Annotated in this window: 47 protein-coding genes and 2 pseudogenes (1 of these 49 running past the window's edge); 32 read left to right on the forward strand and 17 right to left on the reverse strand. The window is 67.1% G+C overall.

The genetic code is table 11. The features are described 5' to 3' along the window. Positions 1-155, forward strand: a pseudogene (locus tag E3C22_RS20020) (ISAs1 family transposase); the annotation flags it as partial. Positions 156-363: 208 nt separating this feature from the next. Here E3C22_RS20020 and rsmD read toward each other — a convergent pair. Then, entirely contained in the window at positions 364-927 is a 564-nt protein-coding gene (gene rsmD, locus E3C22_RS20025) for a 16S rRNA (guanine(966)-N(2))-methyltransferase RsmD (RefSeq protein ID WP_134763666.1), read from the reverse strand. A gap of 3 nt (positions 928-930) precedes the next feature. After that, a complete protein-coding gene (locus E3C22_RS20030; protein ID WP_245515103.1) occupies positions 931-2976 on the reverse strand; it encodes a pseudouridine synthase in 2046 nt (681 codons plus the stop codon). Positions 2977-3217: 241 nt separating this feature from the next. Here E3C22_RS20030 and E3C22_RS20035 point away from each other — a divergent pair, with 241 nt between their 5' ends. Then, on the forward strand, positions 3218-3664 hold the full coding sequence (locus E3C22_RS20035) for a nucleoside deaminase (RefSeq protein ID WP_206026996.1): 447 nt from the start codon (positions 3218-3220) through the stop codon (positions 3662-3664). A gap of 9 nt (positions 3665-3673) precedes the next feature. On the opposite strand, the gene E3C22_RS20040 is transcribed toward E3C22_RS20035, so the two are convergent. The 4 genes from E3C22_RS20040 to E3C22_RS20060 all read right to left on the reverse strand — a co-directional run bounded on the left by E3C22_RS20040 (position 3674) and on the right by E3C22_RS20060 (position 10296). Continuing rightward, positions 3674-4360, reverse strand: coding sequence for a hypothetical protein (locus E3C22_RS20040; RefSeq protein ID WP_134763667.1), 687 nt, complete (start codon positions 4358-4360; stop codon positions 3674-3676). A 351-nt stretch (positions 4361-4711) separates the two neighbouring features. Further along, on the reverse strand, positions 4712-8221 hold the full coding sequence (locus tag E3C22_RS24835; RefSeq protein WP_245515104.1) for an isoleucine--tRNA ligase: 3510 nt from the start codon (positions 8219-8221) through the stop codon (positions 4712-4714). 234 nt (positions 8222-8455) lie between these two features. Next, positions 8456-9442 (reverse strand): bifunctional riboflavin kinase/FAD synthetase, encoded by a 987-nt coding sequence (locus E3C22_RS20055; RefSeq protein ID WP_134763668.1) that lies wholly within the window; start codon positions 9440-9442, stop codon positions 8456-8458. Next, positions 9439-10296 (reverse strand): TIGR01459 family HAD-type hydrolase, encoded by an 858-nt coding sequence (locus E3C22_RS20060; RefSeq protein WP_134763669.1) that lies wholly within the window; start codon positions 10294-10296, stop codon positions 9439-9441. The genes E3C22_RS20055 and E3C22_RS20060 overlap by 4 nt, the downstream gene beginning before the upstream one ends. Before the next feature lie 370 nt (positions 10297-10666). Between E3C22_RS20060 and groES the strand changes: the two genes are divergently transcribed. The 6 genes from groES to E3C22_RS20090 all read left to right on the forward strand — a co-directional run bounded on the left by groES (position 10667) and on the right by E3C22_RS20090 (position 17168). Further along, entirely contained in the window at positions 10667-10963 is a 297-nt protein-coding gene (groES, locus tag E3C22_RS20065) for a co-chaperone GroES (protein WP_134763670.1), read from the forward strand. An 85-nt stretch (positions 10964-11048) separates the two neighbouring features. Next, a complete protein-coding gene (gene groL / locus E3C22_RS20070; RefSeq protein WP_134763671.1) occupies positions 11049-12701 on the forward strand; it encodes a chaperonin GroEL in 1653 nt (550 codons plus the stop codon). A 434-nt stretch (positions 12702-13135) separates the two neighbouring features. Further along, on the forward strand, positions 13136-13324 hold the full coding sequence (locus E3C22_RS20075; RefSeq protein ID WP_134763672.1) for a CsbD family protein: 189 nt from the start codon (positions 13136-13138) through the stop codon (positions 13322-13324). Positions 13325-13743: 419 nt separating this feature from the next. After that, positions 13744-14202 (forward strand): (2Fe-2S)-binding protein, encoded by a 459-nt coding sequence (locus E3C22_RS20080; RefSeq protein ID WP_134763673.1) that lies wholly within the window; start codon positions 13744-13746, stop codon positions 14200-14202. Between the two features lie 3 nt (positions 14203-14205). Beyond that, positions 14206-16362, forward strand: coding sequence for a xanthine dehydrogenase family protein molybdopterin-binding subunit (locus E3C22_RS20085; protein WP_134763674.1), 2157 nt, complete (start codon positions 14206-14208; stop codon positions 16360-16362). A 113-nt stretch (positions 16363-16475) separates the two neighbouring features. After that, entirely contained in the window at positions 16476-17168 is a 693-nt protein-coding gene (locus E3C22_RS20090) for an Isoquinoline 1-oxidoreductase subunit (RefSeq protein WP_134763675.1), read from the forward strand. A 2312-nt stretch (positions 17169-19480) separates the two neighbouring features. Here the strand turns inward: E3C22_RS20090 and E3C22_RS20095 are convergent. After that, positions 19481-20533, reverse strand: coding sequence for a hypothetical protein (locus E3C22_RS20095; protein ID WP_134763676.1), 1053 nt, complete (start codon positions 20531-20533; stop codon positions 19481-19483). A gap of 446 nt (positions 20534-20979) precedes the next feature. Next, positions 20980-21882 (reverse strand): histone deacetylase family protein, encoded by a 903-nt coding sequence (locus E3C22_RS20100; RefSeq protein WP_134763677.1) that lies wholly within the window; start codon positions 21880-21882, stop codon positions 20980-20982. Between the two features lie 238 nt (positions 21883-22120). On the opposite strand from E3C22_RS20100, the gene E3C22_RS20105 reads away from it, so the two are divergent. The 7 genes from E3C22_RS20105 (at position 22121) to E3C22_RS20135 (ending at position 30247) form a co-directional block, all read left to right on the forward strand. Beyond that, positions 22121-23485 (forward strand): MATE family efflux transporter, encoded by a 1365-nt coding sequence (locus tag E3C22_RS20105; protein WP_245515105.1) that lies wholly within the window; start codon positions 22121-22123, stop codon positions 23483-23485. A gap of 359 nt (positions 23486-23844) precedes the next feature. Further along, entirely contained in the window at positions 23845-24648 is an 804-nt protein-coding gene (locus tag E3C22_RS20110; RefSeq protein WP_134763679.1) for a DeoR/GlpR family DNA-binding transcription regulator, read from the forward strand. 104 nt (positions 24649-24752) lie between these two features. Then, the gene (gene glpD, locus E3C22_RS20115; protein WP_134763680.1) at positions 24753-26252 is read left to right on the forward strand and encodes a glycerol-3-phosphate dehydrogenase; all 1500 of its coding nucleotides are present in this window, start codon (positions 24753-24755) and stop codon (positions 26250-26252) included. Positions 26253-26293: 41 nt separating this feature from the next. Continuing rightward, positions 26294-27370, forward strand: a complete 1077-nt coding sequence (locus E3C22_RS20120; protein ID WP_134763681.1) for an ABC transporter ATP-binding protein — start codon at positions 26294-26296, stop codon at positions 27368-27370. 12 nt (positions 27371-27382) lie between these two features. Continuing rightward, the gene (locus E3C22_RS20125) at positions 27383-28459 is read left to right on the forward strand and encodes an ABC transporter ATP-binding protein (protein ID WP_134763682.1); all 1077 of its coding nucleotides are present in this window, start codon (positions 27383-27385) and stop codon (positions 28457-28459) included. A gap of 10 nt (positions 28460-28469) precedes the next feature. Further along, a complete protein-coding gene (locus E3C22_RS20130; protein WP_134763683.1) occupies positions 28470-29357 on the forward strand; it encodes a carbohydrate ABC transporter permease in 888 nt (295 codons plus the stop codon). Between the two features lie 77 nt (positions 29358-29434). After that, positions 29435-30247, forward strand: coding sequence for a carbohydrate ABC transporter permease (locus E3C22_RS20135; RefSeq protein ID WP_134763794.1), 813 nt, complete (start codon positions 29435-29437; stop codon positions 30245-30247). Positions 30248-30573: 326 nt separating this feature from the next. Here the strand turns inward: E3C22_RS20135 and E3C22_RS20140 are convergent, their stop codons facing one another. Both E3C22_RS20140 and E3C22_RS20145 read right to left on the reverse strand, forming a co-directional pair. Then, entirely contained in the window at positions 30574-30930 is a 357-nt protein-coding gene (locus tag E3C22_RS20140; RefSeq protein WP_134763684.1) for a helix-turn-helix transcriptional regulator, read from the reverse strand. A 9-nt stretch (positions 30931-30939) separates the two neighbouring features. Further along, positions 30940-31176, reverse strand: coding sequence for a type II toxin-antitoxin system RelE family toxin (locus E3C22_RS20145; protein WP_134763685.1), 237 nt, complete (start codon positions 31174-31176; stop codon positions 30940-30942). Positions 31177-31259: 83 nt separating this feature from the next. On the opposite strand from E3C22_RS20145, the gene E3C22_RS20150 reads away from it, so the two are divergent. The 9 genes from E3C22_RS20150 to E3C22_RS20195 all read left to right on the forward strand — a co-directional run bounded on the left by E3C22_RS20150 (position 31260) and on the right by E3C22_RS20195 (position 42362). Beyond that, the gene (locus tag E3C22_RS20150) at positions 31260-31544 is read left to right on the forward strand and encodes a DUF2160 domain-containing protein (protein WP_134763686.1); all 285 of its coding nucleotides are present in this window, start codon (positions 31260-31262) and stop codon (positions 31542-31544) included. 87 nt (positions 31545-31631) lie between these two features. Continuing rightward, entirely contained in the window at positions 31632-33425 is a 1794-nt protein-coding gene (locus E3C22_RS20155; protein ID WP_134763687.1) for an ABC transporter substrate-binding protein, read from the forward strand. Positions 33426-33514: 89 nt separating this feature from the next. Then, positions 33515-35002 (forward strand): glycerol kinase GlpK, encoded by a 1488-nt coding sequence (gene glpK, locus E3C22_RS20160; RefSeq protein ID WP_134763688.1) that lies wholly within the window; start codon positions 33515-33517, stop codon positions 35000-35002. A 489-nt stretch (positions 35003-35491) separates the two neighbouring features. After that, positions 35492-36535, forward strand: a complete 1044-nt coding sequence (locus tag E3C22_RS20165) for a cysteine synthase A (protein ID WP_134763689.1) — start codon at positions 35492-35494, stop codon at positions 36533-36535. Continuing rightward, positions 36532-37263, forward strand: coding sequence for an alanyl-tRNA editing protein (locus E3C22_RS20170; RefSeq protein WP_134763690.1), 732 nt, complete (start codon positions 36532-36534; stop codon positions 37261-37263). The genes E3C22_RS20165 and E3C22_RS20170 overlap by 4 nt, the downstream gene beginning before the upstream one ends. A gap of 561 nt (positions 37264-37824) precedes the next feature. Next, the gene (gene sseA, locus E3C22_RS20180) at positions 37825-38682 is read left to right on the forward strand and encodes a 3-mercaptopyruvate sulfurtransferase (protein WP_134763691.1); all 858 of its coding nucleotides are present in this window, start codon (positions 37825-37827) and stop codon (positions 38680-38682) included. Between the two features lie 4 nt (positions 38683-38686). Next, positions 38687-39235 carry a GNAT family N-acetyltransferase gene (locus E3C22_RS20185; protein WP_134763692.1) on the forward strand — a complete coding sequence of 183 codons (549 nt, stop codon included), beginning with the start codon at positions 38687-38689 and terminating at the stop codon, positions 39233-39235. Further along, entirely contained in the window at positions 39232-40182 is a 951-nt protein-coding gene (locus E3C22_RS20190) for an ornithine cyclodeaminase family protein (protein WP_206026997.1), read from the forward strand. Before E3C22_RS20185 ends, E3C22_RS20190 begins: the two co-directional genes overlap by 4 nt. 194 nt (positions 40183-40376) lie before the next feature. Further along, the gene (locus E3C22_RS20195; RefSeq protein ID WP_134763693.1) at positions 40377-42362 is read left to right on the forward strand and encodes a bifunctional 2',3'-cyclic-nucleotide 2'-phosphodiesterase/3'-nucleotidase; all 1986 of its coding nucleotides are present in this window, start codon (positions 40377-40379) and stop codon (positions 42360-42362) included. Between the two features lie 68 nt (positions 42363-42430). Here E3C22_RS20195 and E3C22_RS20200 read toward each other — a convergent pair whose 3' ends face one another. Next, positions 42431-43333, reverse strand: coding sequence for a LysR family transcriptional regulator (locus tag E3C22_RS20200; RefSeq protein WP_134763694.1), 903 nt, complete (start codon positions 43331-43333; stop codon positions 42431-42433). Positions 43334-43443: 110 nt separating this feature from the next. Here E3C22_RS20200 and E3C22_RS25000 point away from each other — a divergent pair. The 3 genes and pseudogenes from E3C22_RS25000 to E3C22_RS20210 form a co-directional block, all read left to right on the forward strand. After that, positions 43444-43629: pseudogene (locus E3C22_RS25000) on the forward strand (pyridoxamine 5'-phosphate oxidase family protein); the annotation flags it as partial. 48 nt (positions 43630-43677) lie between these two features. Beyond that, positions 43678-44289, forward strand: coding sequence for a pyridoxamine 5'-phosphate oxidase family protein (locus E3C22_RS20205; protein ID WP_483466318.1), 612 nt, complete (start codon positions 43678-43680; stop codon positions 44287-44289). Between the two features lie 190 nt (positions 44290-44479). Beyond that, positions 44480-45475: an alpha/beta hydrolase gene (locus tag E3C22_RS20210; protein WP_134763696.1), complete on the forward strand. Its 996-nt coding sequence runs from the start codon at positions 44480-44482 to the stop codon at positions 45473-45475. Between the two features lie 47 nt (positions 45476-45522). Here E3C22_RS20210 and E3C22_RS20215 read toward each other — a convergent pair whose 3' ends face one another. The 4 genes from E3C22_RS20215 to E3C22_RS20230 all read right to left on the reverse strand — a co-directional run bounded on the left by E3C22_RS20215 (position 45523) and on the right by E3C22_RS20230 (position 49607). Next, positions 45523-46185, reverse strand: a complete 663-nt coding sequence (locus tag E3C22_RS20215; protein WP_134763697.1) for a hypothetical protein — start codon at positions 46183-46185, stop codon at positions 45523-45525. Further along, positions 46182-47168 (reverse strand): SEL1-like repeat protein, encoded by a 987-nt coding sequence (locus tag E3C22_RS20220; protein WP_167591844.1) that lies wholly within the window; start codon positions 47166-47168, stop codon positions 46182-46184. The genes E3C22_RS20215 and E3C22_RS20220 overlap by 4 nt, the downstream gene beginning before the upstream one ends. Positions 47169-47598: 430 nt before the next feature. Beyond that, positions 47599-48477, reverse strand: coding sequence for an MBL fold metallo-hydrolase (locus E3C22_RS20225; RefSeq protein WP_245515106.1), 879 nt, complete (start codon positions 48475-48477; stop codon positions 47599-47601). A 218-nt stretch (positions 48478-48695) separates the two neighbouring features. Then, on the reverse strand, positions 48696-49607 hold the full coding sequence (locus tag E3C22_RS20230) for a LysR family transcriptional regulator (protein ID WP_134763700.1): 912 nt from the start codon (positions 49605-49607) through the stop codon (positions 48696-48698). A 178-nt stretch (positions 49608-49785) separates the two neighbouring features. Between E3C22_RS20230 and E3C22_RS20235 the strand changes: the two genes are divergently transcribed. Both E3C22_RS20235 and E3C22_RS20240 read left to right on the forward strand, forming a co-directional pair. Beyond that, positions 49786-50064 (forward strand): hypothetical protein, encoded by a 279-nt coding sequence (locus E3C22_RS20235; RefSeq protein ID WP_134763701.1) that lies wholly within the window; start codon positions 49786-49788, stop codon positions 50062-50064. A 417-nt stretch (positions 50065-50481) separates the two neighbouring features. Beyond that, the gene (locus tag E3C22_RS20240) at positions 50482-51870 is read left to right on the forward strand and encodes an MFS transporter (protein WP_134763702.1); all 1389 of its coding nucleotides are present in this window, start codon (positions 50482-50484) and stop codon (positions 51868-51870) included. A 30-nt stretch (positions 51871-51900) separates the two neighbouring features. Here the strand turns inward: E3C22_RS20240 and E3C22_RS20245 are convergent, their stop codons facing one another. Beyond that, positions 51901-52653, reverse strand: coding sequence for an RlmE family RNA methyltransferase (locus E3C22_RS20245; RefSeq protein WP_134763703.1), 753 nt, complete (start codon positions 52651-52653; stop codon positions 51901-51903). Then, complete coding sequence (locus E3C22_RS20250) at positions 52650-53960, reverse strand: Ppx/GppA phosphatase family protein (protein ID WP_483466317.1); 1311 nt, start codon at positions 53958-53960, stop codon at positions 52650-52652. The genes E3C22_RS20245 and E3C22_RS20250 overlap by 4 nt, the downstream gene beginning before the upstream one ends. A gap of 599 nt (positions 53961-54559) precedes the next feature. Between E3C22_RS20250 and E3C22_RS20255 the strand changes: the two genes are divergently transcribed. The 3 genes from E3C22_RS20255 to addB form a co-directional block, all read left to right on the forward strand. Beyond that, positions 54560-55132, forward strand: a complete 573-nt coding sequence (locus E3C22_RS20255; protein WP_134763704.1) for a hypothetical protein — start codon at positions 54560-54562, stop codon at positions 55130-55132. Positions 55133-55154: 22 nt separating this feature from the next. Next, entirely contained in the window at positions 55155-57323 is a 2169-nt protein-coding gene (locus tag E3C22_RS20260) for a M10 family metallopeptidase C-terminal domain-containing protein (RefSeq protein WP_134763705.1), read from the forward strand. A gap of 76 nt (positions 57324-57399) precedes the next feature. Beyond that, on the forward strand, positions 57400-57671 hold the 5' portion of the coding sequence (gene addB, locus E3C22_RS20265; RefSeq protein WP_134763706.1) for a double-strand break repair protein AddB. The gene runs 2878 nt beyond the window's last position; 272 of the gene's 3150 nt are visible here — the first part of the coding sequence; its start codon is at positions 57400-57402; the stop codon falls past the right edge of the window.

Raw genomic sequence — 57671 nt, forward strand, 5'->3', positions numbered from 1 at the left:
GCAAGGACAACGCGCCGCAGAACCTCGCCGTCTTGCGGCGCCTCGCCCTCAACGTCGCCAGACTGCATCCCGACAAGACCCCCATGCGACGAAAACTCCTCAAGGCCGGATGGGACGAAAGCTTCTTCTTCGATCTCATTCGCCATATGCGATAGACCTGCCCTCAAGGGGGGAGATCGACGCGTCGCCGGCGCTGCGGGAGTTCGAGCGATTGCGCTGGGCCGGTTTCGGCCCATTCGGCTGAAGATCGCTTCCAGGATGGTGCGAGTGGACTTCGCGAACCGGGAAGGCTCGAGTGACGGCGCCTTCATACCGTCTTCGCCCCCCTCGTTCCCGCCTTCTTGAAATACGGAGGACGCTCTTCTATCGGGCAACGGCCATGCGCAAGAAACGCAGGATCGAGACGCCCATGGCCCGTTCGCCGGTGAGCGCGTAGCTCGCCGGCAGGTCGAAGGGCGCGTCGGCAGCCTCTTCGAGGACAACCAGCGCGCCAGGCTTCAGCCAGCCGCCGTCGAGGGCCGAGACCAGCGCCTGCTCGCCGAGCCGTTTGCCATAGGGCGGATCGGCGAAGACCAGGTCGAACGGCTCCATCGTCCCCGGCTGGCCGAGCCTCGTCGCATCACGGCGAAAGATCTTCGCCCGGCCGTTGAGACCGAGGGTCTCCATGTTCGAGCGGATCAGGCCGCGCGCCTCGGCGTCCTCCTCGACGAAGAGGCAGAAGCGCGCGCCTCTGGACAGCGCCTCGATGCCGAGCGCCCCGGTGCCGGAAAAGAGATCGAGGACGCGGGCGCCATCGATCTCGGATTCCCGGCCATGGGCGAGGATGTTGAACAGGGTCTCGCGGTTGCGGTCGGTGGTGGGGCGAATGCTTTCGCTCTTCGGCTCGGCGAGCTTGCGGCCGCGGAACTCGCCGGCGACGATGCGCACCGGTCAGCCCTTCTTCGGCCGCTTCGGGCCGCCGGCGCCGGCCGCGCCGCTCGTCGGCTTCGGCCCCGTCCGCTTCTTGCCGAGGCGCTGGGTCGCATCGAGGGCCCGCGACTTGTCGGACCGCCCCGCCTTGGCCTCGTCATTGGCCGCCTTGACCGGGCCCTTCGGCCGGCCGCCGGGGGCGATCCAGACATTCGACAGGCGACGTGCGCCGAGCGGCGGGCGCGCGGGACGCTCCTCGCCACCGCGATTGTCACCGAACGGCTTCTTGTCGCCGAATTTCTTGCCGCCGGAGGGCTTTTCTCCCGAGCTGCCACGGGTCGGCCGGTCGCCGGCAAAGCGCTTCGCGCCGCGCCCGTCCGAGGAACCGCCCGCATCGCCGCGCGGCCCGGCCTGATCGTCACGGGCATTGCCGCGGGACCGCTGCGGCTTGTCGCCGAAGTCCCGGCCCGGCCTGCCGGCCTTGTCGGACCGGGCGCGACGTTCGCCGCCTTCCGTCCGGGGCGCGCGATCGTCACCGCGCCGCGGCCGGTCGGCACGGGTGCCCAGACGGCCGAGCGCATCCTCGCGCTTTTCCTCGCGCTGGCGCTTTTTGTTCGGTGCGGTCTCGGCGCGGCTCTTCTTCGGCTCGCCGGCCTTCGCGCGCGGCGCGCGCTCGGCCTCGACCGCCTTGTTGGAGAAGGGATTGACGATCGGCGCGTCGAAGTCGGCGCCGGCTTCCTCGATCAGCCGGGGCCCGAGCTGGTCGCGCAGCGTCTTGCCGTGAATCTCGCGCACCGCGCCCTCGGCGAGATCGGCGAGCTGGAACGGCCCGTAGGACAGGCGGATCAGCCGGTTGACGTCGAGGCCGAGCTCGCCGAGCACGCGCTTGACCTCGCGGTTCTTGCCTTCCCGAAGGCCGAGGGTCAGCCAGACATTGGCGCCCTGCACCCGGTCGAGCGTCGCCTCGATGGCGCCGTAGAAGACGCCGTCGATGGCAATGCCCTCGCGCAGTTCGTCGAGCTTCGCCTGGTCGACCGAACCATGGGCGCGCACCCGGTAGCGGCGCAGCCAGCCGGTCGCCGGCAGCTCCAGCACCCGGGCGAGGCCGCCGTCATTGGTGAGGAGCAGCAGACCCTCGGTGTTGATGTCGAGACGGCCGATCGAAAGGACGCGCGGCATCTCCGCCGGCAGCTTCTCGAATACCGTCGGGCGGCCTTCCGGATCCTTGTTGGTGGTGACGAGGCCGGCCGGCTTGTGGAACAGCCACAGCCGCGTGCGCTCGATCGCCGCGAGCGCCTCGCCGTCGACGCTGATCCTGTCCTTCGGCCCGACGTCGAGGGCGGGAGATTCGATGACCTTGCCGTTCACCGAGACGCGGCCCTCGGCGATCATCGCCTCGGCATCGCGGCGCGAGGCGACACCGGCACGGGCGAGCCGGCGGGCAATGCGCATGGTGAGTTGGGCCTCGCCGGCGGTCTCCGATCCGGCAACCGCTTCGCTACCGGCGCGGCGCGACCCGCCGGCGCTGCGCGGCGACCGCTCGGTGCCGTCGGCCCGCGGCGCCCTCGCCGGGCGTTCCCTGCGGAAGCCGCCCTTTTCGCCGTCCTTGCCGCGGGGGGCAGATGCCCGCCCCTCGCGGCGCTCGCCATTCATCGGCCGGGGCTTGCGCTCGCCGCCCTCGCCGGCACCGCTCTCGGCAGCGTCGTGACTGCGGCTGCCGTAGCTCTTCGGCCTGCCGGGCCGGCCGCCATCCGACTTCGCCCCGCCATGGGAGAGCATGCCGCGGCTCTTCGGCGTGAAGGGTTTCTTTCCTTCGCCGCGCGCCGGCCGCCCCTCGCCGCCGTCCCTCGCGGCATCGTCGCGTTTGCCGGCAAAGGACTTTCGCGGCTTGCCGGCAAAGCTCCGCTTGTCGTCCGAAGCCTCGGCGCGCGGGGACCGGGGCTTGTCTCCCCTGCCCGGCTTCGTCGTGCCGTCGGGCGCCTTGCCGCTGCTGCCGGGGCCGCCGGGTTTCCTCGGGCCGCCCTTGCCCGGCTTGCGGCGATCGCCGGTCTTGTCGTCTTCGCTCATGGCCATGCTTTCAAAGTCCTGCGCCGTCGACGGAGCGTTGCCCGGACGTGCGCGAATGTTCCGATCCGATTTGCCGGTTGGTCTTCCGCCGGCGAAAACCCGTCGAAAAGGCCGGGGCCCGTCCGCCCCGACGCTTCGACATCGCGGCCTCGCCATCGCGGCTTTGCCGCCCAGGCGGCTTCCGTCATCGATTGCGAGTGCTATAGCAAGGCTTCGACCCTGGAGTAAGACCGGTCCGCCGATGAACCGCCCGAATTTCATGGAACGCGCCCTCGAGGAGGCGACACGTGCCGCAGCGCGCGGCGAGGTGCCAGTCGGCGCGGTGGTCTCGCGGGACGGCGAAGTGATCGCTGCCGCCGGCAACGAGACGCTCGCCCGCTTCGACCCGACCGCCCACGCCGAGATCGTGGCGATCCGGCTCGCCTGCGAGGCGCTCGGCTCCCAGCGGCTGACCGGCTGCGACCTTCACGTGACGCTGGAGCCCTGCGCCATGTGCGCGGCGGCGATCTCCTTCGCGCGGATCCGCCGGCTCTATTTCGGGGCCGGAGACGAAAAAGGCGGCGCCGTGGAACACGGGCCGCGCTTTTATTCGCAACCGACCTGCCATCACGCGCCGGAGGTCTATTCCGGCCTGTCGGAGACGGCGAGCGCGGAGATGCTCAGGCGGTTCTTCGACGAAAGACGGTGAATTCGGCGATCAGAAGGGCAGGAGATCGCCGAGCTTGTCGAGGAGGCCGGGACCCGTGCCCCGCAGCCGCCGCTCCTTGACCTCCTCGTCCTCGCCGGGATCGCCCACCGGGGCGCTGTCGGCGGGCTTGCGATAGGTCAGCGGCGGTTCGGAGAGATAGCGCCGCTGGTCCGGGCTGCCCTGGTTGCGCTCCTTCAGCCGGGCCTGCAGCATCTCGGAGCGGCTCTTCATCTCGGAGGGCGAGAGCACGCCGGCCTCGTCGCTGTTCTTGCCGAAACTGTAGCTGCCGCCGCCGCTGGTCCGGTCGAGATAATCCTGAGTGACGCCTTCCTTGCGCTTGGTGGCGAACTCCGCCGGCAGCGGGCCGTCGCCCTGATAGGCCGCCGCCTGGATGCGCTTGGAGCGCTCTTCCGGCGATTCCGGCCAGTCGGGATCGCCGGTCGTGTTGCGCGCCACCTGAGGCTGCGGCAAAACGGCGGTGTTTTCCGGCTTCACCAGCTCGGGCCGCGGCGTATAGGCGATCTTCGCCTTGCCGTCGCTGTCGCCCAGGGAGACGAAATTGTTCATGTCGTCGAAGAGCGTCTCGCCCTGCGACTTTCCGGTTCCGTAGGTCGGGCCGAGGCAGCCGCCGAGCGACAGGCACCCGATCACCAGACCAGCGGCGACAACCCCCTTGCGGGCGGTGTTCGGCATCATGACGATACGTCCCCCTCATGCAGGCGGCGGGGCCGAAACCGACCATACCGCTTGGAGCCCCTCGAAATTCACGCTCCGGAAATGGCCGTCGCGGCCGGCTTCCGGGCACTCTGGCGCGGCGACGGGCCTCGTCGCCTGCAGCCTCAGGATCGGTGCATTCCCCCTTCGAACGCCCCGCCCATCGCATAGGCGCAACTTGGCCCAAGGCCAAGCCCGATTCTGCAACACCGGCTGCACTGGCATGGGAATCCGGCAAATTCCGGGCATGCCGCTGGGGAACCGGGCAAAAAAGCCAGGCTGCAGCCAGTTTCCGGCCGCAGCCCGCTCGTAAGAGACCCCGAACCCGCCGCGTCAGGCTGCCGCGAGACGCCCGGCCGCCTGCAACTCGCGCAGCGCCTCGGCGTCCCGCGCCGAGACGTCCGGAAACGCGGGATCGGCACCGACATCGCCGGTGATCTTCCAGGAACGGGCACATTTCCGCCCCTCGGCCCTGGCGAAGACGACCGCGACGCCCGGCGTGTCGGCGAGCACGAAGGCACCCTCGGGCGCCGGGTCGGAAGCAATCTCGATGCCGGAGGTGATGCAGATCTCGGCAAAGTCGGAGGCGGCGACGAGAGCCCGGGTCTCGGCGTCGGCGACATGCACCGTCGGCCAGGCTTCCAGCGACGAGCCGATCACCTTGTCGCGGCGTTTCTCCTCCAGCGCCCCCATGACGACGCGGCGCACCTTGCGGATCGTCTGCCAGCGCGTCGCCAAGGCATCGTCCTTCCAGGCCGGATCGACGCTGCGGAACTGTTCCAGATGCACCGATACCGCATCCGGATAGCGCGAGAGCCAGGCCTCCTCCATGGTGAAAGGCAGCATCGGCGCCAGCCAGGTGACGAGATGGTCGAACAGGGTGCGCACCACCTGCAGCGCCGCCTTGCGCTTCACCGAGGAAAGCGGGTCGCAATAGAGCGCGTCCTTGCGCACGTCGAAATAGAAGGCCGACAGCTCGACCACGACGAAGTCGGTGAGCGCCCTTGCGATGCGCTTGAAGTCGAAGGCGTCGTAGCCCTTGCGCACGACCTCGTCCAATTCGGCGATGCGATGCAGCATCAGCCGCTCGAGCTCCGGCATCTGGTCGAGCGGCACCGTATCGCCCTCATCATGGGCCAGCGTGCCGAGCATCCAGCGGATGGTGTTTCTCAGCTTGCGATAGGAGTCGACATTGGTCTGCAGGATCGTCTTGCCGAGCCGCAGATCCTCCGAATAGTCCGACGAGACCACCCAGAGCCGCAGAATGTCGGCGCCGGACTGCTTGATCACTTCCTGCGGGGTAACGACGTTGCCGAGGGACTTCGACATCTTGCGCCCCTCCTCGTCCATGACGAAGCCATGGGTGAGGACGGCGTCGTAGGGCGCTCGGCCTCTGGTGCCGCAGCTTTCGAGCAGCGAGGAGTGGAACCAGCCGCGATGCTGGTCGGAGCCTTCCAGATAGAGATCGGCCGGCCATTTCAGATCGGGGCGCTTCTCGAGGCAGAAGGCGTGGGTCGAGCCGGAATCGAACCAGACGTCGAGGATGTCGCGGACCATGGTCCATTTCGAGGCGTCATGCTCGTTGCCGAGGAAGCGCTCCTTGGCGCCCTCGGCGAACCAGGCGTCGGCGCCCTCCTTGGCAAAGGCCTCGAGGATGCGGGCGTTCACCGCCTCGTCCTTCAGCACCTCGCCGTCCTCGTCGACGAAGACGCAGATCGGTACGCCCCAGGCGCGCTGGCGGGACAGAACCCAGTCCGGCCGCTCGGCGATCATGCCGCGCAGCCGGTTCTGGCCCGAGGCGGGGACAAAGCGTGTGGCGTCGATGGCGGCAAGGGCGCGGGCGCGCAGGGTGTCCGAGTTGTTTTCGCTCACGCTGTCGCCGCTGACGCGGCTGCGCTCCGCGGGGGCGGCCTGACCGGCCGACGCCCATTCGGGCTGGCGGCCTTCGGCCGGGGGCTGCTGCGAACCGCCCTCGCCCTTCGAGGCCGCCTGCGGCGGCACCTCAGGATGAGGGCTACTGTCTGTGCTCGTCACGAGACCATTCGCGGAGGCCGCACCCTCATCCTGAGGTGCGGAGCGAAGCGGAGCCTCGAAGGGCGAGGGTGCGGCCTCCAGCGAGCCGCCCTCCAGCCCGTAACCGCCCAGACCCTTGTCCATATGGACGAACCACTGGGGCGTGTTGCGGAAGATCACCGGCTTCTTGGAGCGCCAGGAATGCGGATAGGAGTGTTTCAGCCGGCCACGGGCGAGGAGATTGCCGGCGGCGATCAGCGCGGCGATGACGCGGGTGTTGGCGTCGCCCTTCTTGCCCTTGTCGTCGATGACCCGGGCCGGCCCCTCGGGCGAGTCCGGACCGAAGCCCGGCGCGTCTTTTGTGTAGAAGCCGTCGTCGTCGACGGTGAAGGGGATCACCGTATCGATGCCGCGGGCTTCGAGGGCCCGGCGATTGTCCATCCAGGCGTCGAAGTCCTCGCGGCCGTGGGACGGGGCGGTGTGGACGAAACCGGTGCCGGCATCGTCGGTGACGTGATCGCCGGCGATGAGCGGGACGGCGAAGGAATAGGACGCCGAGGATGACGCGCCGATCTCCCCCCTTGCGGGGGAGATGCCCGGCAGGGCAGAGGGGGGCGCGCCGGGTGCCGACCCGTCAGATGCTTGCAGACCTGACGCCGACCCGTCGGATGATTGCGCCAAGGCACCCCCCTCTGTCGGCTGCGCCGACATCTCCCCCTCAAGGGGGGAGATCGGGCGCCACGCCTTGAGAGGGTGGTCGACTGTCAGATACTCGAGCTCCTCGGATGGCACATCAGACAGACGCTGATATCCGCCATCTGAAACTCGAGCTTTCGAAAAGACGTCAGCCGCAAGTGCATCAGCAAGGATTAAAATATCACCCTGCTTAGCCCAACGCGGATTGTCGGTGCTCTCCGGCTCAGTGACTTCATAGATCCCGTACGAGATGTCGAAGCGCGGCGAGAAGGCGATAGCTCGATTGCCAGGGATGGTCCAAGGCGTGGTCGTCCAAATAACCACGGAAGCTGAATTCAGCAGCGCATATCGCTTGTTTAGCGCGGCAGCTTCAGCATCCGTTAGCGTGTCTCCGTGCTTTACGGTCATTGCCGACCGAACCGGAAACTTCACCCAAACCGTATCCGACTCATGGTCGTGATATTCGACCTCGGCCTCGGCGAGCGCGGTCTTTTCGACCACCGACCACATCACCGGCTTGGAACCGCGATAGAGCTGGCCGGACATGGCGAACTTCAAGAGCTCGCCGGCGATCACCGACTCCGCCCCATAGGCCATGGTGAGATAGGGATCCTTGAAGTCGCCCTCGACGCCGAGCCGGCGGAATTCCTCGGTCTGGACGCCGACCCAGTGGGTCGCATAGGCCCGGCATTCCTTGCGGAACTCGATCATCGCCGAAGCGTCGCGAAGGTCCGGCTTCTGCCGGCCCTTGGAGCGGTAGTTCTCCTCCTCGATCTTCCATTCGATCGGCAGGCCGTGGCAGTCCCAGCCAGGGACGTAGTTGGCGTCGTAGCCGCGCATCTGGAAGGAGCGGGTGATGACGTCCTTGAGGATCTTGTTCAGCGCGTGGCCGATATGGAGGTTGCCGTTGGCATAGGGCGGGCCGTCATGGAGGACGTATTTCGGCCGGCCTTTTGAGGCCTGCCGCAGCTTGCCGTAAAGGTCCATGCCGTCCCATTTCGCCAGCCATTCCGGCTCGGCCTTGGGCAGGCCGGCACGCATCGGGAACTGGGTCTCGGGCAGGAACAGCGTCCTGGCATAGTCGATCGCCCCTGCGGTCGCGGCGCTGTCGGCGGTCTTCGTCTCGTCGGTCATGATGCAGTCCTAAGGCGGCCGCGAAGAACTCGAGCGGCGGCGGGAGAGAAATGAGCGTTGAAAAGCGGTCCGGCCCGGTCCCTCCGCATGCCGTCAGGCGCGCCGGAAGGCCGGGCGACTAATTCGCCGATCGATCGGAAACGCGCGCCGTGCCAACATGAGGGCCGGCTTTAGCAACTTCGCGCCGGGATGGAAAGAACGAGGCGCAGGAGGCCGAAAATCGCCGGTGATCAATCAGAACGCCATCCGCCGGTCGAGATCGCCGAGCGGCGCGGCGGCGGTGAGAGCCGATCGGGCGGCCTCTGAATCCCGGTCCATCTGGGCGATCAGCGCTTCGACGCTGTCGAACTTTTCCTCACCGCGCAGGAAATCGAAGATCGAGACCTCGATCGCCTCGCCATAGAGGTCGCCGGAAAAGTCGAAGAGGAAGGTCTCGAACAGAGCTTCGCCGTCGTCGAAGGTCGGCCGGCGGCCGAAGCTCGCGACACCGTCACGCAGCGTCCCGTCGGCGCGGCGAACACGCACGGCGTAGATGCCGAATTTCAAAAGGGTGGCCGGGACGAGCGGGATGTTCGCCGTCGGATAGCCGAGGGTGCGGCCGAGCTTCTGGCCGGCCTGCACGCTGCCGCCGATCGTCCAGCGATAACCGAGCAGGTGGGCGGCCTCAGACACGTCGCCCTTTTCCAGAAGCGCGCGGATGCGGCTGGACGAGATCGTCTCGCCGCCGGCGTCCTTCAACGCCGGAACGAGGGTCGCGCCGAAGCCGTGGCGCTCGCCGGCGGCCACCAGCGTCGTCGGCGTGCCGCCGCGCTTGCGGCCATAATGGAAATCGAAGCCGGCGACGACATGGGCGGCGCCCAGCCAGTCGACCAGCACCGTCGCGACGAAGGCCTCCGGCTCGATGCCGGCGAAGGTCCTGTCGAAGGCCTGCTCGACCACCGCGTCGAAACCGAGGGCGTCGATGAGCCTTGCCCGGATCGGCGCCGGCGTCAGCCGCGGGACCGGGTGGTCGGGATCGAAGACGGTGCGCGGATGCGGCTCGAAGGTCAGGCAGATCAGCGGCCGTCCCTCTGCCCGGGCGATCTCGCGGGCCGTGCCCAGCACCGCCTGATGGCCGCGATGGACACCATCGAAATTGCCGATGGCGACGACGCCGCCGCGAAGGCGCGGCGGCAGCGCCTCGCCGCCGACGAGGCGGGCAAAGGCAGCCGGCTGGCTCATCCGAGCGCCGCCATGAAATAGTTCGCCGCAAGGCCTTTTTCGGCAAGCACCCCGCCGACGGCCGCAGGATCCTCCGGCCGGTTGCCGAAATCCTTGCCATGGATGCCGCCGGTGATCAGCAGAACGTCGACTCCGGCGTCGTTGGCGCCCTTGATGTCGGTTGCGAGCCCGTCGCCGATGGCGAGAATCCGCGTCGTCTCGCCCGCGCCGACCAGTCGCCTCGCCTCGGCGTAGATCGGCGGATAGGGCTTGCCGGCCATCAGGACGCGGCCACCAGCCTCCTCATAGGCCCGGGCGACGGCGCCGGCGCAATAGACCAGCTTCTCGCCGCGATGGACGACGATGTCGGGATTGGCGCAGACCATCGGCAGGTCGTTGCGGCGGAAGGCGGCAATGAGGTCGCGATAGTCCTCGGGCGTCTCGATCTCGTCGTCGAAGAGCCCGGTGGCGATGACCGCCCTCGCCTTCTCGGGATCCTGCGTCCGGGTGACCGGCAGGCCATCGAAGAGGTCGACGTCGCGCGCCGGGCCGATGTGGAACACCGGCGCTTCCGCCTGGCCGATCAGCGCCCGCGTCACGTCGCCGGAGGTGACGATCGCGTCATAGGCCTCGCGCGAGAAGCCGAAGGAGTCGAGCTGCGCGGTCACCCCCGCCGCCTGGCGCGGGGCGTTGGTGATCAGCGCCACCCTGGTGCCGCCGGTGCGCGCGGCGCTGAGCGCCCGCTCGGCCGCCGGATGCTTGGCGAGACCGTCATGCACCACTCCCCAGATGTCGCAGAGGATCGCGTCGTAGCCGCCTGCCACCTCGGCGAGCTCATCGATCCGACGAGGGAAGGCGTGCGCTGTGTCCAGCATTAACTGTTCCCGGCAAATTGGCGTTTCGGGGTTGAAACTCGTCTGGAGGCGATAGAGATGAGGGGCGGGACGGTCAAGCCGGCCACCGCCGGCCACCGCCGGCAACCGCCGGCACCGGTCGGCGTCGGCCGTAGAGGCCAGGGCGCCGGCACCTTCGGCCGGAGCTTTCGCGCCGACTTCCGCGGCCGGCTGCGGACATGGCGAAGACGGCCCGTTGCGCGACGAAAATTCCGCGTCCGCCCCTTGACACTCGGCCACCGCAATCGCTAGTTAGCCGCCGTTAGCACTCCCCTCGAGTGAGTGCTAACACCAGATTGGCCGGGCACTCGCGAAGGCCCGGCGTTTCGTCCAACGAAGGGTTCAAACGAACATGGCAGCTGTGAACTTCCGTCCCCTGCACGACCGCGTCGTGGTTCGCCGGGTGGAGTCCGAAGCCAAGACCGCCGGCGGCATCATCATTCCGGACACCGCGAAGGAAAAGCCGCAGGAAGGCGAGATCGTCGCCGTCGGCTCCGGCGCGCGCGACGATTCCGGCAAGGTCGTTCCGCTCGACGTCAAGGAAGGCGACCGCGTCCTCTTCGGCAAGTGGTCCGGCACCGAGGTCAAGCTGAACGGCGAAGACCTCCTGATCATGAAAGAGTCCGACATCATGGGCGTCGTCGCCTGAGGCGGCGCGACCAACGGACCGATCCACGAAACGATGAAACTTCAAACGGCGCCGGCCGAAATGGCGCGCCCGGGAGAATATCAACATGGCAGCTAAAGACGTAAAGTTCGGCCGCGACGCGCGTGAGCGCATGCTGCGCGGCGTCGACATCCTCGCCGACGCGGTGAAGGTGACCCTCGGCCCGAAGGGTCGTAACGTCGTCATCGACAAGTCCTTCGGCGCTCCGCGCATCACCAAGGACGGCGTCACCGTCGCCAAGGAGATCGAGCTCGAGGACAAGTTCGAGAACATGGGCGCCCAGATGGTGCGCGAAGTGGCCTCGAAGACCAACGACAAGGCCGGTGACGGCACCACCACCGCGACGGTCCTCGCCCAGGCGATCGTCAAGGAAGGCGCCAAGGCGGTTGCCGCCGGCATGAATCCGATGGACGTCAAGCGCGGCATCGACGCCGCCGTCCTGAAGGTCGTCGAGGCGCTCGGCTCGGCCGCCCGCTCGATCGACACCTCGGACGAAGTCGCCCAGGTCGGCACCATCTCGGCCAATGGCGAGAAGGAAATCGGCGAGATGATCGCCGCCGCCATGCAGAAGGTCGGCAACGAGGGTGTCATCACCGTCGAGGAAGCCAAGACCGCCGAGACCGAGCTCGAGGTCGTCGAGGGCATGCAGTTCGACCGCGGCTACCTGTCGCCGTATTTCGTGACCAATGCCGAGAAGATGGTCGCCGAGCTCGAGGACGCCTACATCCTCCTGCACGAGAAGAAGCTCTCCAACCTCCAGGCGCTGCTGCCGGTTCTCGAGGCTGTCGTCCAGTCGTCGAAGCCGCTGATCATCATCGCCGAGGACGTCGAGGGCGAGGCTCTCGCGACGCTCGTCGTCAACAAGCTGCGTGGCGGCCTCAAGATCGCCGCCGTCAAGGCTCCGGGCTTCGGCGACCGCCGCAAGGCCATGCTCGAGGACATCGCGATCCTCACCGGCGGCACGGTGATCTCCGAGGACGTCGGCATCAAGCTCGAGAACGTCACTCTCGACATGCTCGGCCGCGCCAAGAAGGTCTCGATCACCAAGGAAAACACCACCATCGTCGATGGCGCCGGTGAGTCCGAGCAGATCAAGGCCCGCGTCGGTCAGATCAAGGCGCAGATCGAGGAGACCACCTCGGACTACGACCGCGAGAAGCTTCAGGAGCGCCTGGCCAAGCTCGCCGGCGGCGTCGCGGTCATCCGCGTCGGCGGTGCGACCGAGGTCGAGGTGAAGGAGAAGAAGGACCGCGTCGACGACGCCCTCAACGCGACCCGCGCGGCCGTCGAGGAAGGCATCGTCCCGGGCGGCGGCGTCGCGCTGCTGCGCGCCTCCAACGCCGTCGACCTCAAGGGGGCCAATTCCGACCAGGACGCCGGCATCTCGATCGTCCGCAAGGCCCTGCAGGCGCCGATCCGTCAGATCGTCACCAATGCCGGCGCCGAGGGCTCGATCATCGTCGGCAAGGTGCTCGAGAACTCTTCGCTCTCCTACGGCTACAACGCCGCGACCGGCGAATATGGCGACATGATCCAGATGGGCATCGTCGACCCCGTCAAGGTCGTGCGTTCGGCTCTCCAGGACGCGGCTTCGGTTGCCGGCCTGCTGGTCACCACCGAGGCGATGATCTCGGAGGCTCCGAAGAAGGAGTCGGCCGGCGGCGGCATGCCCGGCGGCATGGGCGGCGGCATGGGCGGCATGGGCGGCATGGACTTCTAAGAAGCCGAGAAGGCTTCGAAGAAGACCATCAAGCCGCCCATCTTCCAGGATGCTGAAGCCGGGCAGGCCCGGCTTCAGATGGCGGCATGGACTTCTAAGAAGCCGAGAAGGCTTCGAAGAAGACCATCAAGCCGCCCATCTTCCAGGATGCTGAAGCCGGGCAGGCCCGGCTTCAGATGGCGGCATGGACCTCCAAGTCTGTCCGACCACCGCTTCCCACAGAAGCACATCGATCAGGGCGGTCCTTCGGGGCCGCCCTTTTTGCGTGTCGTGTGCCACCACGACAACCACGGACGCAATCGCGCGAGGAAGCGGCCGCGGATACATCCCCGCTGTCACATTAAATCCCTGAGATAAAAGGGAACGCGGCGACGCGACCGGCGTTCTTCTGGCATCGGCCTGCCAATGTGGCAGGCTCAACGGAGCGAACGACAATGGTCGACAAGAACGAAATCAAGGGCGCTGCCAAGGAACTCGGCGGCAAGGTCAAATCCGCGGCCGGACGCGCCACCGGCGACCGCGAGATGGAAGCCGACGGCAAGCTGGACCAGGTCGAGGGCAAGACCCAGAAGAACTACGGCAAGGTCAAGGACGCCGTGAAGGACCAGACCGGCGCGCACTGACGGCGCCAACAATCGGGCATGCCACGGCCGCTCCGAAAGGAGCGGCCGTTTTCGTTGGCCATTCATCTGGCGGCTTCCTCGCCGGCCCGCCCCGACTTGAGGTAGCGGAGCAGAAACCGGCTCGAAGCGCCTCGGTAGGCCCTTGAGAGTCTGGATGAGAGGCAAACGCTCCAACATCCTGATTCTGCGGATCGTGCCGTCAGAGCATCGGTCCGGCGCTTCGGACCCATGCCGCCGACGCGCGCAATGCCGGATGGCCGATCCGGCTAACGGTCCGTCGCAATGACGTCACTTGCGATCGCCGCATAACCGTTTAATTTGGAGCCGATCCAATCTTCGCCGTGTGAAGCCGGCCGGGCCCGTCGTCCGCCACAAGGCCGCCCCGCGAAGAACTCCACTACGGCACCAAGGAGGCGAACGTGGTCACCTTCACCCTGAATGGCCAGGAAACGACGTTCGACGGCGATCCGGACACCCCCCTTCTGTGGGTCATCCGCGACGCCCAACGTCTGACCGGCACCAAATACGGCTGTGGCATCGCCCAGTGCGGCGCCTGCACGGTCCATGTCGACGGCTCGACGCGGCGTTCCTGCATCACCCCGATCTCCACCCTCGACGGCTCGAGCGTCACCACCATCGAGGGCCTCGAAGGCTCCGAGGCGGAGGCGATCCAGGCCGCGTGGCGGGCGATCGACGTGCCGCAATGCGGCTACTGCCAGTCCGGCCAGATCATGTCGGCGGTCTCGCTGCTGCAGTTCAATCCGGCGCCGAGCGACGACGACATCGACGGGGCGATGGCCGGCAATATCTGCCGCTGCGCGACCTACAAGCGCATTCGCCAGGCGATCCACGACGCCGCCAAGACGCTGGAGGGCTGAGCCATGGGTATCCAGAACATCCGCCCGACCCGCCGCGCCTTCCTCGCCGGCAGCGGCCTCGTCATCGGCCTGACCCTCGTCGGCCGTCAGGCCGGCGCGGCCCTTCTGAAAGGCGCCCCGCAGGATGCACCCGGCGAGCAGGCGAAGCTCAACGCCTTCGTCCGCGTTGCCCCCGACGGTACCGTGACGGTGCTGTCGAAGCATCTCGAAATGGGCCAGGGGCCCTATACGGGCCTCACCACCATCGTCGCCGAGGAACTCGACGCCGACTGGTCGCAGATGCGCGTCGCGGCAGCGCCCGCCGACGACGACCTCTACAAGAACCTCGCCTTCGGCCTGCAAGGGACCGGCGGCTCGACCTCGATCGCCAATTCCTACGAGCAGCTGCGCAAGGCCGGCGCGACGGCGAAGGCGATGCTGGTTGCCGCGGCGGCCGACGCATGGGGCGTTCCGGCGGGCGAGATCACCGTCTCGGCGGGCCGCATCCGCCATGAAGGCAAGGGCAAGGAGGCCGGCTTCGGCGAGTTCGCCGACAAGGCCGCGACGATGGATGCACCGGCCGAGGTCAAGCTGAAGGACCCGAAGGACTTCGTGCTGATCGGCAAGGACCGGCACAAGCTCGACACCGACGAGAAGACCAACGGCAAGGCGGTCTTCACCCTCGACGTCATGGCCGACGACATGCTGATCGCCATGGTCGCCCACTCGCCGCATTTCGGCGCGACGGTGAAGGGCTTCGACGACGGCGAGGCGCGCCGGATCAAGGGCGTCGTCGACGTCAAGCAGGTTCCCCAGGGCGTCGCGGTCTATGCCGAGAACACCTTCGCCGCGCTGAAGGGCCGCGCGGCTCTCCGCATCGACTGGGATCTCTCCAAGGCCGAGACCCGCTCCAGCCAGCGGATCTACGACGACTACCGGGCCGAGATGAAGGCCGATCCCTTCGAGGCGGCCAACAGGGGCGACGTCGGCGCGGCGATGTCGGCCGACGGCATCACCTCGATGGATGCCGAGATGGTCTTCCCCTTCCTTGCCCACGCCCCGATGGAGCCGCTCGACGCGGTCTTCGTCCCGGCCGAGGACGGCTCGATCGACTGCTACAACGGCTCGCAGTTTCCCGGTCAGGACAAGGCGGCGATCGCCGAGATCTGCGGCGTCGACCCGTCGAAGGTCCGCATCAACGTCCAGCTCGCCGGCGGCTCCTTCGGCCGCCGGGCGCAGTTCGGCTCGCCCTACATGCGGGAGGCCGCGGCGGTCTTCAAGGCGTCCGGCATGAAGCGGCCGGTCAAGCACATGTGGACCCGCGAGGACGACATTCGCGGCGGCTTCTACCGGCCGATCTATCTTCATTCGATCAAGGGCGCGATCGACCGCGACGGCAACATCACCGGCTGGGACCACACGATCGTCGGCCAGTCGATCATGCACAAGGACGAGCTCGACGACACCACCGTCGAGGGCACGGCCGACATGCCCTATCAGATCCCCAATCTCAGGGTGCTCGCCCACCAGCCGAAGCTCGGCGTGCCGGTGCTGTGGTGGCGCTCGGTCGGCCATACCCACACCGCCTTCGCCGTCGAGACCTTCCTCGACCGGCTGCTCGAGCGGGCCGGCAAGGACGCGGTCGAGGGCAGGCTGGCACTCCTGAAGGATTCGCCGCGCCATACCGGCGTCCTGAAGAAGGTCGCCGAGATCTCCGGCTGGGGCTCGCCCCCGCCGGAGGGGCGCCAGCGCGGCGTCGCGGTGCACAAGAGCTTCAACACCTATGTCGCGGAGGTCGCCGAGGTTTCGATCGGCGACGGCGGCATGCCCAAGGTTCACAAGGTCTGGTGCGCGGTCGATTGCGGCGTCGCCGTCAATCCGAACATCATCCACGCCCAGATGGAGGGCGGCATCGGCTACGGCCTCGGCGCGATCCTCTTCGACGCCATCGATCTCGGCGACGGCGGCGCGGTGGTGCAGTCGAATTTCGACGACTACCGCTCGCTGCGCATCAACGAGATGCCCGACGTCGAGGTGGCGATCATCCCGTCGAGCGAAGCGCCGACGGGCGTCGGCGAGCCGGGCGTACCACCGATCGGCCCTGCCGTCGCCAATGCCTGGCGCCGGCTGACCGGCCAGCCCGTCCAGCGGCTGCCGATGACGAACGGGCTGCTCTCCTGACCGGCGGCCCGATCGGACGTCGTGACGGGCGCGCGGACAAAACCCGCGCCCGTCATGTTCCGGTCGCAGGACCGGGCGAGGTTGCCAGAGACGACAGAGAATTCAGGATCACGATGCGGAACCAGACACGAGCCGGGCTCATTCGCGCAGCGCTTATCGCCACCAGCCTCGCGCTGCCGCTGGCGGCGGGCGCCCAGGACCGGGCTCCGGAAGCGCCGGCGCCTTCGACGCCTGCCCTGCCCCAGAACGACCAGAACCAGGCGAAGAGCCTGAAGAGCGTCGCCGACTTCGACAACATCGCCGACGAGACCGAGCGCTCGATCGCGATCTTCCAGGAAACCGGCAAGGTTCTCCTCAATCCGCGCTGCGTCAACTGCCATCCGGCCGGCGACCGTCCGCTGCAGGGCATGGACATGCATCTCCACCAGCCGCCGGTGCAGCGCGGCGACGCCGACTTCGGCATGCCGGGGATGATGTGCAACACCTGCCACGGCCCGAAGAACGCCCCGGTCGTCGCCCAGAGCGACAACATCAAGTCGATCCCGGGCAATCCGAACTGGCACCTCGCACCGATCGAGATGGCCTGGCAGGGCCGCTCGCTCGGCGACATCTGCCGGCAGATCAAGGACCAGGACCGCAACGGCGGCAAGACCCTGGCCGAGCTCGTCGAGCACATGGCGAGCGACGACCTCGTCGGCTGGGGCTGGCATCCGGGCAAGGGCCGCGAGCCGGTGCCGGGCACCCAGAAGCAGTTCGGCGAGCTCTACAAGGCCTGGGCCGCCACCGGGGCGCACTGCCCGGACTGACGCGGCGGGGGTGCTTTTGCCCTGTCAGGCCACGCGGCAGCGGTCTTGAAAGGCGCGTCATCCTCGGCCTTGTGCCGAGGATCTCCTGCGGCTAGCCGCATCCGATCCGGCGGCGGAGGGGCGTTGGCGTCGGTTCATCGTTCGTTGGCACAGCCTCGGAAAGCCTCGCCCGCGGGTTGTGACGAGGAAAGGCGTCAAGGTCATCGCTTCACCGGCGATCCGTCGCCGTCGCCGATCCATCGCTTCGCCGGCAGTAGATCCTCGGCACAAGGCCGAGGATGACGAAGGGGGTATGTCGTCGGCTTGTCCGGCAACCTATTGGCCATCGGGACAAGCACGGCCTCATTCTTGGCCTCGTGCCCGAGAATCCAGAACTCGTCGAGCACCGGTCGGTTGCGGCTGTGACAGCCGGCTATGAGGGGTAGTCGAGTTGAGATGCGGCGGCAACCGCCCCTGGATTCTCGGCACAAGGCCGAGAATGACGATGCGGGGGGTGCTTTCGCCCTTTCAGGCCACGCGTAAGCGGTCATGCCAAACGCGGCGTCATCCTCGGCCTCGTGCCGAGGATCTACTGGAGGCGGCCACATCCGATCCGGCGGCGGAGGGGCGTTGGCGTCGGTTCATCGTTCGCTGGCACAGCCACGGACTTCCTCGCCCGTCGGCTTGGCCGAGGAATGGCGTCACGGTCATCGCTTCATCGGCGGTCCGTCGCTGTCGTCGATCCATCGCCTCATCGGCGGTCCATTGCCTTCACCTTCATCGCTTCATCGGTGGTCCGTCGCCGATCCATCGCTTCGCCGGCAGTAGATCCTCGGCACAAGGCCGAGGATGACGAAGCGGGGATGTCGTCGGCTTGCCCGGCAGCCCGGCGGCCATTGGGCCAGGCACGGCCTCATGCCCGAGAATCCAGAAATCGTCGAGCACCGGTCGGCTCGGCTGTGACAGCCGGCTATGAGGGGTGGTCGAGTTGAGATGCGGCGGAAACCGCCCCTGGATTCTCGGGACGGGGCCCGAGAATGACGATGCGGGGGTGATCTCGCCCTGTCCGGCCACGCGTAAGCGGTCATGCCAAACGCGGCGTCATCCTCGGCCTCGTGCCGAGGATCTACTGCGGCTGGCCGCATCCGATCCGGTGGCGGAGAGGCGTTGGCGTCGGTTCATCGTTCGTCGGCACAGCCTCGGAAAGCCTCGCGCGTCGGCTCGGCCGAGGAAAGGCGTCACGGTCATCGCTTCATCGGTGGTCCGTCGCTGTCGCGGGTCTATCGCGTCATCGACGGTCCATCGCCGTCACCGTCATTGCTTCACCGGCGGTCCGTCGTCGTCACGGGTCCATCGCTTCGCCGGCAGTAGATCCTCGGCACAAGGCCGAGGATGACGAGGCGGGTATGTCGTCGGCTTGTCCGGCAACCTATTGGCCATCGGGACAGGCACGGCCTCATCCTCGGCCTCATGCCCGAGGATGACGAAGCGTTGGGGACTGCGGGCGCCCGGCCGAGCCCGCGACGGCCGCCGAGGCATCGACAGAGCTGCGGGATTGCGCGACCCGGTCCCCGATATTGCCTTCAACGCCGGAGTACGGTGCGCCGATCCACAACCGCGGCGTCATTCTCGGGCCTCGTGCCGAGAATCCAGAAATCGTCGAGCACCGGTCGGTTCGGTTGCGGCTGCGACAGCCGGTTTTGAGGGGTGGTCGAGGTGAGATGCGGCGGCAACCGCCCCTGGATTCTCGGGACGGGGCCCGAGAATGACGATGCGTTGAGGTCTGCGCCCTGTCAGGCCACGCAGCAGCGGTCATGCCAAACGCGGCGTCATCCTTGGCCTTGTGCCGAGGATCTGCTGCGGCTGGCCGCATCCGATCCGGTGGCGGAGAGGCGTTGGCGTCGGTTCATCGATCGTTGGCACAGCCTCGGACTGCCTTGCCTGTCGGCTTGGCCGAGGAAAGGCGTCACGGTCATCGCTTCATCGGTGGTCCGTTGCCGATCCATCGCTTCGCCGGCAGTAGATCCTCGGCACAAGGCCGAGGATGACGAAGCGGGGATGTCGTCGGCTTGTCCGGCAGCCCGTCGGCCGTCGGGACAAGCACGGCCTCATTCTTGGCCTCATGCCGAGAATCCAGAAATCGCCGAGTACCGGTCGGTTCGGCTGCGACAGCCGGCTATGAGGGTAGCCGAGTTGAGATGCGGCGGAAACCGCCCCTGGATTCTCGGCACAAGGCCGAGAATGACGAAGCGGGTATGTCTGCGCCTTGTCCGGCAGCCCGTCGGCCGTCATGCCGGGCGCGGTGTCGTCCCCGGCGAGGCGGGAGCTTCGTATCAGCCCTCGACCAGGCGGCGGGCCTGTTCGATCCAGCGCTCCTCGCCGATGCGGTCGGGAAAGCCGAGCTCCTGCTCGACCCAGAGCACCTCGTGGGGCTCGAGCCCGGCCAGCTGGTCGAAATGATAGATGCCGCGGTCGAAAAGCAGCTTCTCGATCGCCGTGCCGATGCCGTCGATCCGGGTGAGGTCGTCCGGATTGCCGTGGCGGGGCGCAGGCAGGCCCTCAGGGGCGCTGGCGCCGACCGGCGGCGTTGAGGCCGGTCCAGACGCGCTCGTCGTGTCGGCGGCGATGGTCTCGAGCGGCGCCTGGGCGCCCGGGGTGCGAAACGCACCCGTCACCGCGGCCGGTTCGCCGCCGGCCGGGCGGTCGTCGACGAGGCTGTCCTTCCCGACGATGCCGTCGGGCTCGATCCCCGATGTTCGACGAGGCTCGGCCGCCTTCTTGCCGAGCTGGCGATAGTCGAGCGTGCGGAAATCGTTGTCGAACTTTTCCGCCTTGTGCTTTTCGGCCAGCGGATCCGGCGGCAGCCGCCGGGCGTCCTTGCCGGGCGTCGGGCCGTCGGGATTGGAAAAGGCGAGCTTGGCCCGGCGCTCGGCATGGATCGTCTTCGGCTTTGTGGGGGCGGCGGGGGCGGCATCGGCCGCCAGCGTCGGCATCATGTCCGGGACGCGCTCGTCGCTGCGACCGCGCACGACTTCCGCCGAGACCATGCTGCCGCCGAAGGTGGCGAACTGCGCATGGGTGAGCGGTGCAGGCGCCTCGCCCCTGACGGTGCCGGAGGCCGGCTGCCAGGAGGCCCGCTCGCGCTTTCGCCGCAACCGCTCGCGCTCCCGCGCGGCATCGTCCTCGGACAGGTGCGAATAGTCCAGCGTGCGGAAATCGCGGTCGAAGGCGCCGGCCTTGTGCTTCTCCTCCAGAGGATCGGTCACCGTCTCCTTCGGCAGCGACTTCTCGCTGCCCTTCGCCCGCTCGCTGCATTCGAGGGAAGCGGTGACCGGGTGGTCCGTATCGAGACCCTCGGCGGTCGCCTTCGAATCATTCGCGCTCATGGTCGGTGGCCCGTCCTTGCCTGGTGTCGAGGTGAAATCAGCCATTCGGGAAGAAGCGCGGTCGGCGCGCGGCAACTGGCTGCCGGGGCGCTCCGTTTGGCCTGCCGCGCCATTTCGGCGCCCGGCCGTCGCCGCGCCCGCCTCGCCATGGCCGGGCCGCCGGCGGCCAAGGGCGATGGCCGCCCCTGCCAGAAGGAAAAGCAGTCGTCCTGCTTTCGACCACACCCATGACCTCCCGAGGATCGAAACGCTTGTAACTCCTGTCCTTGAAGCTAGTCGGCCGCCCGGCCTGCGACAACCACCGGAAGACCGAAATGCTCGCTGATCGACAGGAATGACGAGAGACTTTGGCAAAGTTGTCGTCGATCCGGCATTTTAGGCACCCGCTGCAGAGCCAAGCGGCCGGTTCGCGACAAAAGCGCACAGGCGGGCGGGCCGAAGATGTCTCAGCCGAATTCCTTCGCCACCCGGTGAAGGATGGAGTGCCGGCGGGCGAGCGCCTCGATGTCGCGGGAATAGCCGCCGCCGATCACCGCCGCGACGGCGACCCCGCGATCGCGGAAAAAGCCGATGACCCGCCGGTCGCGCTCGGCAATGCCTTCGTCGGAGAGGGAAAGACGGCCGAGCCGGTCGTCGCGATGGGGATCGACCCCGGCATTGTAGAAGACGAGCTCCGGCCGGGCCACGGCATGCGCCCTGTCGAGAGCGCCCGCGAGGGCCTCCAGATAGTCTTTGTCGCCGGTGGCGTCGGGCAGTCCGACATCGAGGTCCGACTGCGCCTTGTCCGCCGGATAGTTCCGCTCGGCATGGATCGACAGGGTGAAGACGCGCGGCTCGACGGCGAAGATGCGCGCGGTTCCGTCACCCTGATGGACATCGCAGTCGACGACGAGGATCTGTTCGACGTCGCCATCGGCAAGCAGCACCGAGGCGGCGACGGCGACGTCGTTGAACACCGAAAATCCGGCACCGCCCGAGCGATGGGCGTGATGGCTGCCGCCGGCGGTGTTGCAGGCAAGGCCCTCGGCCAGCGCCAGACGGGCGGCGAGCACCGTTCCGCCGGTGGCGCAGCGCGAGCGCATGGCGACACGCTCGTCGACCCTGAAGCCGATCGCCTTCTCCATGTCCGGCGGCACCGCCTCGAACAGCACCTGGTCGACATAGCGCGGATCGTGGGCGAGCCGCAGCCATCCCGGCAGCGCCGGCGCCGGGACATGGTAGCCGGCCGGGCCGACGACGCCGTCCTCGCGCAGGATCTCGGCAAGGCGGGTGAATTTCGACATCGGAAAGCGGTGATGGGCGTCGAAATTCGCGTCGAAGGCGGGATGGTGGATGATCGGAACTGTCATGGCACGCCATAGATAGGCAGGCGGTGCCGGCGCCACAGGGCTCGTGCGCTGCGGGCGTCGCAGGTGACGCGCAGATGGTGGCTCATGCCGGGCCGGTGGCGGCCGATCATGACAGTGGATGAACGGCATTCGGACGGGATGGCGGCGGATCGCCACGGACTTTGCGGAGCGAATCGGCCATCCTGGAAAAAGGCGCTTCCCGATCGGCCGAGACGGCGAGGCGCAGACGGGGACGAGCGTGACGCTGCATCAGCCAGAGCCCGCCGGCGTGAAAGCCGGGGAGACGATCGAGGTGAGCCACCGGCGGGTGCTGGAGATCACCCTGCCGATGACGCTCGCCTTCATGACGACGCCGCTGCTCGGCATGACCGACATCGCGGTGATCGGCCGGATCGGCGATGCCGAGACCCTCGGCGGCCTGGTCGTCGGCACGCTGATCTTCGACTTCGTCTTCGCCGTCTGCAACTTCCTTCGCGCCGGCACGACCGGGCTGACCGCCCAGGCCGTCGGGGCCGGCCGCAGGCGGGACGCCGAGGCGGTGTTCCTGCGCGCCCTGGTGCTGGCGCTCGGCATCGGCCTTCTCCTCATCGTCGCCGAACCGCTGATCATGAGCCTCGGACTGCTTGCCGTCGCGCCGGGGCCGCGGGTGGCGGAGGCGGCCGGAACCTATGTCTTCGTGCGGATGTTCTCCGCCCCCTTCGCGCTCGCCAACTACGCCATTCTCGGCTCGGTGCTCGGCCGCGGCTGGAGCGGCCGGGCGCTCCTCCTGCAGATTATCGTCAACGGCACCAACATCGCCCTGTCGATCCTCTTCGGCCTGGTGTTCGGATGGGGCATCGAAGGCGTCGCGCTCGGCACGATCTGCGGCGAGGCGGTGGGCTGCCTCGCCGGCGTCGCCGTTCTCGCGCCCAGCCTTGCCGCTGGGCGCCTGCCCGGCCGGGCGGAGGTCTTCGACCGGAGGGGCTTCGGGCTAATGCTCGGCGTCAATCGCGACATCATGATCCGCTCCTTCTGCCTTCTCGCGGGCTTTGCCCTGTTCACCCGGCTGAGCGCCAGCTTCGGCCCGGTGACGCTGGCGGCCAACGGCCTTCTGATGAACATCTTCATGACCGGATCCTATTTCCTCGACGGCGTCGCGACGGCGAGCGAACAGCTTGCGGGCCTCACCATCGGGGCAAGGCTGAGGCAGGCCTTCGACCGGACGGTCAGCCTGACCGTTCTCTGGGGAATGGCGATCGGCTTCGTCCTGTCGGCGGTCATCCTGTTCGGCGGCGAAGCGCTGATCCACTTCCTCACCACCGATCCCGAGGTTCGGGCGACGGCGCGCATCTACCTGCCCTTCGCGGCGGCGACACCCCTCGTCGGCGCCCTCGCCTTCGTCATGGACGGCCTCTATATCGGCGCCACCTGGTCGGCGGCGATGCGCGATATGATGATCCTGTCGCTGGCAGCCTTCGCGCTTTTCGGCTATGGCCTCGCGCCGCTCTTCGGCAATGACGGCCTCTGGATCGGCTTCGAGCTGTTTCTCGGGCTGCGCGGGGCCAGCCTCTACGCCATGCTGCCGCGCCAGCGAGACAGGAGTTTCGCCGCCACCTCCGGCTGATCCCGGCTGGGCTGCAGACCCCGCCCCGGATGACCCTGCGTCACCATGCCTCATTGCGAAGAAACTATTGATTCTGCTATACTTTTTATCAGTCACGGGAATTGTCGGTGGCGTTTCGCATCAGGCGATGCGGGCAAAATGATGCACGCCTACCTATCTCGTGCCAGTGCCTCCCAAGGCGTATCGATTCCGATCGTGCCCATGCGGTCGGAGATGCGGCGGCGGCCAGGGGCGTGTCGTCGTTGCGGATTGCGGCGGTGGTCGGCGGTGACTGCCGCCGCTCTTTCGCGAAGAACAGGCGCGATTGCGATTTCCTTTCGTTTTGACCATGATCCGGCAAAAACGGAAAGGGGAACGCCATGCTCTCGGAACGCCAGCTCCAGATTCTCGAGAGCGCCAAACGCTCCGGCCGGGTGATGGTCGACGAATTGTCGGCGCGCTTCGAGGTTTCGGTCCAGACCATCCGCAAGGATCTCAACGAGCTCTGCGACGCCCGGCTTCTGACCCGCGTCCACGGCGGCGCGATCCTTTCCTCCGGCGTCGAGAATGTCGGCTACGACGCAAGGCGGGTGATCGCCGCGGAGGAGAAGGCGGCGATCGGCCGGGCGGCGGCCGACCTCATCCCCAACCAGGCCTCGCTGTTCATCAATATCGGTACGACGACGGAGGCGGTGGCGCACCAGCTGCTGCGCCATTCCGGCCTGATGGTGATCACCAACAACATCAATGTCGCGATCGCCATGCGCCCCTATCCGGAGGTCGAGGTGGTGATCGCCGGCGGCGTCGTGCGGCGCTCGGACGGCGGCATCGTCGGCGAGGCGGCGGTCGACTTCATCCGCCAGTTCAAGGTCGACTTCGCCGTCATCGGCGCCTCGGCCATCGACCTCGACGGCTCGCTGCTCGATTTCGACTATCGCGAGGTGCGGGTCGCCCAGGCGATCATCGGCAATGCCCGCCATGTCATCCTCGCCGCCGATTCCTCAAAGTTCGAGCGCTCGGCGCCGGTGCGGATCGGCCATCTCGACCAGGTGCAGACCTTCGTCACCGACACCGCGCCGCCGGAAATCAGGGCGATCTGCGCTGCCGCCGACGTGCGGCTGGTCGAGGCCGGGCCGCCTGCCGGCGCCCGCAACGGCGCCGCCACGGGTGAGGCCGTCGCCTGACAGGTCGTTTCGTATAATTTCGTTTGACGTTCGCTTCTCTTTCGAATTACACTTCTCGACGTTCGCAATCGCAACCTAAATGCTGCACTGCGAAGCGGGAGAGCATGAAGACCTACGACATCTTCGTCATCGGCGGCGGCATCAATGGCTGCGGCATCGCGCGCGACGCGGCCGGACGGGGCTACAGCGTGGGCCTTGCCGAGATGAACGATCTCGCCTCCGGCACCTCCTCCTGGTCGACCAAGCTGATCCATGGCGGCCTGCGCTATCTGGAGCATTACGAATTTTCCCTGGTGCGCCACGCGCTGATGGAGCGCGAGGTGCTCTGGAAGATCGCGCCGCACATCATCCGTCCGCTGCGCTTCATCCTGCCCCATCACGACGGGCTTAGGCCGAAATGGCTGCTGCGCACCGGCCTCTTCCTCTACGATCACATCGGCGGCCGGCGGAAGCTGAAGGCGACGACGAAGGTCGATCTCACCGGCCCGCTCGGCGCGCCGCTTAAGAGCGAATATACGACCGGCTTCGAATATTCCGACGCGCGGGTGGACGACGCCCGGCTCGTCGTCCTCAACGCCCGCTCCGCCGAGGCGAAGGGCGCCGACATCATGGTGCGCAGCCGCCTCGTCGCGGCGCGGCGCGAGGCCGGGCTCTGGCAGCTCACTTTGCGCGACGAGGCGACCGGCAAGGAAAGCCGCGCCGCCGCCCGCTTCCTGGTCAATACCGGCGGCCCGTGGGTCGACATCATCCTGCGCGGGGCGATGGGCCGCAACGAGGCCCATCACATCCGCCTCGTCCAGGGCTCGCACATCGTCACCCGCAAGCTCTACGACCACGACCGGGCCTACATCTTCCAGAATTCCGACGGCCGGATCATCTTCACCATCCCCTATGAGGACGACTTTACCCTCATCGGCACCACCGACCGCGACTACGAGGGAGATCCCGCCGCCGCCGCCATCACCGACGAGGAGACCGACTATCTCGTCGCGGCGGCGAGCGAGTATTTCGCCCGGCCGGTGACCCGCGACGACATCGTCTGGAGCTTTTCCGGCGTCAGGCCGCTGTTCGACGACGGCGCATCGAAGGCCCAGGAGGCGACTCGCGACTACGTGCTGCGCACCGAAGGCGACAAGGACGGTCCGGGGCTGCTCAACTGCTTTGGCGGCAAGATCACCACCTACCGGGTGCTCGCCGAGGACGCGATGGAGAAGATCGGCTCGGCGATCGGCCGCAAGGGCGAAAGCTGGACGGGCGGCGCCGCGCTGCCGGGCGGCGACTTTCCGGTGGACGGGATTGCCGGCCTCGAAGAAGCGCTGGCGCGCCAGGCACCGGAGCTCGCCAAGGCGACGATCCGCCGGCTGGTGCGGGCCTATGGCACCGACGCCGCGGCATTTGCCAGGGCCGGCGGGCTCGGCGAGGATTTCGGCCATGGTCTCTTCGCGGCCGAGGTCGATTTCCTGATCGAACGCGAGTGGGCGCAGAGCGCCGACGATATCTTGTGGCGCCGGTCGAAGCTCGGCCTGCGTTTCTCGCCGGCCGAGGCGGAGCGGCTGGCAAAATACGTGGAAAAGGCGACGGAAAGGCAGCGGGCGGCGGCCTGAAGGCCGGCTCACCGACGCAGCCAACCGTTTGGGAGGACGGATTGCTCGAACTCATCGATGTCAGCCGAAGGGTCAGCGGCGAGGATCACATCATCGGCGTGTCGATGGCGCTGCAGCGCTCGTCGCTGAACGTCCTGCTCGGCCCGACGCTTTCCGGCAAGACCTCGCTGATGCGGCTGATGGCGGGGCTCGACGCGCCGACCTCCGGCAAGGTGATGATGGACGGCAAGGACGTCACCGGCGTGCCCGTACGCCGGCGCAACGTCGCCATGGTCTACCAGCAGTTCATCAACTACCCGACGCTGACCGTCTACGAGAACATCGCCTCGCCGATGCGCGTCGCCGGCCGGCCGAAAGCGGAGATCGACGCTGCCGTCAGGAAGGCGGCCGACCTTCTGAAGATGACGCCCTATCTCGACCGCACGCCGCTCAACCTTTCGGGAGGCCAGCAGCAGCGCACGGCGCTGGCGAGAGCCCTCGTCAAGAACGCCGATCTCGTGCTCCTCGACGAGCCGCTCGCCAATCTCGACTACAAGCTGCGCGAGGAACTGCGTGAGGAACTGCCGAAGATCTTCGCCGAGACCGGCGCGATCTTCGTCTACGCCACCACCGAGCCGCACGAGGCGCTGCTCCTCGGCGGCCAGACGGCGACGCTGTCGAAGGGCCGCGTCACCCAGTTCGGCGACACGACGGCGGTCTATCGCCGGCCGCAGGACATCGTCACCGCGACGACCTTCTCCGACCCGCCGCTGAACGTCCTGCCGCTGCAAAAGCGCGGGGGCCGCTTTACCGGCGACGGCGGTGTCGACTTCGCGGCGGCCCCCGCCCATGCCGGGCTGTCCGACGGCCGCTACCGGATCGGCGTCAGGCCGCATCGCCTCGAACTCGGCAACGCCCATGGGGCGGGCTTCGACGCCGAGGTCTCGCTGACCGAGGTCACGGGATCGGAAACCTTCATCCATGCAAGGCTCGGCGAGACGCCGATCGTCGCGCTCGTCCACGGCATCCGGCGCGTCGAGGCCGGCGACACGGTGCATCTGTCCTTCGACCCGGGGGAGATCCTGGTCTTTGCCGACGACGGCAGCGCGCTCGGCGCGCCCGCCGCGCTGGCGGCCTGAAGGAGAGCGACGATGGCCCGCATCAGGCTCGATCACATCCGCCACGCCTACAGCCCCGAACTCGCCAAGGCCGGCAACTACGCGCTGCGCGAGGTGGACACCGCCTTCGAGGACGGCGGCGCCTATGCGCTGCTCGGGCCGTCGGGCTGCGGGAAGACGACCCTCCTCAACATCATCTCCGGCCTGCTGACGCCCTCGGACGGGCATGTGCGCTTCGACGACCGGGACGTGACCATGCTGACGCCGGAGGCGCGCAACATCGCCCAGGTGTTCCAGTTCCCGGTGATCTACGACACCATGACGGTGCGCGAGAACCTCGCCTTCCCCCTGAAGAACCGCAAGGTGCCGAAGGCCGAGATCGCGACCCGCGTCGACGACATGCTGCGGCGGATCGGCCTTGCGGCCAAGGCCGACCGCAAGGCGCGCGGGCTGACCGCCGACGAGAAGCAGAAGATCTCGCTGGGGCGCGGCCTGGTGCGTTCCGACGTCGCGGCGATCCTCTTCGACGAACCGCTGACCGTCATCGACCCGCACATGAAGTGGCAGCTGCGCTCGGAGCTGAAGCAGCTCCACCGGGAATTCCAGATGACCATGGTCTACGTCACCCACGATCAGACCGAGGCGCTGACCTTCGCCGACAAGGTGGTGGTGATGTATGACGGCGAGGTCGTGCAGATCGGCACGCCCGAAGAGCTGTTCGAGCGCCCCCAGCACACCTTCGTCGGCTATTTCATCGGCTCTCCCGGCATGAACGTCCTGCCCTGCCGGCTCGAGGGCGGCGAGGCGCTGGTCTCCGGCGAGCGGATCCGCCTGCCGGCGGGGCTCTCTCCGGCCAGGTCCGGCCGGCAGATCGAACTCGGCATCAGGCCGGAATTCGTCTCCCTGGTGCCGCGCGGACAGGGCATTCCGGTGACGATCGAGAAGGTCGAGGACATCGGCTCGGAAAAGATCGTCCGGGCAAGGCTCGGCGAGCACCGCCTGAGCGCCATCGTCGGCGAGGACCGGCCGATCCCCGCCGATGCGGACGTCGCCTTTTCCGACGGGCGGCTCAATCTCTACGCCGATTCCTGGCTGGTCGAGCGGGCCTGAGGAGGACTTGATGGAAAAGACCCTCAACAACAAGGCCTGGTTCTTCGTCCTGCCGGTGCTGCTGCTCGTCGCCTTCTCGGCCGTCGTGCCGCTGATGACGGTGGTGAACTATTCGGTGCAGGATTCCTTCGGCAACAACCAGTTCTTCTGGTACGGCGCCGACTGGTTCCGCGAGGTGCTGACGTCGGAGCGCTTCCACGACGCGCTGATCCGCAATCTGATCTTCTCGGCCATCATCCTCGCCATCGAGGTGCCGCTCGGCATCCTCGTCGCGCTGGCGATGCCGAAGAAGGGCATCTTCGTGCCGGTCTGCCTCGTCCTGATGGCCCTGCCGCTGTTGATCCCCTGGAACGTCGTCGGCACCATCTGGCAGGTTTTCGCGCGCACCGACATCGGCCTTCTCGGCTACACGATCGACGCGCTGGGCATCGACTACAACTATGTGCGCTACCCACTCGACGCCTGGGTGACCGTCATCGTCATGGACGTCTGGCACTGGACGAGCCTCGTCGTCCTGCTCTGCTATGCCGGCCTCGTCTCGATTCCCGACGCCTACTACCAGGCCGCCAAGATCGACGGCGCCTCGCGCTGGGCGGTGTTCCGCTACATCCAACTGCCGAAGATGGGGCGGGTGCTGCTGATCGCCGTGCTCCTGCGCTTCATGGACAGTTTCATGATCTACACCGAGCCCTTCGTCGTCACCGGCGGCGGCCCGGGCAACTCGACGACCTTCCTGTCGATCGATCTCGTCAAGCTGGCGATCGGCCAGTTCAATCTCGGCGAAGCGGCGGCGATGAGCCTGATCTACTTCCTGATCGTCCTTCTCCTGTCGTGGGTCTTCTACACGGTGATGACCAATGCCGGCACCGACAAACCGCTGAAAGGGGGCGCGGAATGACCGACCACGCGACCACCGCCCATTCCAGCCTGCCCGGCGCCGCCCATTCGGAAAGCGCGCTCGCGGCAAGATCGCGCATGAAGACCGGGCATTTCCGCTGGAAGGCGCTGATCCCGGCGCTCTACATCGTCTTCCTGCTCCTGCCGATCTACTGGCTCGTCAATATGAGCTTCAAGACCAACCAGGAGATCCTCGGCGGGCTGACGCTGATCCCGACCAATCCGACGCTTCACAACTACCGGGTCATCTTCACCGATGCGTCCTGGTACATGGGCTACGTCAATTCGATCATCTATGTGGTGATGAACATGGCGATCTCGGTGGCGGTGGCGCTGCCGGCGGCCTACGCCTTCTCGCGCTACCGCTTCCTCGGCGACAAGCACCTGTTCTTCTGGCTGCTGACGAACCGGATGGCGCCGCCGGCGGTGTTCGCCCTGCCGTTCTTCCAGCTCTATTCGGCCTTCGGCCTGATCGACACCCATATCGCCGTGGCGCTCGCCCATTGCCTTTTCAACGTGCCGCTGGCCGTGTGGATCCTCGAGGGCTTCATGTCGGGCGTTCCCAAGGAGATCGACGAGACCGCCTATATCGACGGCTATTCCTTCCCGAAGTTCTTCTTCAAGATCTTCATGCCGCTGATCGCGAGCGGCATCGGCGTCGCCGCCTTCTTCTGCTTCATGTTCTCCTGGGTCGAGCTTCTGATCGCCCGCACCCTGACGGTGACCGACGCCAAGCCGATCTCGGCGATCATGACCCGCACCGTCTCCGCCTCGGGGCTCGACTGGGGCGTTCTCGCAGCGGCGGGCGCGTTGACGATCATTCCCGGCGCGATCGTCATCTGGTTCGTGCGTAACTACATCGCCAAGGGCTTCGCCCTGGGGCGGGTGTGATGGAAGCTGTCGCTTCAACGCCTGTGTGGAGCCACCTCGCCCTGCGAAGCCTTGGCAGGCTGGGGACAGTGGTGGTCGCCGCGCGTCGCCCCCTCGCCCTTCGAGGCTCCCCTTCGACAAGCTCAGGGTCGCACCTCAGGATGAGGGGGCGGGGCGGCGGGGCGCTGCCTTTCGCGGAGTCGTCATCCTCGGGCTTGTCCCGAGGATCTGCTGCCGCCAGAGCGCAAAGACCCTCGGCCATTCGACACCGAAGCGAAACGTCAGGCGCGGTCGATCCTCGGGACAAGCCCGAGGATGACGTCGCGGACGGGGCAACCGTCGGCAGATCAGTCCACGATGTCCTCGATGCCAAGCTTCAGAGCCTTCGCCAAGGCCCTCAGCGTCGACAGGCGCGGGTCGATTTTCCCGCTCTCGATGTCACTGACCGTCGCCGGACGAAGCCCAGCGGCCGCCGCCAGTTCGGCCTGCGTCCAGCCCACCGACTTGCGCCATGCGGCGAGAGGGTGGAGCGTTCCGTCCCAAACGGCTTCGGCCAATTCGCTCGGCATCGACGGCGAGCCCTCGTCGGCCATCATCGCTTGCTCTGCAATGGCGATGTCACCGATATCTTCGACCAGGGCATCGTACTCGGCCTTGGTCATGACGATCATCGGCTCGCCGGAAAGTGTCACTGCCTGGTTCATGTCGACCCCTTATTTGTAGATGTCACGGCGATGCGCGACACGGACCACGAGCAGTTGATTCTCAATCACAAAGATCGCCCGCCAATCTCCGTGACGAAGGCGCCACTCGTTCCGTGCCGAGAGTTTGATGACATCGCCTTCGCCGGAAGCGGCATATCGCTTCAGTTTCGCTTTGAGCGCGTCGCGATCGTTCGCAGGCATCCGTTCCATCGCCTTCGTCGCAGATCGCCGGTAAACGACTTCCATATGCGCATCCGCTCAAACGCATCAACAAAATACGCAATAGCGGAATATCGAAGGCCGCGCAATTCGAGCTTGAGAGCGTCAAAATGATCGACCTTTCCTGGATGGCCTGGACCTGGCCGACGGCGATCTTCTTCATCGCCATCTTCGCGCTGATCGCGCTGATGGGCGTGTGGGAATACGCGGTTCCGGGCGGCGGCCCGCGGGTCGGCATCCTGCGCTTCGAGACCACCCGCGGCGACCGACTGTTCGTGTCGCTGCTCGGCTCCGCCTTCATCTGCCTCGGCTGGCTGTGGGCCACCGACCTATCGCTCTGGTACGCGCTGATCGTCTGCGCGGCCTTTTTCGCTCTCGTCTTCCGCACGGTCTGACGCGGCAGGACAGAGGCTTCGGGTCGCCGCCGGTCGGCCCCAAGTCCGGGAAGGATCGACCGGCTTCTGCAAACGGGAGGATATTTCATGAAACGCACACTCTGGGTCACCAGCGCGGCCCTCGCCATCGCGCTCGCTTCCGGTCCGGCCTTTGCCGACATGGACGCTGCCAAGAAGTTCCTGGACACCGAGATCAAGGATCTCTCGAGCCTCTCGAGAGAGGACCAGGAAAAGGAGATGCAGTGGTTCATCGACGCCGCCCAGCCCTTCCAGGGCATGGACATCAAGGTCGTGTCGGAGACCATCACCACCCATGAATACGAATCGAAGGTGCTGGCGCCGGCCTTCACCGCGATCACCGGCATCAAGGTCACCCACGACCTGATCGGCGAAGGCGACGTCATCGAGAAGCTGCAGACGCAGATGCAGTCGGGCGAGAACATCTACGACGCCTATGTCAACGATTCCGACCTGATCGGCACCCACTGGCGCTACAAGCAGGTCCGCAACCTGACCGACTGGATGGAGAACGAGGGCAAGGACGTCACCAATCCGATGCTCGACGTCGACGACTTCATCGGCACGTCCTTCACCACGGCCCCGGACAAGAAGCTCTACCAGCTTCCCGACCAGCAGTTCGCCAATCTCTATTGGTTCCGCTACGACTGGTTCAACGACGATAAGAACAAGGCCGACTTCAAGGAGAAGTACGGCTACGACCTCGGCGTGCCGGTCAACTGGTCGGCCTATGAGGACATCGCCGAGTTCTTCACCGGCCGCGAGATCGACGGCCAGAAGGTCTATGGCCACATGGACTACGGCAAGAAGGACCCCTCGCTCGGCTGGCGCTTCACCGACGCCTGGCTGTCGATGGCCGGCAATGGCGACAAGGGCATCCCGAACGGCCTGCCGGTGGACGAATGGGGCATCCGGGTCAACGAGCAGAGCCAGCCGACCGGCTCCTGCGTCGCCCGCGGCGGCGACACCAACGGCCCGGCTGCGGTCTATTCGATCCAGAAATATCTCGACTGGCTGAAGGCCTACGCCCCGCAGGAAGCCCAGGGCATGACCTTCTCGGAATCCGGCCCGGTGCCGGCGCAGGGCCAGATCGCCCAGCAGATCTTCTGGTACACCGCCTTTACCGCCGACATGGTCAAGGACGGCCTGCCGGTGGTCGACGAGGAAGGCAATCCGAAGTGGCGCATGGCGCCCTCGCCCCACGGCGTCTACTGGGTCGACGGCATGAAGCTCGGCTATCAGGACGTCGGCTCCTGGACGCTGATGAAGTCGACGCCGGAAGACCGTGCCAAGGCCGCCTGGCTCTACGCCCAGTTCGTCACCTCCAAGACCGTCGACGTGAAGAAGAGCCACGAGGGCCTGACCTTCATCCGCGAGTCGACCATTCGCGACAAGAGCTTCACCGAGCGTGCGCCGAAGCTCGGCGGCCTCGTCGAGTTCTACCGCTCGCCGGCCCGCAAGCAGTGGTCGCCGACCGGCACCAACGTGCCGGACTATCCGAAGCTCGCCCAGCTCTGGTGGCAGGCGATCGGCGATGCCGCCTCCGGCGCCAAGACGCCGCAGGAAGCCATGGACACGCTCTGCGCCAATCAGGAGCAGGTGATGCAGCGCCTCGAGCGGGCCGGCATCCAGGGCGACATCGGCCCGAAGCTCAACGAAGAGCACGACATGGACTACTGGGTCGAGCAGGCCAAGGCGAACGGCACGCTGGCGCCCCAGCCGAAGAAGGAGAACGAGAAGGAAAAGCCGGTCACCGTCTCCTATGACGAGCTGGTGAAGAGCTGGGCCGACGCCAATGCCTCGATGGACAAGGCCGAGGCGATGCCGGCTTCCGGCGACGGCACGATGAAGAAATCGAACTGATCGTCGATTTCCACGGATGGGAAAGCCGGGGTCCGCCCCGGCTTTCGCCATGATCCGGCAGCACGAAAAGACCAAACAGGGGCCCCGCAATGTCCGGCTACGTTCTCGCCATCGACCAGGGCACCACCTCGACGCGGGCGATCGTCTTCGACGACGGCTTTCGCATCAAGGGCGTCGCCCAGCAGGAATTCGCCCAGCATTTCCCCCGCTCCGGTTGGGTCGAGCATGATCCGGAGGAGATCTGGGGCTCCGTCGTCGCCACCGTGCGCGGGGCGCTCGCCGACGCCTCGCTGTCGGCTTCCGACGTCGCGGCGATCGGCATCACCAACCAGCGCGAGACGGTGGTGCTGTGGGACCGCGAGACCGGCAAGCCGATCCACAACGCCATCGTCTGGCAGGACCGGCGCACATCCGATGTCTGCCGCAGGCTGGTGGCGGACGGCGCCGAGCCGGCGATCACCGAAAAGACCGGGCTGATCGTCGATCCGTATTTTTCCGGCACCAAGATCGCCTGGATGCTCGACCATGTCGATGGCGCGCGCGAGAAGGCCGAGGCTGGCAAGCTCGCCTTCGGGACGATCGACTCGTTTCTCCTTGCCCGCCTCACCGGCGGCAAGGTGCATTCGACCGACGCGACCAACGCCTCGCGCACCATGCTCTTCGACATTTCGGCGAACGACTGGGACGACGATCTCCTGAAGCTTCTTGCCGTGCCGCGGGCGATCCTGCCCGAGGTAATGGACTGCGACGCCGATTTCGGCGTCACCGACGCCTCGCTGTTCGGTGCGGCGATCAGGGTTCTCGGCATCGCGGGCGACCAGCATGCAGCGACGCTCGGTCAGGCCTGTTTTGCGCCGGGCATGCTGAAATCCACCTATGGCACCGGCTGCTTCGCCGTCCTCAATACCGGCGGGGAGCGCGTCGCCTCGAACAACCGGCTCTTGACCACCATCGCCTATCGCCTCGCCGGCAAGACCAGCTTTGCCCTGGAGGGCTCGATCTTCATCGCCGGTGCTGCGGTGCAGTGGCTGCGCGACGGGCTGAAGCTGATCGACAAGGCCGATGTCAGCGGCAGGCTGGCGGCAGGCGCCGACCCGGAGCAGGACGTCTATCTCGTTCCCGCCTTCACCGGCCTCGGTGCGCCATGGTGGGACGCCGAGGCGCGCGGCGCGATCTACGGCCTCACCCGCCGGACCGGCCCGGAGGAATTCGCAAGAGCCGCCCTCGAGGCCGTCTGCTACCAGACCGCCGACCTCCTCAACGCCATGAAGAAGGACTGGCCGGCGGCGGCGGACACGGTGCTGCGGGTCGACGGCGGCATGGTCGCCTCCGACTGGACGATGCAGTGCCTTGCCGATCTTCTCGACGCGCCGGTGGACCGGCCGGTGGTGCTGGAAACGACGGCACTCGGCGCCGCTTGGCTGGCCGGGCAGAAGGCCGGGGTCTGGCCGGACGCCGACGGCTTTGCCGCCAGATGGCGGCTGGAGCGGCAGTTCACCCCGCAGATGGACGCCGTCACCAGGGGCGGCAAGCTCACCGGCTGGGCCGATGCGGTGAGGCGCACGCTGACGCGCTGAGGGGGGCCGGCGGTACGGAAGCTCCCCGCGCTCCTCCCCTTTTCCGGAAGGGCGCCCGGCCTCAAAGCCTCGTCATCCCGACCCCAGAGCCGGGACCCATCCTCTGTCGTCGACCGCCGGTCGCGGTGGGCCCATGATCCGCATCCCGCAAAGCTTTATGGCCGCTTTGGCGGTTTGGACTGGATCCCGGGTCAAGCCCGGGATGACGAGTTGGAAATGTCTATGCTCCTTCTGCGGCGTTGCGCTGGGTCAAGCCCGGGTCGACGAAACCGGTGCGGCCTGTGCCTCTCCCCCAGGACGATCGCTTGCAGGAAAGCGCCGTCACTCACGCTTCGATCTCCCCCTCGTGGGACAGAGCAGGCCAATCGCGCGTTCGGGCCCCGGCTTCGAGCGATCGCTCGGCTCCCTCCCCACCGAATCCTTGCCTTAGCCGGAACACGTCCATAATTTGCGGGGAACGACCGCTCCCTTCTATGCGAAACCGGATTCATGACCCAGCGCCTCAACTCCGTTCTCGACGCCATCGGCAACACGCCGCTGATCCGGCTTGCCCGCGCTTCGGAGGAGACCGGCTGCGAGATCTACGGCAAGGCCGAGTTCATGAATCCCGGCCAGTCGGTGAAGGACCGGGCCGGCCTCTTCATCATCCGCGACGCCGAGGAGAAGGGCCTGCTCGAGCCGGGCGGGCTGATCGTCGAGGGCACTGCCGGCAACACCGGCATCGGCCTGTCGCTCGTCGCCAAGGCGCTCGGCTACCAGACGGTCATCGTCATTCCCGAGACCCAGAGCGAGGAGAAGAAGGACGCGCTTCGGCTGATGGGCGCCGAGCTGATCGAGGTGCCGGCGGTCCCCTACAAGAACCCCAACAACTACGTGAAGCTTTCCGGCCGGCTTGCCGAGCAGCTGGCGAAGACCCATTCGGCCGGCGCCATCTGGGCCAACCAGTTCGACAATACCGCCAATCGCGACGGCCATGTCGTCACCACCGCCGAGGAGATCTGGCACCAGAGCGGCGGCGACATCGATGGCTTCATCTGCGCCGTCGGCACCGGCGGCACGCTCGCCGGCACCGCGATGGGGCTGAAGCGCCATTCCGGCCGCATCAAGATCGGCATTGCCGACCCGATGGGCGCGGCGCTCTACAACTATTATGCCCATGGCGAGCTGAAGCCCGAGGGATCGTCGATCACCGAGGGCATCGGCCAGGGCCGCATCACCAGGAATCTCGAAGGGTTCGAGCCGGACTTCGCCTATCAGATCCCCGACGACGAGGCGCTGAAGATCGTCTTTGCCCTGGTCGAGGAAGAGGGCCTCTGCCTCGGCGGCTCGTCGGGCATCAACATTGCCGGTGCGATCCGGATGGCCCGCGAAATGGGTCCCGGCCACACCATCGTGACGGTGCTCTGCGACTACGGCAACCGCTACCAGTCGAAGATGTTCAACCCGGCCTTCCTGCGCGAGAAGAACCTGCCGGTGCCGGGCTGGATCGGTCGGACGCCGCAGTTCGACGTGCCCTACGAGGCGGTCGATTGACCCTCCCGCTGTTTCGCGACGACGCCTATCTCTCGACCGTCGAGGCGAGCGTTACGGGTCTGCGCGAAGATGGCGGCATCCTTCTCGACCGGACGGTGTTCTATGCGACCTCCGGCGGCCAGCCGGGCGACACCGGCCATTTCGAGCGGCAGGACGGCTCGGTGATCAGGATCGCCGCGACGCTCACCGGCGAGACCAAGGACGTCATCGTCCATCTGCCGGCCGAAGGCCAGCCGATGCCCGCCATCGGGGAGCCGCTCGTCCTCCACATCGACTGGAAGCGCCGCTACCGGCTGATGCGCATGCACACCGCCTGCCATATCCTCTCGGTGGTGCTGCCCTACCCGATCACCGGCGCCTCGGTCGGCGAGGAGGAAAGCCGCGTCGACTTCGACCTCACCGACGCCTCCGCCGACAAGGCCGAAGTGACGGAAAGGATGATGGCAATCGTTTCGGCCAACCATCCGGTGTTCACCCGCTGGATCACCGATGCCGAGCTCGACGCCAATCCCGGTCTGGTCAAATCCGCCAATGTCCGCCCGCCGCGCGGGCTCGGGCAGATCCGCCTGGTCTGCATCGGCGAGGACGGCGCGGTCGACACCCAGCCCTGTGGCGGCACCCATGTCTCCGAAACCCAGGAAGTGGGCGAGATCCACATCTCGAAGGTTGAGAAGAAGGGCCGCGAGAACCGTCGGTTCCGGATCCGATTCGGGCCGATGCCGGGGTAGGCGGACGTCCGGCGTTCGCGGTGGCGATATCGTCGGGGCGGCGTTTTAAGGCGGCGAGAGGCCGCGAGCGCCGTGCGAGCACCCCCCTCTGCCCTGCCGGGCATCTCCCCCTCAAGGGGGGAGATCGGCCAGTCGCCTGAGGCCGCGGCTTTCGCCATGGGAAAGCTGTTTATTGGTTGCAGAAGAGACGCCGCCATAGGCGCGCGTGATCTCCCCCCGTGAGGGGGAGATGCCCGGCAGGGCAGAGGGGGGCGCGGTGAACAGGATGAGCGCCGCGAAAAAGCGCTGCGGGAGATCACACTGCGAGGACCGCTCGATATGCCGCAACAAACTGGCGCCGTAGGATCGCGAACACCCGACGCAGCCTTCCGGCCAGCGGCACCTCCGGCGGCGATTACAGCCCCACCCCCGGAACCATCCATTGGCGAGGATGGCGGTCGGCCTAGTTAGCCCCCATGTGCCAAATGGACGGGCCACGCGCTCCGCCGCTCTGGCCAGCCTCCTCAGAACAGGGCAGATTGAGCCCGAATCCTGCATCGAACCGCCACCCGCTCAGACCCGATGACCCAGAACCCTTTCCTGATTTCACCCGAAGATCTCGCCGACGTTCTCGGCCGCGACGGCGTCTCGATCGTCGATGCCTCCTGGTACCTGCCGGCGCAGAACCGATTCGCCAAGGCGGAATACGAGGCGGGGCACATTCCCGGCGCCGTGTTCTTCGATCAGGACGCCATCGTCGACCCGGCGTCGAACCTGCCGCACACCCTGCCCTCGCCGGAGCTTTTCGCCGAAAAGGTCGGCGAACTCGGCATTTCCGACAAGGACACGATCGTCGTCTATGACGGCATGGGCCTGTTCTCGGCGCCGCGGGTCTGGTGGATGTTCCGCAGCTTCGGGGCGAAGGACGTGCGCGTCCTCGACGGCGGCTTCCCGGCTTGGCAGGCTGCCGGCCTGCCGGTCGAGACCACTGCCCCGGCCCCTCGGCCGGCGACCTTCGAGGCCGATGCCGAGGCCAAAGCGGCGGTGTTCCTGCCCGAGATGAAGGAGATCGTCTCCTCCGGCTCGCTGCAGATCCTCGACGCGCGGCCGGCCGATCGCTTTGCCGGCGAGGCGCCGGAGCCGCGGGCGGGCGTGCGCCCCGGCCACATGCCGGGCGCCCACAGCCTGCCTTTCCTCACCCTTGCCGACAACGGCCGGCTGAAATCGCCCGAAGCGCTGCGCCAGGCCTTCGCGGACGCCGGGATCGACCCGGACAAGCCTTCGGTGACGAGTTGCGGCTCGGGCGTGACGGCGGCGGTGATCAGCCTGGCGCTGGAAAGCCTCGGCAATCGCAGCTCCAAACTCTATGACGGCTCCTGGACCGAATGGGGCTCGGCACCGGACACGCCGGTCGAGACCGGCCGGGGCGCGAAGACCTGAGCCGATGCGCCTTCTTCGCACACGCGTCACCAGCCTCGAGCTGAAATCGCCGCCGCGGGGCCTCACCCCCGTGCCGCACGGCGTCGGCATGGTCGCCATCGCCGAGATGCGGTGGATGCCGCTGGCCGAATACCGGGCGCTCTATCGCATCGTCGGCGAGGCCCATCACTGGACCTCGCGGCTCATCGACGACGAGCGGCTGCGCCGCGAGATCCACGACCGCGACACCAGGATCTTCGTGATGACGGTCGACGGGCGGAAGGCCGGCTGGTTCGAACTCGACATCCGCCGCGTCACCGACGAGGTGCGGATCGTCCATTTCGGCGTCCTGCCGGACTATCGCGGCTACGGTCTTGCCCATGTGATGCTGTCGCGGGCGATCGCCAGCGCCTTTGCCGGCGGCCCGAAGCGGGTGACCATCGAGACCAACACGCTCGACCATCCGGCGGCGCTCGCCCTCTATCAGAAGCACGGCTTCAGGCCCTATGCGCTGCGCGACGTCCAGACGCCGGCGATCGAGAGCGTCCGCGAGCCGCTGAGGGCGCATTCGTGAAGGTCGTCGGCTACGAGGAGGCGGACCGCCGCCTGACCTGGCCGATGGTGGTTGAGGCGCTTGAGGCCGGGCACCGGCTGGCAGCGCCCGAGATCGGCGATCTCTTGATCGGCAGCGGCGATAAGAAGCTTTTGAGCCGCGCCGCCTGGATCGAGAGGCTCGGCATCGCGCTGAAATCCGTCACGATCTTTCCGGACAATCCCCGAAAGACGCCGCCGCTCCCCTCCGTGCAGGGGGCGGTCATCCTCTTCGACATCGAGACCGGCGCGCCGAGCGCGGTGATCGACGGCGGGCTCGTCACCAAGTGGAAGACCGTCGCCGATTCGCTGCTCGGCGCAAAGCTCCTGGCCCGGCGCGAGCCGAAGACGCTGCTCGTCTGCGGCGCCGGCACGGTCGCGGCGAACCTGATCGAAGCCTATCCGATGGTGTTTCCGTCAATCACCACGGTCCTTGTCTGGAACCGGACCCAGCAACGCGCCGAGGACCTGGCGGCCTCCTTCGCCGGCAAATTCGCCGGCAAGGGCCCTTCCGTCAACGCCGCGCCCGATCTCGCATCTGCCGTCAGCGAGGCCGACATCGTCGCGACCGCGACCATGGCGAGCGAGCCGTTCCTCAAGGGCGAATGGCTGAAGCCCGGCGCCCATGTCGACCTCATCGGGGCCTACACGCCGCAGATGCGCGAGGCGGACGACGCGGTGCTCACGCGTGGCGAGATCTTCGTCGATTCCCGCAAGACCACCATCGGCCATATCGGCGAGATCCAGATCCCGCTCGATCATGGCACCATCACGAAGGACGACATTCGCGGCGAGTTTCACGATCTCGTCGCCGGCAAGGCGGGTCGCAGCAGCGACCAGGCGATCACCGTCTTCAAGAATGGCGGTGGCGCCCATCTCGACCTGATGGTCGCGAAACTGATCGCCAAGGTGATGGCAGCGGCCTCCTAGTTGTTCGTTTCCGATTTTTCGGACCAGCGCTGTAGCCGACCCATTGATCGGGCAGCTTTCCCCGGCAGTTTCCCGGCAGTCGAGGTGTCTTCGAACTATCATGCGACTTCGCCTTTGGGCAGGCGTATTCGAGATCGCAGCGATACCCGCCGCCAGACCCCCGGGCCGGCGGAAAAGCAGGATGGGAGTTTGTCATGATTGATCGGAAGCCGGCTTTTCTGTCACGCCGGCATTTCCTCGCCGGCTCGGCCGCTCTCGGCGCTGCCGTCGCGCTGCATCCCTATTCGGTTCGGGCGGCCGGCAATCAGGCGCATCTCAGACTGATGGAGACGACCGACATCCACGTCAACGTCTATCCCTATGATTACTACGCCGACAAACCATCGGACACGGTGGGCCTCGCCCGGACGGCCTCGATCATCGACGCGATCCGCGCCGAGGCGAAGAACGCGCTTCTCTTCGACAATGGCGATTTCCTGCAGGGCAATCCGATGGGCGACTATGTCGCCTATGAGCGCGGGATCAAGGACGGCGACGTCCATCCGGTCATCGCGGCGATGAACGTTCTTAACTACGAGGCCGGCACGCTCGGCAATCACGAGTTCAATTACGGCCTGCCCTTCATGGAAAAGGTGCTCGCCGGCGCGAATTTTCCCTATTGCTGCGCCAATCTCGTCAAGGGCGAGCTGGCGGAAACGCCGCTGAAGGACGAATTCTTCGTGCCGCCTTTTCTGGTGCTGGAGCGCGAGATCGAACTCGGCGACGGCGCGATGAAGCCGATCAGGATCGGCGTCATCGGCTTCGTGCCGCCGCAGATCATGGTCTGGGACCAGGCCAATCTCGAAGGCAAGGCGAATACCCGCGGCATCGTCGAGGCGGCGAAGGCCTGGGTGCCGAAGCTGCGCGAGGAGGGCGTCGATCTCGTTCTCGCCCTCTCCCATTCCGGCATCGCCGGCAACGACCCGAAGGACGACCGGCCGGAAAACGCCTCGCTCGATCTCGCCAGGGTCGAGGGCATCGACGCGGTCTTCACCGGCCACCAGCATCTGAGGTTTCCCGGCGAGAAGGATTTTCAGGACATCGACGGCGCCGACCCGAAGAAGGGCACGCTCGCCGGCAAGCCGGCGGTGATGGCCGGCTTCTGGGGCTCCGATCTCGGCCTGATCGACCTCCTCCTCGAACATGACGGCAAGGCCTGGAAGATCGCCGACTTCTCCACCGAGCTCCGGCCGATCTACGAGCGCGCCGACAAGACGGTGACGGCGACGGTGAAGAGCGACGAGCCGGTGCTGGACGCGGCGAAGGCCGATCACGAGGCGACGCTGACCTATGTCCGCACTCCCGTCGGCAAGACCTCAGCGCCGCTTTATTCCTATTTCGCGCTGGTCGCCGACGACCCCTCGGTGCAGATCGTCAACCAGGCGCAGACCTGGTACATGCGCGAGATCCTGAAGCCGACGGAATTCGCCTCGCTGCCGCTGCTCTCGGCAGCGGCGCCCTTCAAGGCGGGCGGCCGCAGCGGACCGGACTACTATACCGACGTTGCCGCCGGTCCGATCGCCATCAAGAACGTCGCCGATCTCTATCTCTATCCGAACACCGTGCGGGCGGTGAAGATCACCGGCGCGGTGGTGAAGGAATGGCTGGAAATGTCGGCCGGCATGTTCCGGCAGGTCGAGGCCGGCAAGGAAGACCAGCCGCTCCTTGCCGACGACTTCCCCTCCTACAATTTCGACGTCATCGACGGCGTCACCTATCAGATCGACGTGACGCGGCCGGCCCGCTACTCGGCCGAAGGCCAGCTCGCCGACAAGGGCTCGGAGCGCATCGTCGACCTGAAATTCGCCGACCGGCCGATTGATCCGGAGCAGGAGTTCATCGTCGCGACGAACAACTACCGGGCCGGCGGCGGCGGCAATTTCCCGGGCATTTCGGCCGACAAGATCGTCTATGTGGCGCCGGACGCCAATCGCGACGTGATCGTGCGCTACATTCACGACCAGGGCACGATCAACCCGTCCGCCGACGCCAACTGGCGCTTCGCCCCCGCCAAGGGGACGAGCGCGACCTTCGAGACCGGGCCGAAGGCGAAGCAATATGCGGCGAGCGTCAAGGGCGCGACCATCGAGCCGACGGGCCGTGAGGAGAACGGCTTCGCGCTCTACCGGATCAGGCTCTGATCGGCGAAATCGCCTTTAGACTGTTGGCCGGATGCGCCGGGAGCGGCAAGCCGCGGTCGGCGGCGCGCTCAGACAGACCTCAGCCGCGCCTTCAGCCGCGGCGCGGCGAAGTCGATGAAGCTGCGCGTCTTCAGGGGCAGCATCCGTTGCGGCGGGTGGATGAGACTGACCTGAAGCGGCGGCGGCTCGAAATCCTGAAGCACCCGCTCCAGCCTGCCTTCGGCGATCGCCCTGGCGGCCTGGTAGGAGAGGACGCGGGTGAGGCCGACGCCTTCGGCCGCCGCGTCCAGCGCGGCCTCGGCGGTGTTGACCGACAGGCGCGAGCGGACCGACACGCGCTCGGACGTCTTGCCTCGCGAAAAGGCCCAGGCGGTGGAGGTGCCGGCCATGTCGAAGGTCACGCAGGCAAGTCCTGCGAGATCGGCCGGGGCCTGCGGTCTGCCTTGGACGGCGAGAAAGGCGGGGCTGGCGCAGACGATCCAGCGCACCGTCCCGAGCGGCAAGGCGATCATCGCGCTGTCGTGCAGGCTGCCGATCCGGAGAGCGAGGTCGATGTGATCGTCGATGAGCTGCGCGTTGCGGTCCGACAACAAGAGCTTGACGTCGATTGCGGGATAGGTGGCGAGAAATTCGGCGACGACCGGCAGGACATGCAGCCGGCCGAAGACGATCGGCGCGGCCAGCACCAGCTCGCCTTTCGGAAGGGCGTATTCGCCGGAGGCCTTGCGGTCGGCCGCCTCAATCTCTTCCAGAATGCGTTTGCAGGCCGCGACATAGTCGGCCCCCGCTTCGGTCAAAGAGAGCCTGCGGGTCGAGCGGACGAGGAGCCGGGTTCCACCGAGACGGGCCTCCAGCTCCGCGAGCTTGCGGCTGACGGTCGGCAGGGGGATGCCGAGGCGCCGGCCGGCGGCCGTGAAGCTGCCGGTCTCGACCACAGCAACGAGGATCGTCATCGCTTCCAGGCGGTCCATGATTATCTCGTCAGTCGAAATAATGGTTTCCAATATTGATCTATTATCGCAAACGATGAAAGGCCTTAACTGTCGGCCCGGGCGGTCACTTCGAGAGGGAAGGAACGGTCATGGCCTATGGGTTTCTCGACATCGCGGCGACGCCGAGCGTCAAGGCCGCACAGGCCGAAAACGGCAGCCTCGACCTGTGGTCTACGGCCGGAAAGAACCGCGCCTTCGATCGCTTCGGCGACGCCGAAGCCGCCTTCATCGCCAGCCGCGACAGTTTCTACATGGCGACGGTCTCGCAGACCGGCTGGCCCTATCTCCAGCATCGCGGCGGGCCGGCGGGCTTCCTCAAGGTTCTGGACGACAAGACCCTCGGCTTTGCCGACTTTCGCGGCAACCGCCAATATATCAGCCTCGGCAACCTCAAAGCCGACGACCGCGTGTCGCTGTTCCTGATGGATTATCCGCGCCGGGCCCGCCTGAAGATCTTTATGGCGACGGTCTCGCAGACCGGCTGGCCCTATCTCCAGCATCGCGGCGGGCCGGCGGGCTTCCTCAAGGTTCTGGACGACAAGACCCTCGGCTTTGCCGACTTTCGCGGCAACCGCCAATATATCAGCCTCGGCAACCTCAAAGCCGACGACCGCGTGTCGCTGTTCCTGATGGATTATCCGCGCCGGGCCCGCCTGAAGATCTTTGCCCGCGCCGAAATGCGGGACCTTGCCGCCGACGCGGATCTGGCGGAAAGGCTGGCGCTTCCTGACTACAGGGCCAAGGTGGAACGGGCGATGCTCTTCCATCTCGAGGCCTTCGACTGGAACTGCCCGCAGCACATCACGCCGCGCTTCACCGAGGCCGAGATCTCCGGGGCCGTCGAGCCGCTCCGCCAGGAACTGCGCGAGCTGAAGGCGGAGAACGACCGCCTGCGCGCCGAGCTTGCGGCGCTCGGGGCTGGCGCCGGGCACTGATTGCCCGGCCCATATCGGCTTGCTCTCATCGACGATGGTCGCGTCAGGGAAGCGCGGCCATTCGCCGGTGCCGTGGCCAGGCCGATCACCGTCTTCGGCCCGATGCTGTCATTACGCGTCACGCCCCGGTTTCGTCATCCGCGCTTCCGCGCTATGGCTTGCCCCTCGGCAAGCCAAGCGGACTGAGCTCTTGATCCTGCGTCTCGTCTTCGCCCTCATCCTCCTGATCGTGGTGGTGCTCGGAGGCCTCTGGCTCTTCGGGCCCCGCGAGCCCGTCGACACGACGGTGAGCTTCGACCCGGCCTCGATCGGCCGCGACCCGGACGCCTATCTCGCCAGCGAGGAGGCGGACATTCCCAACCTGCGGCCGTCCTCCGCCAAGGAGATCGTCTGGGCCTATCCGGCCTCGCGGGCGAAGACGCCGCTGGCGATCGTCTATCTCCACGGCTTTTCCGCCGACAAGGCCGAGATGCGGCCGCTCGCCGACGAGGTGGCCAGGGCCCTCCACGCCAATCTCTTCTACACCCGACTGACCGGCCACGGCCGCGACGGCGCGGCGATGGAACAGACGACGGTCAACGACTGGGTCAACGACCTCGCCGAGGCGATGGCGATCGGCCGGACGATCGGCAGCCGCGTCGTCGTCGTCGCGGCCTCGACCGGCGCCACGCTCGGCGCCCTCGGCACGACGATCCCGCATCTGATGGACGGCGCCGAGGGGCTCGTCTTCGTCTCGCCGAACTTCGCCATCAACGACCGCTGGGCCTTCATGCTCGACATGCCCTTCGCCCGCGATCTGCTGCCGCTGCTCGGCGGCAAGACCCGCGGCTTCACCCCGGTGAACGAGGGCCAGGCCGCCCACTGGACGACCGAATATCCGATCGGCGCACTGGCGCCGATGGCGGCGCTGGTGCGGGCGGTGAGGAATATCGACTGGACGAAGGTGGAGCCGCTGCCGCTCCTCGTCTTCTATTCGCAGGAGGACAGCGTCGTCGATCCGGGCGCGACCGAACGCTTCGCGGCGAAATGGCCGGGCAAGACCGAGGTCGTCGACGTTCCGATCACCGGCGATCCCTCCCACCACACGCTGGCCGGCGACATCCTCTCGCCGAAGACCACCGACGAGCTGGCACAGCGCATCGTGACGTGGATCAAGGCGCTGCCAGGCGAGACGGCGCGCCGCTGACGCCGGCCGTACCGGCGCGCCCTGTCGATGCCTTGGAAGGCGCCCGGTCACGGCCTGGGTGGCAGCAGCGCCGCGATCCGGTAGGCGAGCGTCGATCCGATCTCCCGGCCGAGGGCCGCCGCAGCAGCCGAGACGGAGCCTTGGATGCAGGCAGCGTCCGGCGGGTTGCCGCAGTCGAGCGGCACCGACTTTCGCCGGGGAGGAATGCCGACCGGCCGGCCGGAGGCGACGTCGCGCAGGGAAAGCTCGACGCGAAGCTCGAGCGCGATGTCCTCCGGTTTGCCGGCGTCGCGCTGCACGGCACGGGCATAGAGCACCGCCCTCAGCACGAGATCGGCCGGGATCGCGCCCGCCGCCCCCGCCTTTGCCAGTGCATCGAGGATGGCACGGTCGCTCGCCGCCGGATCAGCAAGAGCCTCCGCGCTCGCGTCTCCCTCGCCGAGCAGCATCACAGGTCCGTCGCTCCGGCTCGCGAGTGCCTTGCCACCGTCACCCGTCGTCAGCCCGGCGCCGATCGCCTCGATCAGTGCCCGGCTGTGCGGCGAGCCGTCGGAGATCGCCTCCGGCCCCGGCCGGGCGGCGAGGATCATCAGCCGCAACGGCTCACCGGCCACCGCGACGCTGATCGGCAGAAGCAGCGCCGCCAGAGCGACGAACAGCCGGACGATCGATCGATGGTGCGGCAGGGCCATGGTCGGCGACACTCTCATTTCGCTTCGGGAGGGTCTGCTTCGGACGGCTTTGCCGCATCGCCGGCGGGCTCGCCGTCCGCCGACGACGTCTCGAGCGCCGTGATGGCGTCGCGCTGGCCCTGGGCCGCGGCCTTGCGGTACCATTCCACCGCCTTGTCCGGATCCGGCGCGCCCCCGCCGAGGCCCTCGGCGAGAAACAGGCCCATCATGTACTGCGCGTCGGGATGGCCCTGCTCCGCCGCCCGGCCGAGCCATTCGGCGCTCTCGGCAAATTGGCTTTCCTGGGCGAGGCCGAGCGCCAGGAAGAACTGCGCCGCCGCGTGGCCCCTGGTCGCCGCGAGGCGGTACCAGCGCGTCGCTTCGGCGGCGTCGACGGCAACGCCGTTGCCGATGCGATAGGCCTCGCCGAGATCGAAGGCGGCGGGCGGATAGCCGCCCTCGGCGGCCTTTTGCAGGCTGGCGAAACCGCGGGCCGGATCGGCGGCGATGCCGAGGCCCTCGGCAAAGATCCGCGACAGCCGGTAGTCCGCCCGCGCCATGCCCTGGCCCGAGGCCTTCTCGTACCAGGCGATCGCGCTCGGCCAGTCCTGGGCGAGGCCCTCCCCGTAGGCATAGGCCTCGGCGACATTGTAGGCGCCCTGGGCGTCGCCCGCCTCCGCCGCCTTGCGGAACCAGGCGGCCGCCGTCGCAAGGTCCTTCGGCACGCCGATCCCCGCGGCGTGGATGCTGCCGAGATTGTTCTGGGCGTCGGCGAGGCCCTGTTCGGCCGCCTTGCCGATCCAGCGGACGCCTTCGGCAGGATCGGCTTCGACGCCGCGGCCGTTGACCAGCGCAATGCCGAGGGCGTTCTCGGCTCCGGCATGGCCCTTCTCCGCCGCCCTGCGGAACTGCAGGACCGCCAGCTCGTCAAAGACCAGCGCGTCGGAAAGGATCTGGCCGTAGTCGAAGGTGAGCTCGATGTCCTCGGGCGCGGCGTGAACGGCGTCCTGACACCTCGTCACGGCGTCCGGGAGCCCGCGGCGATCCGATCGCGCAGCTGCAATGGCGGCAAGACAGGCGGACTTCAGCGCGGCGGCATCGATCTTGGGTGTGGACGCTGCGCCGCTGCGGCTTTCTGCACCCTGCTCGGGAAGGCTCTTCGACGGCGGCGCCGTACCCGCCGGCGATTGCGCCGGCTGGGCATGTGCGCCAGGACCTGCCACGAGCGCCACGGCGAGAACACCCGCCGCCGCGACAGCCTGCCATCCACGGCTGCCTCGGGCAAAGCGCCTGCGGAAAGCCGCATAGCAATGAGTATGAAGGGACATGGGCCATAAATTCCCTTACGGAATATACGGCCCATCATTGCCAGTTTCGCCGGCCTGTCCAGCCACGCTGCCGCCAGACCGGATCACAACCCGGACAACAGGGCGGTCAGGGCGGCGGCGAGAGTCAGGACCCTTCGCTGGCGATCGCCAGCTGGTAGGTCTCCGGCACGAAGCGATAGCCGCCGTCTTCGAGCTTTTCAGCATAGCCGATCGCCGGGAACGGCATGTGATAGCCGATGAAGGGAATGCGCTCGGCGGCGATCCTGTCGAAGACGCGCTTGCGGGTCGCGATCGCCTGCTCCGGATCGACGTCGAAGCCGACCTGCCATTCCGGCTTCTGCAGCGAGGCGACGAAGTGGTTGGCGGTGTCGGCGGTGAGCATCAGCCGCTGGCCGGCCGATTCCAGCTCGAAGACCATATGGCCGGGCGTGTGGCCGAAGGCATCAAAGGCGGTGATGCCCGAGACGACCGTGTCGCCGTCTTTCAGAAAGGTCATCTTCTCCTTTAGCGGCACGACGAGGGTCTCGACCATCTTCGCATACTCGGCCCGCGGACCGTTCCTCGTCTCTTCCGAGGTCCACCATTCGAACTCCCGAGCCCCGGTCACGTAGCGGGCGTTCGGGAAGGTCGGCTTGCCGCCGGTCATCACGCCGAGGATGTGGTCGGGATGGAGATGGGTGAGGACGACGATCGTCACCGCCTCGGGCCCGTAGCCTGCTGCGCCCATGCGCTCGATCAGCTTGCCGTAGCCGTCCTTCCTGCCGCTCTCGCCGAAGCCGGTGTCGAACAGGATGAGGTTGTCGTTGAGTTCGACGAGCACCGGCGTGAAGCCGTTGACGAAGCGCGTCTCGGGCAGGAAGTTGGCGCGCATCAGCGCCGCCATCTCTTCCTGGCTGCGGTCCTTGCCGAAGGTCGGATAGGGACCGTCGCCATGGCGGGCGCCGTCGAGAACCGTGGTGATCCGCGCCTCGCCGAGGGCAAAGCGTTGCCAGCCTGGTGTCATGATATTCGCCTTTTCGATGGAGGATTCGACGGCAGCGTCGATCGGATCGTCCGCGGCCCTTGCAGAGCGACCGACCCGACCCGCGATTGCGGCGAGTGCGCCGACTGCCGCCGGCAGCCATTTTAGGGCGGCCCGGCGGCTGAGGCGAGCCGGGACGGAGCTCATCTGGCTCATCATAAAGGACTCCCGAGGTGAGACCGCGTTCGATCGCCCGTCGCTCACGCGGTTGCCACCAGATGCTTCAGGCGTTCGAAGATGAAATCGATGCACACGCGCACGGCAGGAAGCATGGCGCGCCGAGAGGTGAAGACGATGTGGAAGACGGATTCGGGACCGTGCCAATCGGGCAGGAGGCGTACCAGGCGGCTCTCGGCGACCGGCCCTTTCGCGACCACGTCCGGAACGAACGCGACGCCGAGCCCCGCAATGGCGGCATCGATGACCAGCGGCAGGCTGTTCGAGGCGAAACGCGGCTCGATCCGCAATTTGTGTTCTCGCCCATCCGGGGAGAGCACGGTCAGCATCTCCTCGGGATGCATCTCGTCATTGCCGAGGAAACCCAGCGGCGTCAGATCCGCTGGCCCCTCGATCCGGCCGACACGGGCGGCGAGCGCAGGGCTCGCCACGAAGCCGTTGCGCACCGAGACGAGCCGCTTGACCACATAGTCGCCCTCGCCGGCAAAATCCGACCGCGACCGGACCGCGACGTCGATCCGATCCTCGATCAGGTCGGACCGCCGGTTGCTGACGATCAGTTGGAACCGGATCCTGGGATGGCGCTCAAGGAAATCCGGCAGACCCTCGGAGATGGCGTGTGCCGGGCCGCCGGGCATGATCGCCACACGCACCAGGCCGCGCGGTTCACCGGAAAGGCGCGCGGCGGCGCGACCGGCCTCTTCCAGTTCGAGTTTGGCGGAATGGGCATGGCGAAAGACGTCGCGGCCGATCTCGGACACCTCGAAGTGGCTGGAGCTGCGCTCGATGAGCCGCACCGCCAAGCGCTCCTCCAGATGCCGCACCCGGCGGCTGAGCACCGACTTGGCGACGCCCAGCTCGCGCGCGGCGGCGCTGAAGCCGCGGTTTCGCACGACCGCTTCGTAAAAATACAGGTCGTCAAAGGATGTCGTCACGGCGTTCTCGAAGTGGAACGAGGCGTCGCTGAAATGCGTCTGGCGGGCCGGTCGTTCCCACTTACCTCATCACCACTGGTCGATGCCCCGGAAGCCGTCGCGGTTCCAGCGGTCGAATCGGTCAGAATGCCTCGAGTCTCCAGCGGCTCGAGCGATCTTCGAACGAAAGGCGCAAGCCATGAAAACAGTCAGCAAGTTCGCAGCAGCCATCATCGCCCTCGGCGTCGTCGCAGCGCCCGCCGTCACCTCGGCGGCCCCGATCTTCGTCACCGGTGCTCCCTACGACCAGAAGGTCGATCCGCAGAACCTTCAGGCGATCCAGAACCAGCCGACGCCGAAGGATCCGATGATCCCAGGATCGAGCGAGTCCGACCACCTTTATGACTCGCAGATCCGCAACGTCGTCGCCGCAACGGGGATGACCAGCTTCCACCATGCCGCCCAAGCAGACCGCTGAGCGGCCCATCGGGGACATTCCGGCGGCGCAGATCGATGAGCCGCGGGCCTGCTCCGCCCGGTGTTCCGCCCGGCGCAGCCATTTCGGCCGCGCCGGGCTGCTCGTTTCGGCGTGCTCGACAGGATCGGATCAGAGCGCCGTGCGTCCGAATGGACGCACAAAGAACGCTCTCAGTCATTGAATCGAAGCATCGTGCTTTCCGAAAATCGATACCGATTTTCGGGCCGATGCTGTAAGACGCCGGTCGCACCGCTGCGATGCAGGCGCCTCTTAAAATCCTGTCCGATCCGGTCTAGACCGAAGCCTCCGTCCGGCGCGATTCGAAGCGTGTCCGGCGAGGCGCCACCTCACGACGAGAAGCGAGGCGTCGCCGCACCAAGCCGGGCAGGACGCTCGAGCTTTTAAGGTAAACCGCGCGTGAAACGCATCGTCCCGATCGTCCTGGCCGTCGCCCTTTTCATGGAAAACATGGATTCGACGGTGATCGCGACGTCGCTGCCGGTCATCGCCAGGGATATCGGGACGAGCCCGATCGCGCTGAAGCTGGCGCTGACCAGCTACTATGTCGCGCTGGCGATCTTCATTCCGATCTCCGGGCGGATGGCGGATCGTTTCGGCGCCAGGTCGATCTTCCGGATCGCCATCGGCGTCTTCGTCCTCGGCTCGCTCGCCTGTGCCACCGTCGGATCGCTGGAGGGCTTCGTCGCCGCCCGCTTCCTGCAGGGCATGGGCGGCGCGATGATGACGCCGGTCGGCCGGCTGCTGCTGGTCAGGGCGGTGCCGAAATCCGATCTCGTCGACGCCATGGCCTGGTTCTCGATCCCGGCGCTGGTCGGCCCCTTGCTCGGCCCGCCGATCGGCGGCGCCATCGCCACCTATGCCGACTGGCGCTGGATCTTCCTCATCAACCTGCCGATCGGCATCACCGGCATCGTTCTCGCCGGGCGCTATCTGCCCTGGATCGAGACGGTGCCGAGCATCCGCTTCGACATTCCCGGCTTCCTGTTGTCGGGCTTTGCCTGCGCCGGCCTCGTCTTCGGGTTTTCGGTGGTGTCGCTGCCGGCGCTGCCGCCGGCGGTCGGCGTCGTCATGGCCGCGGCCGGCCTCGTCTCCGGCGTGGCCTTCATCGCTTACGCGCGGCGCACGCCCGATCCGCTGTTGCGGCTGAAGCTTCTGAAGGTGCCGACGCTGCGCGCGGCGATCCTCGGCGGCACGCTGTTCCGCATCGGCTCGGGCGCGGTTCCATTCCTGCTGCCGCTGATGCTGCAGCTCGGCTTCGGCTACACGCCGCTGCAATCGGGGCTCACCACCTGCATGTCGATCGGCGGGGCGATGCTGATGAAGCTCCTGGCAAAGCCGATCCTCAACCGTTTCGGCTTCCGGCCCACCCTGGTCGCGACGTCCCTCGTCGGCGGTGCGATGACGATGCTGATCGGCATCTTCCGGCCTGACTGGCCGGTGCTCGTCGTCGTCCTCCTGCTGCTCGTCGGCGGCTTCTTCCGCTCCTTGTTCTTCACCTCGATCAACACCCTCGCCTTCGCCGATCTTTCCAATCGCGAATCCGGCGACGCGACGGCGATGATGGCGGCGGTGCAGCAGGTGTCGATCGCCACGGGCGTCGCGCTTGCCGGCGCCGTCCTGGAACTCGGCATGGCACTCGGCGGGCGCAGCGAGGTGGCCATCCCCGACTTCACCGTCGCCTTCCTGGTGGTCGGCGCGGTGACAGGGGCGGCGGTCGTCGCCTTTCTGCGGCTGCCGGCCGATGCCGGCGACGAGGTGGCGGGCCGGCGCGTTCCGGCGGAATAGCGGCGGGCCGGGCGAGAGCGTCGCCAGGCTTCAGCCGAGCGGCCCGGCCTCGTCGTCGTCGTGTTCGTCGGCATCGGACATCTCGGCATCGGCGGTGCCGGGGCCGCGGCCCTTGAAGCCCTTGGCGAGGATGAACAGCTCCACCGAGCCGCCCCGCGAGGCCGGCGGCTTGACGTGATGGACGGCTGCAAAATTCTGCTTGAGCAGCGTCAGGAGATCGTTTTCGGTGCCGCCCTGGAAGGTCTTCGACAGGAAATGCCCGCCCGGCCGCAGGGTCCGGATAGCGAAATCGGCGGCGACCTCGCAGAGATGCATGGTTCTGAGATGGTCGGTGCGGCGGTGGCCGGTGGTCGGCGCCGCCATGTCGGAAAGGACGATCTGCGGCTGCCGGCCGAGGGTGTCGAGCAGCTTCTGCGGAGCCTCATCGTCGAGAAAATCCATCTCGAGGATCGTCGCGCCGGCCACCGGCTCGACGGCGAGATAGTCGATGCCGACGACGCCGACGGCATCGGCGGTCGAACCGGTGCGCTCGACGGCGACCTGGCTCCAGCCGCCGGGCGCCGCGCCGAGATCCACCACCGCCTGGCCGGGCTTCAGGAGCTTGTAGCGGTCGTCGATCTCGATCAGCTTGTAGGCGGCCCGCGAGCGATAGCCGTCGGTCTTGGCGCGGCGGACGTAGGGGTCGTTGAGCTGGCGCTCCAGCCAGCGCCGCGACGACGCCTTGACGCCGCGCTTCTTCTTGACGCGCACGCTCATGCCGCGGTCGTCGCCCCGTCCCGTCATGCGGTGCCCCGTCTCGTATCGCGCCGGCGCCAGACACCGTCGGCGACCATCATTTCGGTGAGCAGCCCCTCGCGCAGCCCGCGATCGGCAACGCGCAGCGCCCGCGCCGGCCAGACCCGGCGGATCGCCTCGAAGATGGCGCAGCCGGCGAGCACCAGATCGGCCCGGTCGGAGCCGATGCAGGGATTGGCGACCCGCTCCTCGAAGCTCCAGCCGGCGATCTTCTTCACCAGCGCGTCGGATTCGTCCGAGGAGAGCCACAGCCCGTCGACCTGCCGCCGGTCGTAGCGCTCGAGGCCGAGATGGACGCCGGCCAGCGTCGTCACCGTGCCGGAGGTGCCGAGGAGATGGAAATTCTCGGTGCCGACGAGATCCTTCAGCCTGTCCCGCTCGGGGAACGCCTCGATCATCTCGACCGTCTCGGCGACCATCAGCTCGAAGAGCTCCGGCGTGACGTTGCGCCCGCCATGGCGCTCGGCGAGCGAGACGACGCCGACCGGCAGCGACGTCCAGGCGACGATGCGGCTGGCGAGCCGCCGGGTGTGCGGCCCGCGAAGATCGAGGAGGGCGATCTCGGAGGAGCCGCCGCCGATGTCGAAGAGCACGGCGCCGCGGGCCTTGCGGTCGATCAGCGAGCCGCAGCCGGAGACGGCGAGCCGCGCCTCGGTCTCGCGCGGCACGATCTCCAGCGACAGGCCGGTCCGCTCGGCGACCTCCTCGATGAACTCGGCGCCGTTGGCGGCGGCGCGGCAGGCCTCGGTGGCGATCAGCCGCGAGCGGGCGACGTCGCGGGCGGAGATCTTCTGGGCACAGACGGCGAGCGCGGCGGTGGCGCGGTCCATGGCGCCTCGCGACAGGCTGCCGGTGCGCCCGAGACCTTCTCCGAGCCGGACGATGCGGGAAAAGGCGTCGATGACCCGGAACTGCCCCGGCCGGGTAGGCACCGCGATCAGCAGACGGCAGTTGTTGGTGCCGAGATCGAGGGCCGCATAGATCGGCGGCCTGTCGCTGTCGTTGGCCGGCCGGCCCCTGAAGCCTGCGCCTTGCGGTCGCTGCGAGGCGGATCCCTCGGCCCTTGCGGCCTGGGGCTGCTGCCTTGCCGCCGCCTGGCCTGCATAGGCGCCGGCGCCCGGCATGCCGGCAGGCTGGTTCTGCCCGCCCTGTGCCCGCTGGGAGTTCTGGCCCTTGCCCGAGCCGGACCGATCGCCCTCGGAGCGGCGTGACCGGCCGTATTTGCGCGCGCCGCGAGGCATGCCGGCGCCAGCGCCAGCAGGCTTGGTCTTGTCCGTTGGAGCGGCAGCAGCCACGCCCGACGTCTTCCTGCCCTTGCGACGCCTGCGCTTCTGACGCTTGGTCAGCCGCGAATCGTCGTCCTTGGGCGTCTTCGTCTCCAGCCCGTCCTGGCCTGTCGCGGAGCCCCTCTTTGCCGTCCCGGCAGGGGCGTCTCGCTCGGCCGTATCGCCCGGCCGCCGATCATCGGCGTCGTAGGCGAAGGTGTCTCGGGCTATCTGCGGCGGGTGCCGATGTCTCCTCGTATCGTCATGGTCACTCACACGATCTCTCCGGCGCGGAACAGCGTCGATCGCGTCCCGGGCGCCTTTCGTTACTGCGTCGGCGCGAGTGTAACAGCCGGGGGAGGAAGCACAAGGGCGGGACGGCCGCCCGGGCTGCGGGCTCCAGCCCGAAACGGGCGACAAAGCGGCAGCGGTGGCGTGTCGCTATCCGACGATGCGTCTACCAGGGCTCCATGTCGTGCGGCGGAACGTACCCACGTCCCCCACCTGACGAAGCAGCCGTCCGTCGCATGACGATTCGCCCGAGGACCGCCGGCCTCCCGCAACGTCGACATAACTCCCGCGTGTCCCGATGACGTCACCCTCCTGCCGCAGCGGCGGTCATTGGCAGCATGCGCATCTTCCGCAGGAAAACTCACCACAAGTCATTGCAATGCCGTAATCAATTGTTCATAAGCGGCGACTTCGAGAGGAGCAACGACCCGCATCATGTCGGGCATTCGGGGGAAATGCTGTCGATGCCGCGCTGGACATTGCGCCTACTCCTCGTTGCACCGGCAATCACCGGGATTTTCGCGATGGCGCATCCGGCTGCCTCGGCGGCTCTTTCCCTTGAGATGTTCACGGAACGCTCTCTTCAGGCCCTGACGGAATTCTATCGCGCGGAAGGCGGCTCGGCCGACGTCGCCTGCCGCAGCGCTCGCCTCGAAGGGGAGCGGGGACAGCTCGCCATCGCCTGCGTCGTCGATGGCCAGGCATCGCCGCCGCTCGTCTGGCTGGCGGATACGATCGGAGGCGAGATCGTGACGCTTGCCCCCCTCAGCCCGGCAGCCGTCAGCGCCGCCGAGCGCTCGCCCCGTTACCGTTCGGGAAAGCCACCTCTGAAATACGTGACATTCGAAGCGCTTCCAGCGGCGGAAAGATCCCGCGCCCTGGCCCGCGCCGAGACCGCCCTGACCCAATAACCCGAACTCGGAGCGCTCAAGCATGACAGGCATCGTTGCCCCCACCGATCACGACCAGGCCATTCCGGACGAAGCGCTGACGGCGCCGACGACCTATGTTCCCAATCCCCACGAGGACTGGCAGGGCATCATCTACGGCCAGCGCTGGGCCGTCACCGATCTCGATTTCAGCTTCCCGACCAGTCCCGGCGTCTATTCGAACGGCTACGGTGCCTATGGCGAGCCGACCTCCGGCTTCGAAGCGCTGAACACCATCCAGAAGAACGCCGTGCGCGCGGTGTTCAACGAGATCGAATCATTCACCGGATTGACGTTCTCGGAAAAGACCGAGACCACCACCAACCATGCCGTTCTTCGCTTCGCCATGACGGACGAGTCGTCGACGGCGCATGGCTACTACCCGTCCACCGCCGAAGAGGGCGGCGACAGCTGGTACAACAACACCGGCACGACCTACGACAATCCGGTGCTCGGCAACTACGCCTACGACACCTTCGCCCACGAGATCGGCCACACGCTCGGCCTCGCGCATGGCCACGATACCGGCAACGTCTATGGCGCGCTGCCCTACGCCACCGACTCCAACGAATATTCGATCATGACGTATCGCGACCATGTCGGCGACGAGATCGACTACAGCGAGAACGAGACCTGGGGTAATCCGCAGAGCTACATGATGTACGACATCGCGGCCCTGCAATACATGTATGGCGCCGACTTCTCGGCCACCGGGAATGTCTGGAGCGGCAATTCCGTCTACACCTTCAGCACGACGACCGGCGAGATGTTCATCAACGGCGTCGGCCAGGGGACGCCCGGCGGCAACAGGATCCTCCGGACAGTCTGGGACGGCAACGGGACCGACACCTACGATCTCAGCAACTACACGACCGACCTTTCGCTCGACCTCAGGCCGGGCGAGTGGTCGACCTTCTCGGAGGATCAGCTGGCCGATCTCGACGGCGGCAGCCGTTCGACCAACCTCGCCCGCGGCAATCTCGCCAATGCGCTGCTTTATGACGGCGATCTCCGGTCGCTGATCGAGAACGCCACCGGCGGCAGCGGCAACGACAAGATCGTCGGCAACGTCGCCGACAACGTCCTCAGCGGCAATGGTGGCGGCGACAACATTCGCGGCGGCGACGGCGACGACACCATCCTCGGCGGAGCCGGCAACGACATTCTCTTCGGTGAAGCCGGGGCGGACCGGATCAATGGCGGGATCGGCTACGACCAGGCCAGCTATGTCGGGTCCACTGCCGGCGTGATCGTCGATCTGCGCACCGGCACCGGCATGCGCGGCGAGGCCGAGGGGGACACGCTGATCAGCATCGAGAGCCTGCGCGGATCGAACTACGCCGATCACCTGATCGGCGACGACGCCGACAACAGGATCCGTGGTGGCAGCGGCGCCGACACGCTGCGCGGCATGGATGGCGACGACCAGCTTCTCGGCGACGGCGGCAACGATATCATCGCGGGCAACGAGGGATCCGACCAGCTCTTCGGGGACAACGGCGCCGACACGCTCTCCGGCGGCACGGGCTCGGACACCGTCGACGGCGGCAATGGCAACGACACCTTCATCGGCGACTTCGACAAGGCCGACGACATCTATCTGGGCGGCGACGGCGTCGATACGTTCGACTTTTCCAGATTGTCGGACGTACTGACGATCGACTTGACGGCCCACATCGCCTCCAGCGCCCAGATTGGGACCGACAGCCTCTCCGGCATCGAGCGCATCTATGGCGGCTCCGGCAACGACACAATCACCGGCGACGCCGATACCCGCCTCATCTCGGGCAATGGCGGAGCCGATGTCCTGTCGGGCGGCGCAGGCGACAACAACATCTTCGGCGGCACCGGCAACGACATCCTCCGCGGCAATGCGGGGTTCGACCGGCTCGATGGCGGCCGCGGCAACGACACGCTGAGCGGCGGCGTCAATGCCGACATCTTCGTCTTCATCGACGGCGGGGGCGACGACGTCATCACCGACTTCGAGGAATTCAACAACTCCGAGAAGATCGACCTGTCGCGGGTCTCGAGCATCATCGACTTCGACGACCTTCAGGCAAACCACCTCGCCCAGGACGGGGCGGATGCCGTGATCACCTTCGGTGGAAACACCATCACCCTGAACAATGTGAACATCGCCGATCTCGACGGGAACGATTTCATCTTCTGAGGTCGATGCGCCCGAGCGCAATTCAGCCGGAATGCGGGCCGATGCGAATCGGCCCGCATCGCTTTAGACTGACCGCATGGCCCCCACCATCCTGTCGATCCCGCCCGGAAAGCCGTTCCTGAAGACCCTCGCCGAAAGCATTCTGGGGGGGCGGATCGTCGAGGGCTTCCGCCATGACGGCGATCCCTTGTCGCTCGCCGACGTCACCGTCTACGTGCCGAGCCGGCGCGCGGCGCGAAGCCTTGCCGGCGCCTTTTCCGCGGCGTTGAGCGCGTGGTCCGGCAAAAGCCATGGCTCGGCCATCCTGCCGCGCATCCGACCGATCGGCGAAGGCGACGAGGCGGCGAT

Origin of the sequence: Jiella endophytica (assembly GCF_004519335.1) — a bacterium.
GTDB lineage: Bacteria > Pseudomonadota > Alphaproteobacteria > Rhizobiales > Rhizobiaceae > Jiella > Jiella endophytica.

Excerpts from the sequence above, each read along its gene's own strand:
- E3C22_RS20030 (WP_245515103.1), bottom strand. The coding sequence starts at position 2,976 with ATGAGCGAAGACGACAAGACCGGCGATCGCCGCAAGCCGGGCAAGGGC.
- E3C22_RS20035 (WP_206026996.1), top strand. The coding sequence starts at position 3,218 with ATGAACCGCCCGAATTTCATGGAACGCGCCCTCGAGGAGGCGACACGT.
- E3C22_RS20040 (WP_134763667.1), bottom strand. The coding sequence starts at position 4,360 with ATGATGCCGAACACCGCCCGCAAGGGGGTTGTCGCCGCTGGTCTGGTG.
- E3C22_RS24835 (WP_245515104.1), bottom strand. The coding sequence starts at position 8,221 with ATGACCGACGAGACGAAGACCGCCGACAGCGCCGCGACCGCAGGGGCG.
- E3C22_RS20055 (WP_134763668.1), bottom strand. The coding sequence starts at position 9,442 with ATGAGCCAGCCGGCTGCCTTTGCCCGCCTCGTCGGCGGCGAGGCGCTG.
- E3C22_RS20060 (WP_134763669.1), bottom strand. The coding sequence starts at position 10,296 with ATGCTGGACACAGCGCACGCCTTCCCTCGTCGGATCGATGAGCTCGCC.
- groES (WP_134763670.1), top strand. The coding sequence starts at position 10,667 with ATGGCAGCTGTGAACTTCCGTCCCCTGCACGACCGCGTCGTGGTTCGC.
- groL (WP_134763671.1), top strand. The coding sequence starts at position 11,049 with ATGGCAGCTAAAGACGTAAAGTTCGGCCGCGACGCGCGTGAGCGCATG.
- E3C22_RS20075 (WP_134763672.1), top strand. The coding sequence starts at position 13,136 with ATGGTCGACAAGAACGAAATCAAGGGCGCTGCCAAGGAACTCGGCGGC.
- E3C22_RS20085 (WP_134763674.1), top strand. The coding sequence starts at position 14,206 with ATGGGTATCCAGAACATCCGCCCGACCCGCCGCGCCTTCCTCGCCGGC.
- E3C22_RS20090 (WP_134763675.1), top strand. The coding sequence starts at position 16,476 with ATGCGGAACCAGACACGAGCCGGGCTCATTCGCGCAGCGCTTATCGCC.
- E3C22_RS20095 (WP_134763676.1), bottom strand. The coding sequence starts at position 20,533 with ATGAGCGCGAATGATTCGAAGGCGACCGCCGAGGGTCTCGATACGGAC.
- E3C22_RS20100 (WP_134763677.1), bottom strand. The coding sequence starts at position 21,882 with ATGACAGTTCCGATCATCCACCATCCCGCCTTCGACGCGAATTTCGAC.
- E3C22_RS20110 (WP_134763679.1), top strand. The coding sequence starts at position 23,845 with ATGCTCTCGGAACGCCAGCTCCAGATTCTCGAGAGCGCCAAACGCTCC.
- glpD (WP_134763680.1), top strand. The coding sequence starts at position 24,753 with ATGAAGACCTACGACATCTTCGTCATCGGCGGCGGCATCAATGGCTGC.
- E3C22_RS20125 (WP_134763682.1), top strand. The coding sequence starts at position 27,383 with ATGGCCCGCATCAGGCTCGATCACATCCGCCACGCCTACAGCCCCGAA.
- E3C22_RS20130 (WP_134763683.1), top strand. The coding sequence starts at position 28,470 with ATGGAAAAGACCCTCAACAACAAGGCCTGGTTCTTCGTCCTGCCGGTG.
- E3C22_RS20135 (WP_134763794.1), top strand. The coding sequence starts at position 29,435 with ATGAAGACCGGGCATTTCCGCTGGAAGGCGCTGATCCCGGCGCTCTAC.
- E3C22_RS20140 (WP_134763684.1), bottom strand. The coding sequence starts at position 30,930 with ATGAACCAGGCAGTGACACTTTCCGGCGAGCCGATGATCGTCATGACC.
- E3C22_RS20145 (WP_134763685.1), bottom strand. The coding sequence starts at position 31,176 with ATGGAAGTCGTTTACCGGCGATCTGCGACGAAGGCGATGGAACGGATG.
- E3C22_RS20150 (WP_134763686.1), top strand. The coding sequence starts at position 31,260 with ATGATCGACCTTTCCTGGATGGCCTGGACCTGGCCGACGGCGATCTTC.
- E3C22_RS20155 (WP_134763687.1), top strand. The coding sequence starts at position 31,632 with ATGAAACGCACACTCTGGGTCACCAGCGCGGCCCTCGCCATCGCGCTC.
- glpK (WP_134763688.1), top strand. The coding sequence starts at position 33,515 with ATGTCCGGCTACGTTCTCGCCATCGACCAGGGCACCACCTCGACGCGG.
- E3C22_RS20165 (WP_134763689.1), top strand. The coding sequence starts at position 35,492 with ATGACCCAGCGCCTCAACTCCGTTCTCGACGCCATCGGCAACACGCCG.
- sseA (WP_134763691.1), top strand. The coding sequence starts at position 37,825 with ATGACCCAGAACCCTTTCCTGATTTCACCCGAAGATCTCGCCGACGTT.
- E3C22_RS20185 (WP_134763692.1), top strand. The coding sequence starts at position 38,687 with ATGCGCCTTCTTCGCACACGCGTCACCAGCCTCGAGCTGAAATCGCCG.
- E3C22_RS20195 (WP_134763693.1), top strand. The coding sequence starts at position 40,377 with ATGATTGATCGGAAGCCGGCTTTTCTGTCACGCCGGCATTTCCTCGCC.
- E3C22_RS20200 (WP_134763694.1), bottom strand. The coding sequence starts at position 43,333 with ATGGACCGCCTGGAAGCGATGACGATCCTCGTTGCTGTGGTCGAGACC.
- E3C22_RS20215 (WP_134763697.1), bottom strand. The coding sequence starts at position 46,185 with ATGAGAGTGTCGCCGACCATGGCCCTGCCGCACCATCGATCGATCGTC.
- E3C22_RS20225 (WP_245515106.1), bottom strand. The coding sequence starts at position 48,477 with ATGACACCAGGCTGGCAACGCTTTGCCCTCGGCGAGGCGCGGATCACC.
- E3C22_RS20235 (WP_134763701.1), top strand. The coding sequence starts at position 49,786 with ATGAAAACAGTCAGCAAGTTCGCAGCAGCCATCATCGCCCTCGGCGTC.
- E3C22_RS20245 (WP_134763703.1), bottom strand. The coding sequence starts at position 52,653 with ATGACGGGACGGGGCGACGACCGCGGCATGAGCGTGCGCGTCAAGAAG.
- E3C22_RS20255 (WP_134763704.1), top strand. The coding sequence starts at position 54,560 with ATGCGCATCTTCCGCAGGAAAACTCACCACAAGTCATTGCAATGCCGT.
- E3C22_RS20260 (WP_134763705.1), top strand. The coding sequence starts at position 55,155 with ATGACAGGCATCGTTGCCCCCACCGATCACGACCAGGCCATTCCGGAC.